We start from the raw sequence: 54,951 nt of genomic DNA on the forward strand, positions 1-54,951 counted from the left end.
GAGTTCTCTACAACCTAGCAAGGCGGCTTTATTAGTGCCACCTTCCGGTAATATATATGCATTGGGGAAACGTGCTTGTAACTGAGCTAGGTAATCTGGAGTGTTACGCTCTCGGTATTCTATACGTGTTATAGGGTGAAGCTGCATACCGCATTGCTTAGCAAACTGTAAGGTGGGGTTGTGTTGATCAAGTTCAGGGCCGCGAATAATGCCATGGGTTTTCAAGTTGAATTGCTTTCCTGCGGCAGCACAGGCATGAATATGATTTGAAAAAGCACCGCCAAAAGTAACTAATTCTGTTTTCCCCTGTGTTTTCATTGCAGTTAAGTTATATTTTAATTTCCGCCATTTATTGCCGCTTATTAACGGATGCAGAAGATCGTCACGTTTTATCGATAAAGATATTTTTTGTTCACTCAGCATCGAACAAGTGATTTTTTGCAGTGGAGACTCAGGGATTAAATTCACAGTTGCAACTTAAAATAAATGGGCCATAAGTTTAACAAATTAGCTATGAACAAGAAAAGGGGCTATTTTCATACTATGTGATGGTAATTTACTGGCATGAAGTACGGTAATAGTTGTAAACTCAGATAATTTTTGAACAAAGCTTGTGTTTTGCCTTGCAAGTACATAGCATAAGAGTTTAATTATAAAAAATAAATAATGACCAAATAATTGCCGCTTTTTGGGAATGGAATATATGCGAATTGCTCCTTTATCTCTGTTAATTTCAGCTAGCTTGTTTGCATCAAGTGCATTTGCACAAGATACAGCCACAGTTACTGGAATTGAATCTGAGATCAGTATTAAACAAGCTGAATACGATAACGCTACACAGATACTTGAAAAACATTTAAAAGAAGAAAGTCAGTTACAAAGTCAACTTGATTTATTACGCACTCGTTCGACTGAGCTGGACAAAGAAAAAAATCAAGCACTTGATGCCATGAATGAAATGTATCGTCGTTTAATTGATGATCCCACTATTGATATAAGTGCTGCACAGGCGCGATATCAGCAAGCTGTGGTTGATCATAAGCAAAATAAAGACGATATCGCGATGCAGTTGGCGGCAATTGCATCCCACCGCAAAGACATTGAACAAATTCGCGTAGCAAAACATACCCAGTTAAATACACTCGAAAGCTTAAAAGAACAATTAACAACAGCCCGAGTTGAGCGCTTACGTAATGAGTTTACCCGTGAAGGGACGCTAGAAGTTAATCACACTATCAACTGTAAACGTACAGAAACATTGGCAGCCTGTGAGCAACGAGGCCAGCAAATGGGCTTACAAAAAGCAACCAAGCGTTTTGTAGATCAAATATTTGCTAACTTAACTGAAGAGCGCCTAGTTGAACCAAAGCGTAATATGGCTGGTGCGCAAGTACAGGTTTTAAGTAGCCATGTGGTCAATAGTGCTTTTAGCGGCCAAGGCAATTATAACGTTAACTTAAGCGTCACTATGCGCGGTGATGTGAATAGCAGTCGCTTATGTAATTTATTGAGTGTTGATAATCGCTATTGTTCAGAGTACGGCACGCCGCTAACGGCAACTTATCAAACTCGGTATGACACTACTTTTACTGATAGTCAGTTAACATTCAGTGATGGTCAGGATAATGCCAACGTTTCGGTGTCACGCTTGAGCGAGCAACCGATACGCGATTATTCAGTCAAACCAATGTCAACGGTTGATACACAGGTCGTTGATAGTAATAAAATGATTGAATTCACACTGCGTTCAAACGTATACGATGACGAAGTGTTTATTGATGGCGTAAGTTTTGGTTCAACACGTTTAGCAACGACTTTACCAAGTGGTATTCATGATGTTGAAGTTCGCAAGCAGGGTTATAAACCTTATCGCGTGCGTGTTGATTTACGAAAGCCGCAGACGATTCATGCTAAGTTGGTAAAAAAGCCTGAGTCGATTGCTGCACCGACATACACCAGTGAGCAACGTAATACGACATCAGTAACCAGTACAGCTATAGGCAATGCCGCAGCTGCTGACGTGGTAGTCATTCCCGCAGGTAAGTTTGAAATGGGTGATATCAATGGTAATGGACTTGCAAATGAGCGTCCAGTTGTTGAAAAAACCATTGCAAACTCATTTGCGATGCAAAATAAAGAAGTGACAGTCGGTGCTTATCAAAAGTTTGTCAGCAACACTAATTATAAAACTGAAGCTGAGCGTAATCGTGGCTGCGCCTATTATTTAAATGGCGAACCAGTCTGGGAAGCAAATTTAAACTGGCGTAATCCAGGTTTTGAGCAAGGCAGTGATTTTCCTGCCGTGTGCTTAACCTACAACGATGCGAAAGCATACGCTGATTGGTTGTCTGGTCAAACAGGTCAACAATACCGGTTACCTAATGAGGTTGAGTGGGAGTATGCAGCACGCGCTGGTACTAAAACTGAATACCCGTGGGGTAATGAAATAGGTAAAAATTTAGCCAATTGTGGATGGTGTGGTAGTGAGTCGTCAAATAAAAGTGCATCGCCAACTGGCTCCTTTGCACCTAATGCGTTTGGTCTCTACGACACGGTAGGAAATGTATGGGAATGGACTCATAAGTCAGCTGAACAAGCGGATGTTACTGTCCGAGGTGGTGCGTGGAATTTTGCACCTAGTTTAGCTCGTGCTTCAACTCGTTTGATTTTAGCGCCAGACTTTCGTGCAAACTATATCGGTTTTCGTCTAGTACGCGAACGATAAAATTAATTTAAAAAGGAAGCGTTGCTTCCTTTTTTACCCAATTAACAAAGGTAGCTGCACTTTTTATTGCCGAACTGATTCAGCATGGTAAAGTTGCATAAGCTAATATAAGAACGTTTTTCAAAGGTCATCCAGCCTCATGTTTAAAAAGCTCCGTGGTATTTTTTCAAACGATCTATCGATCGACTTGGGTACAGCCAACACCCTCATTTATGTTAAAGACGAAGGCATTGTCCTTAATGAACCATCTGTAGTTGCGATCCGCCAAGAACGCGCTGGTGGTCCTAAAAGTGTTGCCTCAGTAGGGACTGAAGCAAAGCAAATGCTTGGTCGAACGCCTGGTAATATCAAAGCCATTCGACCAATGAAAGACGGTGTAATTGCTGATTTTTATGTAACTGAAAAGATGTTGCAACACTTTATCAAGCAAGTGCATAACAATAACTTTTTACGTCCAAGTCCGCGTGTGCTTATTTGCGTACCGTGCGGTGCTACGCAAGTAGAAAAACGCGCAATTCGTGAATCGGCTATGGGCGCAGGTGCGCGTGAAGTTTATTTAATTGAAGAGCCAATGGCTGCGGCAATCGGTGCAGGTTTACCGGTATCAGAAGCAACAGGTTCAATGGTTGTTGATATCGGTGGTGGTACCACTGAAGTTGCAATTATTTCACTAAACGGCGTGGTGTACTCATCATCTGTACGTATTGGTGGGGATAAGTTTGATGAAGCAATTATCAACTATGTACGTCGTAATTTTGGTAGTTTAATTGGTGAAGCAACGGCTGAAAACATTAAACATCAAATTGGTTCAGCGTTTAAAACAGATGAGCCAATTGAGATTGAAGTACGTGGCCGTAACCTTGCTGAAGGTGTTCCGCGTTCATTTACGCTTAATTCACATGAAATATTAGAAGCCTTACAAGAGCCATTAATGGGGATTGTTAGTGCGGTAATGGTTGCCCTTGAGCAATCGCCACCAGAGCTGGCGTCAGATATATCAGCCAAAGGAATGGTATTAACAGGTGGTGGTGCATTGCTTAAAGATTTAGACCGTTTATTAATGGAAGAGACCGGCATTCCTGTTGTGGTTGCTGATGATCCATTAACGTGCGTTGCGCGTGGCGGCGGTAAGGCACTTGAGATGATTGATATGCATGGTGGTGATGTATTTAGTTACGACTAATGAAGTTAATGTTCGGGCGTGCCATTTCTTTGCAGCTGCGACTTTTTGTCGCAGTGCTTTTGAGTATCGTGTTGATCGTAGGCGATCGTTATACGCAAGGTGGCACCACAATACGCACTAGTTTAAACACCTTAGTTAGTCCGTTATTGTATTTAGCCAATTTACCTTATGAAGTATTTAGCCTCGGGGCTAAAAGCTTACACACGCGCGATCAATTATTAACAGAAAACGAAGCCCTCAAGAAAAAACAATTACTGCAAAGCGAACAGCTTCAGCAATATCAATTCTTAAGCAAAGAAAATCAAAAGCTACGCGCGTTACTTGGTTCTTCTGCTAAGCAGTCAAATCGTAAAATTATTGCTCAAGTTCTCTCTGTTCATTCAAATCCTTATAGTCATCAAGTGGTGATCAATCGTGGCACGATAGATGGCATTAGTGAAGGCCAAGCGGTGATTGATGAAATGGGGGTCGTCGGACAACTTACTAAAGTAGGCTCAACGACGTCACGGGTGTTACTGATGACCGATACAACCCATGCCACACCGGTACGTATTTTACGTAATGATGTGCGTACCGTGGTTGAAGGGATTGGTAAAATTAATTTAGTTAAACTTTCCCATGTACCCCATAGTTTAGATGTACGGATTGGCGATGTGTTAGTGACATCAGGACTTGGAGGCACTTTTCCTGAGGGCTACCCGGTTGCGGTGGTAACTGAAATTAATCGCGATGAGGGCCGCCCGTTTGCTCAAGTATACGCCGAGCCGATAGCTCAGTTAGATCGTATTCGCTTATTAGTGATCTTATGGCGTAATCAGCAGGAAACTATCAGCAATGAATAGTCGTTACTTTTTATTGATCGCCGTGAGCATCTTCCTTGCGTTGATCATGGCTTTGATGCCATTGCCTTTTTCGTTTGAGCCTTTTCGCCCTGACTGGGTGCTATTAGTATTAATGTACTGGTCGTTAGCTGTTCCACATCGATTAAATATTGGTACGGCTTGGGTAGTTGGCTTGCTGATTGATTTAGCCACAGGGTCACCGCTGGGAATTAATTCACTCACTTACTCAATTTGTATTTTTGTAACCGCAAGTAACTTTCAAAAAATTCGTAATTTTTCAATTTGGCAGCAAGCGATACTCGTGGGCTTATTTTTAACCCTATATCACTTAATGCAATTTTGGCTTAATCACTTTTTAATGGACGTTTATTTCAACCCGCAGTATTTATGGCCGGTCGTGACTGGCATGTTAAGTTGGCCTTGGATTTTCTTATTGCTACGTAAATATCGCCGTCATTTCAGGATCAGATAATGCAAACCGCCATTTATCTAGCGTCAGCTTCTCCCCGGCGCAAAGAATTGCTCACTCAACTTGGTATCGAATTTTCACAATTTAGTGTCGATGCTGATGAAAGCCAGCTAGCAGACGAAACTCCCCTTGAACTTGTTGAGCGTTTAGCGCGTCTAAAAGCTCAAACCGGTGTTGCTATGGGGTACACAGATCGCCCCGTACTCGGCAGTGATACCGTGGTGGTCATAGATAATCAGTCACTTGGTAAACCCCGCGATAAAGCTGACTTTATGGCAACCCTAAAACGTTTATCTGGGCGCAGTCATCAAGTGTTAACGGCAATTGCATTTGCCACTGAACACAAGGTCATGAGTTGTGTAGTAACCACGCAAGTGAGTTTTAAAACACTCTCAGAACAAGAATTAGCAGCATATTGGCAAACTGGTGAACCACAAGACAAAGCCGGTGGCTATGGCATACAAGGACTCGGTGGGCGCTTTGTTACTAATATTTCCGGTAGCTATTTTGCGGTAGTAGGCTTACCTTTATATGAATGCGAAAAATTATTAAGCGAATTCCTAAGTAGGTAACATGAGTATAGAATTACTGATCAACGTCACCCCGAGTGAAAGCCGTGTTGCCCTGATTGAAAACGGTGTATTACAAGAAATTCAACTAGAGCGTATTGGCAATTTAGGTATCGTCGGCAATATTTATTTAGGTAAAATAAGCCGAGTATTACCGGGTATGCAAGCTGCGTTTGTTGATATTGGTTTAGATAAAGCGGCTTTTTTACACGCGTCTGATATTGTAAATAGCGCCTCTATTGTTGAAGGTGTTGACGAGCAACCAATTAAAAAAGTACAAGATATTCGCGAGTTAGTGCGCCAAGGTCAATACATTATGGTGCAAGTGGTAAAAGATCCACTGGGTACTAAAGGCGCACGTTTAACAACTGACATCACCATCCCTTCTCGTTATTTAGTGTTTATGCCAGATGCCACTCATGTTGGTGTGAGTCAGCGTATAGAAACCGAAGAAGAACGCGCGCGATTGAAAAGCATTGTAGGTGAGTATGGCGATGAAGACGGCAGCTTTATAGTTCGTACTGCAGCTGAAGGTGCCAGCGAAGCTGAGTTGCGTCACGATGCCGAGTTTTTAAAAAAACTATGGAAAAAAATCGTCACTAAACGTAAAAAAACCAGCAAAGAAAGTATTTTGCATGAAGATTTAACCTTAGCATTTCGAACTCTACGAGATTACGTAGGGGAAGACATGGAGCGTATTCGGGTTGACTCAAAGCTAACCTATGAAGAGCTAAAAAGCTTTACCGCAGAGTTTGTACCAATTCTTTCCGATGCTTTAGAGTATTATCCAGGCGAGCGACCAATTTTTGATTTGTTTGATGTTGAAAGTGAAATACAAAAAGCCTTACATCGTAAAGTGACGTTAAAGTCAGGTGGCTATTTAATTATCGACCAAACCGAAGCGATGACCACGGTCGATGTTAATACCGGTGCCTTTGTTGGCCACCGAAATCTCGAAGAAACTATTTTTAACACCAACGTAGAAGCAACTTCTGCGATTGCCCGTCAGCTTAGGTTGCGTAACTTGGGCGGTATTATCATTATCGACTTTATTGACATGGTTAGCGAAGAGCATAAGCGCAGGGTATTGCATTCACTTGAGTCTGCACTGGGTAAAGATCGCGTTAAATCAAATATTAATGGTTTATCGGCATTAGGCTTAGTGGAAATGACCCGCAAACGTACTCGAGAAAGTCTTGAACATATTTTATGTGATGTATGTCCGGCCTGCTCTGGGCGCGGTTCACAAAAAACCGTTGAAACCGTATGCTATGAAATACTGCGTGAAATTGTCCGAGTAAACCGTGCTTACGCGGCTGATAAATTTATGGTTTATGCAGCTCCCGCGGTAAGTGAGGCATTACTTAACGATGAGTATCATAATCTTGCAGAACTAGAGTTATTTATTGGTAAGCAAGTGAGCATTCAAACCGAAAGCCTCTACAGTCAAGAGCAGTTTGATGTGGTTATGATGTAATGAAAGCAAAGACGGTCTGTTTTTTTTGTATCCGTAAGTTATGGCAAGTGTTCGCCATAACTCTGGTACTGCTTGCCGTTGTTGTTTCGGTTTTAAAATATACCCTGCCGTATGCCAATGACTATAAAGGTGACCTTGAAAGTTACCTATATGATAAGTTTGCGGTTAATTTATCAATTGGGGCTATTTCTGCCAGCTGGCATGGCCAAGGTCCTTCTATTGTCTTGGAAGATATCACCTTTGAAGATAATAAAAGCTCACCCATCGCACTGACTATCGCTAAAGCTAGCCTTGAATTAAACGTCTGGGAAACCATCAAAACACGACAGTTAAAATCTAACTACTTTGTGATCAACGGTTTCCATGCTGATGTTGATATGCCGACTATGTTGCAGTCGAACAGCAGTGAGGTATCGTTTGAACAAAAAGAGCTGATTGAAGGCTTATTCTTAGGTAAAACCGGTCATTTTGCGGTTGAAAATAGTAGTCTTAATTTTATCTTGGCAGATGGTAAAGAGCGTCGGGTGATGCTTGAAGACATCGTTTGGCAAAATCAGTACGAACAACACTTAGCTAGTGGTACTTTAGCATTGCCCGGGATTTCAGTGGGTACATTTGATGCTCGCTTGGCATTAACCGGATCGACGCTAGAAACCATGCTGGGTGATATTTATGTGCAAGCAAATAATGTTGATGTGTCGAAATGGCTGGCTCAGTATATTAATGCTAGTAAAGAGCAGCTCAATTCTGACATTAACTTAGAATCATGGTTGAGTATTGAAAAAGGCCTGATCAAAGATGTCACAGTTAAATGGTTGCCAAGCTTTATTAATTGGCAGCAAGATACAAAAAGTCATCAATTTAGTTTAAGTGAAGGGGGTTTTCGCCTTTACCCTTGGCAGCAAGGTTGGCGGTTAAAAAGTTCAGGGGTGCGGCTCTCAAACGATCAACAGCATTGGCCCGACTTTCAATTTGAAGCACAGCTGGATAACAAACAACAACAAATTTGGTTGCAAGAACTCGATTTTGACTTGGTTACAAGGTTAGCCCAGTTAAGTGATTTTGCTGAATTAGAGCCGCTGTTAAGTCGTCAACCCAGTGGTCAAGTTAAGCGCGCTTATGTGCAATTTACATCAACACAGCAATGGCAATTATGGTTTGAAGCCCAGCAATTGGGCTGGCTTGCAGAGCAAGGTGTGCCCGGTGTGCAGGGCTTACTTGTCGATGGTTTGTTAAATCAAGATCGTGGTCGTATTAATCTGTTTGGCGAAAATAGCGAGTTACTTACCGCTGATACTTTTAGCCAGCCAATCAAATATAACCAACTGAATATGCAAATTGATTTAGCCAATAGTGAGCAAGGTTGGCAGATCAGCAGTGATAATATGTGGCTTGATAATGATGAGGTCACTGTTGCAGCCGAAATGAAGCTTAGCTTAGACGAACAGCCTCGGCTTGATTTATATGCAGAAGTATTTGCACCAGATGCCAGTGTTGCCAGCCATTATTTCCCACGCCCTGTGATGACTAAAAATTTAGTTGATTACTTAACTGGGGCTATTAAAGGTGGCGAACTTACTCAAACACAAGTGCTGTTTTCTGGGCCATTAACGGGCTTTCCATTTGCCGATAATTCAGGACAGTTTGAAGTATTAGCGCAGGTAGATAACGCCAATTATCAATTTGCCCCTGATTGGCCTGCAGTAACTCAAGCGAGTGCAAAATTACATTTTGAAAATCAGCGTATGGATATTTACTCTGAGCATGGGCGGCTTGTTAACTTAGCGATCGATGATGCCGTGCATGTCAGTATTGCAGATCTAATGAACGCAGATTTACTGAGCGTAAAAATTAATAAACGTGCTGAGATGGAAACATTACTGCCGTTTTTTAAAGCAACGCCAATTGCTGAGCCACTAGCAAATGTATTTGAGGTGATCCAAGGTAACGGCGCTGCCAGCGCTGATATTGAGCTACTTGTTGATTTAAATGAGTTAGATGTAACAGCTAAAGGCATGGTTAATTTAAAAGATCTGCCAGTGTATTTAGTACAACCTGGGCTTCAGCTTGAAGGTGTGACAGGTCAGCTCTATTTTAATGATGATCAGATCACTTTAGAAAATGCTAACGCAAGTTGGTTAGGAATGCCGCTGAAAGTTAACTTTAATGGTAAAAATATTGGCCCAAACTATCGTGCTGACGTTGATATAAAAGCACAGTTAAATGCTGATACGTTAATTTCTCATGGTCAAGACTTACTAAAAGGTTACTTGCATGGTGAAAGTGAAGTGGCTATTAATCTTGCCCTAAACTTTTTAACGGACGGCTTTGATTATCGCGCTAATGTCAGCTCACAACTCGAAGGGCTTAGTAGTGAGCTGCCCGCACCGTACACTAAAAGTGCCGATCAAGTATGGCCGCTAACGGCTGTTATTCAAGGTGATAATATTTCTAATTTGATCACCGCTAATATTAATAACAACTTATATTTTAATGGCATCTTAGCGAATAACGTTGGCAAACTAACCAATGCACAGTTTATTTTAGGCGAGCATGATCTGGGTTTAAACCAGCAAGACTTAAGTGTTGCAATTGATTTAGAGCAAACCGATCTATTACCTTGGCTTGGCTTGATCCAGCAGATCATCACCATCAGTCAAACAGAATCAGCTGAGCAGGGCGTACTACCACCATTAAAAGAAGTGGTGGGTAACATTCAGCAATTAACCATTGGTGATATTGCATTTAATGATTTTGAAATGCGTTTAGCGCCGACCCCAAGTGACATGCGCTTACGGCTAAACGCCAAAGAATTACGCTCGCAAGTACTTATTCCGCTAGATAAATCAAGTCGGCCGATTCATATTGCCAGTGATTATTTACGTGTTAACTTTACCCCTACAACAGACGAATTACAGCCATCTGAAACACCTCAAGATTACACTTGGTTGAGTGACATACCGGCCATTGAATTTGAGTGTGCTGATTGTAAAGTGGCAAGCTATCAATTAGATAAAGTCAGCGCATCGCTTTATGGCGATGGTCATAAGCTCACCATATCTGAGCTGGTGGTTGATAAAGGCGAGCATGTGTTACGTGCTAAAGGGCATTGGCAAGATGGCATAAGTCAATTTAGCGGTAATATGCAAAGTGATGACATCGGTGAACTATTTGATGAATTTGATATAACCACCACAGTTAAAGATTCACCCGCAGATATTAAATTTACGCTTGCGTGGCAAGATGCGCCTTATTTATTTGATATTGCCAGCCTCAACGGTAATTTAGATTGGCGTTTAGGCGAAGGGCATTTAGCTGAGGTAAGCGATGGCGGCGCACGGGTATTTTCGTTGCTGAGCCTGGATTCATTAGTGCGTAAGTTAAAACTCGATTTTAGAGATGTATTTTCGAAAGGTTTTTTTTATAACAGTCTGCAAGGCACCATGCAGGTAGATAAAGGCATCGCTTACACGCAAGATACGAAAATGGATGGAGTGCCTGCTGATCTGACGGTTAAAGGCCATACTAACCTCAATACCATGGAAATTGATTACGATTTAGCGGTTGCACCACAAGTGACCTCAAGTATTCCGGTGATTGTCGCGTGGATGGTCAATCCGGTAACTGGGCTTGCAGCATTGGCGATAGATAAAGTACTCCACTCTGCGCGCGTTATTTCTGAGATTAACTTTAAAGTGACTGGCAGCATGACTGATCCTGTAGTGAAAGAAGTAGATCGTAAAAGTCGTGAAGTGACTCTTCCGCAAGCTGCACAAAACCAACCTCAAGCCGCCGCCTCCAGTGAGTTAATACTCAAAGATGCCGCTGTTACAGTCACCCAATAAGGCCTTAAACGATGCAAGCTATGATAGTCGCTCTACAAATGTGCTCCGGGCTGTGTGCTGATGGCAACATGAATCAACTTAGACAACAGTTAACCACGCTTCCTGCAATACGCCCGTTACTGGTGTGTTTACCTGAAAGCTTCTTGGTGTTTGCTAATAGCGGCCATGAAACACTTGTTGTAGCAAAGCAAAGTGATGTTTATCAACAACAATTAAGTGAGTTATGTCGCCAACATGATATTTGGCTAGCTGCAGGTACTGTGCCTATTGCCACAGAGCATGACAAATATTTTGCAGCGTCTTTGCTGTTTAATGAGCAAGGTGAAGTGCTGGCCCAGTACAATAAAATGCATTTATTTGACGTTGATGTTGCTGATGGGACTGGTGCGTATCGCGAGTCTAACTTCACCGAAGCGGGCAGTGACATTGTGGTGGTCGATTCACCGTTTGGTAAAATAGGTCTTACAGTATGTTATGATCTACGCTTTAGTGGCTTATTTAGTGCTTTGCAACGAGCCGGGGCAGAGGTTATTTTAGTGCCTAGCGCATTTACTACCATAACAGGTGCAGCTCATTGGCAACCGTTATTAACGGCCAGAGCGATAGAGACGCAAAGTTATGTGATTGCTGCTGCGCAAGTAGGGCAACACGAAAATGGTCGCGCGACATACGGCCACAGTATTATTATTTCTCCTTGGGGCGACGTCCTCAGCGAGCTTGCAAATGGCATTGGGTTTATTGGTTGTCAGCCAGATCTAAACCGCTTACACGCCATTCGTCGAGATATGCCAGTGCAATCTCACCAACGATTTAGAGAGCATTTATTATGAACACGGTTGAACAGCATTTATTACACGACAGCCAGCTAAATCGAGAAGAACTCGAAAAAACGCTTGGTTTTATTCATCAGCATAAAGTTGATTACGCGGATCTTTACTTTCAATCTAGCCACCATGAATCATGGGTGCTTGAAGATGGCTTAGTAAAAGAAGGCTCGTACAACGTTGAACGCGGCGTCGGCGTACGCGCAGTTAGTGGCGAAAAAACCGGTTTTTCGTACTCTGATGCAATTAATTTAGAAGCACTTAACAAAGCCGCAACCGCTGCGCGCAGTATTGCCGAAGCAGGTGAAAGTAAAGCCATTCAGGTATTTAGTGATGTAGCAGCAAAACAGCAGTTTGCACCACTGCAGCCGATTCAAAGCATGAGTGATACCGACAAAGTAAATTTGTTACGTGAGCTTGAAAATTATATTCGTGAGCTTGCTCCTGACGCAGAGCAAGTTATTAGCTCTATGTCTGCGGTGTATGAAGAAGTATTGATTGCGGCCAGCGATGGTACATTTGCCACCGATATCCGCCCATTGATCCGTTTAAATTGCTCGGTATTACTTGAAAAAGACGGCCGCCGTGAACGCGGTGGCGCAGGTGGTGGCGCACGTTTAGACTATGGTTACTTTAAAGAGCTGGTGGATGGTAAACCCCGTTGGATGGAATACGCAGAAGAAGCCGTACGCCAAGCAAAAGTAAACCTTGAAGCTATTGACGCTCCAGCGGGCACGATGGAAGTGGTACTTGGCGCCGGTTGGCCAGGAGTATTACTGCATGAAGCCGTAGGTCATGGCCTAGAAGGCGACTTTAACCGTAAAGGAGCCTCGGCATTTAGCGGTAAAGTGGGCCAAAAAGTCGCATCAGAGCTGTGTACTGTAGTTGATGACGGCACCATTGCCGATCGCCGTGGTTCACTTAATGTGGATGACGAAGGTACGCCTGCAGCGTACAACGTACTTATCGAAAACGGTATTTTAAAAGGCTACATGCAAGATAAAATGAATGCGCGTTTGATGGGCGTTAACCCAACTGGTAATGCGCGCCGAGAGTCATACGCGCATTTACCTATGCCACGTATGACCAATACTTATATGTTAGGCGGCGAGCACAGCCAAGCCGATATTATTAGCACAGTTAAAAAAGGTATCTTCGCCCCAAACTTTGGTGGCGGCCAAGTAGATATCACTTCAGGCAAGTTTGTATTTAGTGCCTCAGAAGCCTACTTAATTGAAAACGGCAAAATTACTCGGCCAATCAAAGGCGCCACATTAATTGGTAACGGCCCTGAAGTTATGCAACAAATCTCTATGGTAGGTAATGATTTAGCGCTTGATAAAGGCGTAGGAGTATGTGGTAAAGACGGCCAAAGTGTACCAGTAGGCGTTGGCCAGCCAAGTTTGAAAATAGATAACTTAACAGTGGGTGGCACCGCTTAATTATTGTAACTGCTATTGAGCTGTAAAGAAAAAAGCTTAGCCTCTGATGGAGCTAAGCTTTTTCTTTATTGATTGATAACTAAGTGCTTAAACTTAGTTTTTTAACTCACTTTTTGCAGCTTCGTTATACCAAAGCTCCATAAAAAAAGCGGTTAGCTTATGCTCTATTTCTAGCGCCTTGTCAGTTGGGCAAAATAGCGTAAAGCTGGCTTTAAACTCGCCCAACTCTGTGGTACTAAAGTGTATTTCAGGCTCAGGGCCAGAAATTTTTGCATCTAATTTTCTTTCGATAATCGAATTATAACGACCAGCCACATCTTGAAACTCTTCACAATATTGCTTCGCTTTCGTGGTTAGAGTTTCGTAAATTGGATACGGATTAAAACTTTCTTTACGCACAATACTAAAGTGATGAGTGGTAAAACGTTTTACAAAGTTTAAGTTTTTAATCGGGTTAGTGATCAGCTTATTATTCGGAATATAAATGGTTTTGCGAGAAAATTGATAAGTGTGCATGTCAATTTCATGCATGGTGGTTTTGATCCAATCGGTTTCAGCAATTTCACCATAGTATTCACCAACCTGTACCCAGTCACCAACCCGAAACGGGCGCGTGGTAACTAAATAGAAAAAGCCAATTATACATTGAATAAACTCTCTGGTCGCAAATACAATAGCCACTGCAAATGCCGCGATCGACAGCGCAAAGTTCTGGATTTCAGTAGACCATACAAATAGCAGTAATAGCACCGTTGCTAGGTTAATAGAGTGCTTAATATTGTGCGAAATATAGCGAATATCTTTTTCTTTTTTTTCTGCTTTATGGCGCGCAAATCTGTCAACCAGCGCCTTAAGAGTAAACGCAATAGTGATCATTGCTAGTGAAATAAGTACCGGATGGAGCAGTAAATCTTTGTTCATAAATTCCTAATTGATGGAGCGTTAATAAAAAATAACACCCCGCCATACTAGCGAAATTTTGCAGATTTAACCACGCTGGAACACTAATAAAGTGGCAAAACCGTTATATGTTTATCAACTAATTAGCATCCAAATACCCGCAGCTATCATAAATAAATTCTCACTAAGGGAAATAAAGCCCAGCGGCACATTACTGTCACCGCCAACGCATGCACATTTCAGCTCACGCTTATCGATATACACAGCTTTAAATACTGATACCGCACCAATACAACCAATAAATAACGAGAACGGCGCCACCGCTAAGGCCGGAAGTTTGGCTACCATAGCGATGGCAACATAGGCTTCGATAAAAGGATAAACATAAGCATAAGGCACAACGCGCATGGCAAGTAAGTCATAGGTAATAAATGAGTTTGAGAAGCTGTATAAGTCTTGCAGCTTTTGAATGGCTAAAACTGCCATTGATAGTGCAATAAACAGCATTAAGTTTTGCATAGACAATAAAGCGTCGCCATTGGCATAGCTAAACCCGCAGCTGAGTAATAGTGTGACTGCAAAAATAGCTAACACTGGCGTGTAAGTTGTGCCTTGTTGACCCGCTTTGGTCAGATTGAAAAAATCGCGCAAATCATCGTACCCACCTATACGTTTATCATCAATAAAGGTTTGTGGGGTGGTTTTTACATCATGCTGTTGTTTGAAGTCATCGGTTTGTTTGCGGCTAGTAAGGTGGCGATCATCAACATCGTAGCCATTACGCGCTAACAAATCTTTTGATTTTAGCCCGAACGGGCAAATATGCTCATCGGTTACCATGCGATATAAAATTGCTGACTTAGACACAGTGCCTCCTTGTAAAAATGTAAAGCCGACTACGTAATCATTACCGAATTACGCAGTAAACATAAACAAAATGTGCTTGTTATTCAGTGTTATTAAGTGAATACAAGGTTTGTGCCAGCTAATAATAATTACTTGGTCATGCTTAAAACAACATCCATAACTGGATCATGCCATGCTAAATAATCATGGGTGTAAAAACCTTGCAACAGAGCTGCAAGGTTTCGTGGCGACCTTAATGTAGCGACTGTTTAGGCCTGTATAAAACGCGGCAATGTTAGTTACCAGGCATAGGGATATAACCAGGTAGCTGCTCAATTCTCTTCATCCACGCTTTAATATGCGGGTATTTATCTACCTCAACATCTCCTTCATGGGCGATGGATATATAAGGATAAATTGCACACTCGGCGATAGTCGGGCGATTCGCTGCTAACCAATGGTTATTCATAAGGTGAGAATCGATTAATGTAAGTATTTTATTTGATTGCAGCACACATTGAGTATGATCATACTCGGCCGCAAACTTTTTAATTAACCGAGCTTTATTCGGTCCATGTTGTATTTCATTAGCCGCGACAGACAACCATTGCATAACGTCTGCTTGTAAATGCGCTTCACTAGGCCACCATGCTTCACCGCCATATTTATTGGCAAGATAAACTAATATCGCTTGCCCATCTCTTAACACTATATTGCCATCTTCAAGTATTGGGATTTCTCCCCAAGGGTTTAATTTCATTAATTTACTTTGCTTATGCTCGCCTTGCATAAAGTTAACAGGAATAATATTTAATGGTGTATGGATCAGTGAGGCAAATAACCTTACTTTGTAACAGTTGCCTGATAACTCTAAATCATATAATTTCATTTTTTGTCTCCTCTGATAATAATTGATTGAACTCAAGAACGTTCCCATCAGGATCACGGATAAATAAAGCGATTCTTCTCGGGCCGAGTTTTTTTGGTCCCTCAGTGATTGTGAGCCCTTCTTTAGATAACCAAACTTGAAATTCATTAATGTTATTAATAATGAATGCAGGATGCGTGATCCCTGGTTTTTTTATCGGCTCATCAAGGAGTGTGTTCTTTTGCCCTGTTATTTTTGCACCATTAAAAATAAGATTAATGCGAACACCGCCCGCTGTAATCATCTCATTCGCTTCGCCTTCTGCAATGCGATAGGTTTCTTTGAATCCAAGGCGTTCATAAAAGTGGACTGATTTTTGTCTATTGCTGACTCGAATACCAACATGATCATAGGCAAGAGCTGCTTGAGGGTTTACAGGAGATAAAGTGTTCATAGAGTATGTTTCCTATCTTTATTTGATAGCGACACTATGACATTTTGTTATTTAAAAGATAATACGGTAAATTTGATAAGGATATTTTCAATAAATGAGATAATCAATGGACAAGTTACAAGCAATGTCTATGTTAATTAAGGTTGTGGAAGTTGGTAGTTTTTCTGCGGCAAGTAAAGAGCTAAATGTTCCTTTGCCAACCCTGAGCCGAAAAATATCGGAACTTGAGAACCAGCTCGGTGTGCGTCTATTACATAGAACAACGAGAAAGTTATCGTTAACGGACTTTGGGGCAAATTATATTCGTGCTTGTAAAGCAATTATCGAGCAAGTTGAAGAGGCCGAACAAGGGGTAAAAGGTGAATATTCAGAGCCTAAAGGAGAGTTGGTCATCACCGCACCAGTGATGTTTGGAAGATTATATGTATTGCCAATTGTTACTGAGTTTTTGTCCTTATATTCCAGCATAAATGTGCAGTTAATTTTGTCGGATGGAAATATTAATCTGTTTGATAATGATGTTGATATGGCTGTTAGAATTGGTGCGCTACCAAATAGCTCAATGATAGCCACTCAAGTAGGAGAAATTCGGGTGGTAACCTGTGCAAGCCCATCGATTTTAGCTGCCCATAAAACGTTAAAAACACCGGCTGATTTAACTCACTACCCGTGTATATCACTAAATACGGCGATGACAACCCCACCTTGGAGTTACCTTGTTCCGGATTCTACAATTGCTTTTAATGTAAATATATCATCGCGATTAACGATTACGGATAGTAAATCAGCTGTTACTGCTGCTATAAATTCAGTAGGGGTAACCCAGCAGCTACATTACCAAGTTAAAGGTGCACTAGAGCAAGGCGCGCTTGAGGTCATATTAGCTGAATTTGAACCTGCGAAAGTTCCTGTGCATTTACTGCATAAATCTCGAAAATATATGCCACAAAAAATGAAAAGCTTTTTAGATTTCGCATCACCAAGATTAAAAAGCAAAATTGATGAATTAGCTTTGTAGGTATTGATAGTAAGTAAAGTCACCAGCCAAAACGAAAAAACCTTGCAGCGTTAACTGCAAGGTTTATCTTTTTGAGCCTTGAGCCTTGAGCCTTGAGCGCTTTAACTAGCGCATAGTAACAAACTCTTCTGAGCCAGTTGGGTGCAGCGCAACAACGGCATCAAAATCTGCTTTGGTTGCGCCCATTTTCATAGCTACTGCAAAGCCTTGGATCATTTCATCAACCGCAAAACCTAAGCCGTGTAAGCCTACAACTTTCTCGTCAGGGCCTGCGCAAACTAGCATCATGTTACATGCTTGGCGGTGCTGAGTAACCGCAGTGTACATAGCAGCAAAGCTTGATTTATACACTTTTACGTTCTCGTTGCCGTACTGCGAAATTGCTTCTTGTTCAGTTAAACCAATGGTACCAATTGGCGGGTGGCTAAATACCACTGTAGGAACTAAGCTGTAATCCATTTTTAAATCATCTGGCAGGTCTTTATTGAACAAACGCTCTGATAAAGTACGGCCTGCTTTTACTGCAACAGGGGTAAGCTCTATACCTCCTTCGATGATATCACCCACAGCATAAACATTTTTAGCCGTGGTATTTTGGTACTCGTCTACCTTAACGTAACCGCCTTCGTTTACTTCAACACCCGCTGCGACTAGGTTAATCTTATCAGTCGTCGGTGTACGGCCAATGGCCCAAATGACTTGATCAACATTTTGACTGTAGCCATTTTCAAAGTGGATAGTTAAGCTGCCATCGCTTTCTTTAACTACTTCTTTTGGTGAGCATTCGGTATGCAGCGTCGGGCCTTCTTTGGCCATAATATCAACAAGGGTGTCGATGATGTATGGGTCAAAGGTGCGCAGTGGTTTATTTTTACGAACAAATAAATGGGTTTCTGTACCTAGGCTATGTAGTACACCGGCAATCTCTACCGCGATATAACCGGCACCAACAACTGCAACGCGTTTTGGTTGTTCATTCAGCTCAAAAAAGCCATTTGAATCGATGCCGTGTTCAGCACCTGGGATATTTGGAATGCTAGGGCGACCGCCTACGGCCACTAAAATATGATCGGCGGTGTAGTGCTCGCCGTCTACTTCGATTGTTTTACTGTCAACAAATTTAGCGAAGCCTTTAATAACTGTTACGCCGTTTTTAGCAAGGCCATTATCGTAACCTTTATGAATGCGGCCAATATAGGCTTCACGGCTTTCTACTAGTTTACTCCAGTTGAATTCTTTTACTTCAACATTAAAGCCGTAATCAGGGGCGTATAAGTTAATTGCTTCAGCAACTTGAGCGCCATGCCACATTACTTTTTTTGGTACACAACCTACATTTACACAGGTTCCACCCATATGTTTTGCTTCAATTAGTGCCACTTTCGCGCCACGCATTGCTGCACGGTTAGCTGACGCTATCCCGCCGCTGCCCCCGCCAATCGCAATGTAATCAAAATGCTGAGCCATCTTTAGTCCTCAAGTTTATATAAAACGTATTTATCCGATAATAACACATGGTAGACCCGTTAAAAGCCCCTTGTATTTCGAGACGTACGCCCCAACTTAAAAATCATATTCGAAACGATTTGAGAGCTAACATGAGCGATTTACAAAATAACCCACTAATAGGCCTTGAAGGCTTACCACCGTTTTCAAAAATTAAGCCTGAGCATGTTGTGCCGGCGCTAAAAGCGGGTATTGATGAATGTCGCGCTAAAATAGACGAAGTGCTGGCTAATAAATCATTCACTTGGCAGGACTTAGTGTTACCTCTTGAAGAAGTTGACGATAAATTATCGCGAATGTTTTCTCCGGTATCGCATATGAACTCCGTAGTTAATAGCGATGAATTACGTGAAGCGTACGAACAATGTTTACCGCTTATCTCAGAGTATTCAACCTTTGTTGGTCAACACCAAGGGTTGTATGAAGCCTACAATGCACTACACAACAGTGATGAGTTTAAAACGTTAAGTACGGCAGAACAAAAAACGATTACTAATGCATTGCGTAGCTTTGAATTATCGGGCATCGCCTTGGCGCCCGAGCAGCAAAAGCGCTACGGCGAGATCAGCGCACGTTTATCAGAACTTGCGGCTAAATTTGGCAATAACGTGATGGATGCCACATTGGCTTGGCAAAAGCACATTACTGATGAAAGCGAACTCGCAGGTTTACCTGAGTCGGCGTTAGCGTTAGCGGCAGATACAGCAGCAAGCAAAGAATTGGACGGCTGGGTATTTACCCTTGATTTCCCGTCTTACTTACCGATCATGACTTATGCTGATAACCGTGAATTACGCGAAGAGACGTATACGGCATTTGCAACACGCGCATCTGATCAAGGCCCACACGCTGGTCAGTTTGATAACTCTGAGATCATGAGTGAAGAACTCGCGCTGCGTCATGAAATTGCGCAACTATTAGGTTTTGCCAGTTATGCTGAAAAATCATTAGCCACTAAAATGGCTGAAACGCCAGAGCAAGTATTCTCATTTTTAGAAGACTTAGCCGCTAAATCTAAACCACAAGCTGAGCAAGAACTCGCTGAGCTACAAGCTTACGCTAAAGAAAAACATGGCATTGAGCAACTCGCTGCGTGGGATTATGGTTATTACGGTGAAAAGCTTAAGCAAGAGAAATACGCAATATCAGACGAAGTACTGCGCCCGTATTTCCCTGCTGATAAAGTACTAAGCGGCTTGTTTGAAACAGTAAATCGTTTATTTGGTATTAGTGTTAAAGAGTTAAAAGACATTGATACCTACCATAAAGATGTTCGCTTTTTTGAAATTTACGACAGTAGCAATACCCTGCGTGGCCGTTTTTATCTTGATTTATACGCGCGTGATCACAAACGCGGTGGCGCGTGGATGGATGACTGCATGGGTCGCAAAGTACGCGCCAATGGCGAGTTACAAACGCCTGTAGCGTATTTAGTGTGTAACTTTAATAAAGCGGTAGGCGATAAACCTGCACTGTTTACTCATAATGAAGTCACCACTTTATTCCATGAGTTTGGCCATGGTATTCACCATATGCTAACCCAAGTTGATGCCGCGCCAGTTGCGGGTATTAATGGTGTTGCATGGGATGCCGTTGAGCTGCCAAGTCAGTTTTTAGAAAACTGGTGTTATGAAGAAGAAGCACTTAACTTTATTTCAGGCCACTATGAAACGGGCGAGTCATTGCCTAAAGAGTTATTGGATAAACTACTAGCAGCTAAAAACTATAACTCAGGCATGCAAATGCTGCGTCAAATCGAGTTTTCGTTATTTGATTTTAGAATTCATAACGATTATCAAGCGGGTGAAGAATGCCAAATTCAAGCGCGTTTAGATGAAGTACGTAGCCATACATCAGTTGTTAAAGCACCAGAGTTTAACCGTTTTCAACATGGTTTTAGCCATATCTTTGCTGGTGGTTATAGCGCAGGTTATTATTCGTATAAATGGGCCGAAGTGCTCTCAGCTGATGCGTTTTCCAAATTTGAAGAAGAAGGTATTTTTAACCCAGAAACTGGGCAAGCCTTTATGCAGCATATTTTAGAAAAAGGCGGCAGTGAAGAGCCAATGGAGTTGTTTAAAAACTTCCGTGGTCGTGAGCCAAGTGTAGATGCATTATTGCGCCACAGTGGTATTGCAGCTTAAGCACTAGGTATATTTAATCTTTAAAAAGCGCCGTTTGGCGCTTTTTTACTATTTAGAGTAATAAATTGTCGCAAAATCAGGGCTCCGTACTATGCTTTTTTAAGTAATTAATAAAAAGGAATTGGGCATGACAAAACTGGTACTGGCGATTGATGATGATAAATATGTTCATCGTGTAATAGAGGAATCATTAGCGGGGTTTTGTCAGTTAATTCATGCTAAAAATGGCGAAGAAGGTTTAAGGCAAGCTTATAAATATAGCCCTGACATTATTTTATTGGATGTTGAAATGCCCGGTAAAACGGGCTACGAAGTGTGTCGTGAGCTGAAAAATAATGAGCAAACCAAAGATACCCCAGTAATGTTTTTGTCGGGTAAAAGCGAATTACCAGAACGTGTTAAAGGTTATAATGCCGGTGCTGCCGATTACATTGTAAAGCCCTTTAATACCGAGGAATTAATGGCGCGTATTCGGGTGTTGTATCAATATCGTCAGCATTCTATTAAGTTAAAAAATGATGTAGAGCGCGCGCAGATCACCGCTGAAATAGCCATGACTGACTCCGGCGATATGGGTCGCATAATGCGTTATGTAGGGCAAACCTATCACGCCCATGATGTGCAATCATTATCGGCCCATTTTTTTGAATTCTTCCGACCGTTAAATCTCGATGTAGTTGTGGCTTTTTGGTATCAAGATGTAGGGGTTGTGTGCACTGATGACGGTGGTGTTTGTCCGTTAGAGCAAGAGTTATTAGAAAAGCACCGTTATTCTAATCGCTTTGTTGATTTTAGTAGTCATACTATTGTTAATTACCCGAAAGTGTCTATTTTAATTAAAAATATGCCTTTAGATGATGTTGTGTTGTATGGCCGCTATAAAGATTTATTCCCGCATATTTTGGAAGTAACCAATGCCAAAATCCAAGATATGGAAGTAAACGAAAAAGCACTGGCTCAAGCGCATGCGGTTGGTAATGCTTTTAATGAGCTTTCTTCGCAATTATTTGTCAGTAGCGAGGCGCGCGAAGAAGCCGTAGCTAAATTGACAACTCAGTTATCTGAATTACGTGCACTTATGCAGCAAGATCCCACTTTTGCTGCGAACCAAGCATTGGCATTGCAGGTTGAGCAATTAGAGCAAACACAATTACAGTTAACAGTCTTGAATGATGACTTGGCTTTTATTAAGCATCAGCTCAATCACATTATTGAATCGCGCAGCGAATTGATCGATAGCTTGAGTAAAATTGCTACGCCGGAGCACACTCAAGACGTTACTTCGCAAACGGATATTGAGCTATTTTAGTGCTATAGCGTTAAGCAGTTGATATACTTCGCGAGCTATTCACGGTCGGAGTTTATTTTGGTTATACAGTGTCCTTTTAAAGAAGTACGTCCTTATCTTAATGAAATTGAGCTGCGTTTTGGGCTCGCTGAGTGGGCGGCACAAAGCGAAGGCTTTTCACTTCATTATGATGATCAAGGCTTAAGCTTACGAAAAACCGATGAACCAAAACTTGGCGCTATTAGCGTTGACTTTGTAACTGGGGCTGTTGCTCATCGGCGTAAATTCGGTGGCGGTAAAGGGCAATCAATTGCTAAAGCGGTGGGTTTGAATAAAGGGGCAACGCCGGTTGTGCTCGATGCGACCGCAGGGCTTGGCCGTGATGGTTTTGTGTTAGCATCGCTAGGTTGTAAAGTGATTTTACATGAACGCCACCCAGTTGTTGCTGCATTACTTTATGATGGTTTACAACGTGCTTATAGCGATAATGAAATTGGCCCGTGGATGAAACAAAACATGAGCTTAGTGTTTGGCTCAAGTCATACCTTACTCGCGCAATGCGAAAGTATGCCAGATGTGGTTTATTTGGATCCAATGTTTCCACACCGTGAAAAGTCAGCACTGGTTAAAAAAGAAATGCGGGTGTTTCAAGACTTGGTTGGCGCAGATAATGATGCTGATGACTTACTCGCATTTGCCTACCCACTTGCCAGCAAGCGAGTGGTAGTTAAACGCCCCGACTACGCACCGTTTTTAAACAACCAAACGCCAAGCATGCAAATAAAAACCAAAAAGAATCGCTTTGATGTTTATGTAAAAGCCGCCATGGTGTGAAGCTTTATTCGTATTTTTTATTTTTGTTCCTATAAAGTTATAAGTGTTTCATATCGGCTTTCATTAAATTGTCATAAATAGTTAATAGTGTACGCGCAGTTACCCAAAGGAATTTAATTTCATGCGCGTGTCATCATTCACTCGGTTGCTGGCTATTTTGCTGGCATTGGCTAGCCTGCTGTTAGGCGGAACCTTGTACTGGGCAAGTCAAACTTTAGTTAAACTCGAACAACAAGACCAATCTTATAATCAATTAAAAAATAAAATATTAGTCGATTTAAAAGGCTTACTAGAAGATTACTTAGCACAGGGCGATAGTCAGTATTTAGGGAAAGCGTCGGATTTAATTAGCCAAGTAAAAGACACCCAACTTGCCATTTTACCTATTGATTTAAAACAACAGTTAGATCTGCAATTAAGCCAACTCGATACTGATATAAAAGGTAAGTATCGTGCTTTAGGTAAACTGTCAGGTAATGAAACAGCATTGCTTGATAATGCACTTAGGCAAATGGCGGGCTCAGCATCTTCCTTGATTGGTTATGCTAACAAAGCAGGGCAACAAAATACTAACGCGCAGGCTTATTATCAGCTTGCCAGTGATTACTACCGCGAAGTGACAAATTTGTCGTTGTTTACTTATCAGCTAATGCTTAGTTTTGATCAAGACACACAAACCAACTTACAACAAAGTATTGCTAACTTAAACCGTTTAGCAAAGCAGATTGACGAGCTTGAAAACTTGGGCGTTATGAGTGAAGTTGATGAAGATAGTTTGTTTATAGATGAAGAAGCCGAAGATTTAGCAGGTGAAATTAAGGCTGAGCTAAGAAGCTGGCCGAACCGCTACCCTCGTGATTTAGAGAACACCATTGCACAAGCTCAACAGCGTCAAACAGGCATACAGGCCCTTCGCAAACAGATCAGTACACTTTCTGGCACGGTGATAAATGCTGAGCAGCAACTTAAAATTCAGCAAGGTACGTTAAAGCAGCGAGTATTCATAGTGTTTTGTATTGCCATTGGCATGCTGGTTGTATTGGCTGTTGGTGTTTACTTTGTACAGCGAAATCAAGTATTAACCCCGCTTCGTCAATTACGTGATGGCTTTGCATTTTTAATCGAAAGTAACGAATTAAAAAATATTGAAAGTAGTAACTCAAAAACAGAAGTTGGTGAAATAGCTAGTTACTTTAACCAGTTAATTGAGCGTCAACGGTTAGAGGCTGAAGAGCGTGCACAAATGCTCAAGGTGATTAACGATTTTATGCAAGAAATGAGCGAGCATCTACATACGATAAGTCAGCAAACAGATGCCAGTCATCATCAAGTTGAACAAAATCAAGAATTATTGGCTGATATTCAACATATTGGTGAGCAAGTAAACGATATAAACGGCAAAGTAGCAGATAACGCCAAGCATACGTTTTCAGCAATGGAGCAAAGTTTAGGGTTTGCCCAAAACATGCTCAGTGCTAGCTCAAATACACAACAGCGGGTGGAGCAAGGTTTACATAGCTTGCAAGAGTTGCTCAGTGGTGTACAAGATGTAGGGAAAGTTATTGAAGTGATCCGCAATATTGCAGATCAAACTAATTTGCTGGCACTCAATGCTGCGATCGAATCAGCGCGCGCAGGTGAACATGGCCGTGGTTTTGCTGTGGTTGCAGATGAAGTGCGCAAGTTAGCTCGGCAAACACAAGGTTCGCTGAGTGATATAAATAACCAGCTCAATCTATTGAGTGAAAACTCAACTATGGTGTCAACGCAAATATCAGCATTAGCTGATGATGCTCAATTGCAAACCGATAATGCCCAAGAGCTGAAACGAAACTCCGAAGGGGTTGCTCATAATGCACAGGATGCTAATAAAGTCGCTTTTGATGCAATGGAGTTGGCAAAGCAGCAAAACTCATTGTTAGAGAACTTCAGCCAGTCAATGCAAAGTATGAAAGGGCAGGTGAGTGAATCCAGTTTATTAGTAGCTGATATTCATCAGCGCTTACAGCAGCAAATGCATACTATTCGTAGTAGCTTAGGATTGTAGTGGATAAAGCTAAAACACGTTACTGGTGAATGTGTTTTAGCTTACATTTAACTTGGTTTATACAGAGTTAGTGTTGCTGCAGTCACTTCCTGCTGCGTGGAACTTCATCGGATTGATACATTGAAATTTGATGATTGTCAGGATCAGCGATCTCGGCTGACCAGCCACCTGGCGCATGACTGACTGGTGTAACAATGGTTGTACCTTTCTCAGCAAGAGCCTCGATTACATCATCGATCCCCCCATCAGCGAGTTCGAAAACAATAATCGGTGAGTTCCCAGGACGTGACTCTTGCTTAAAAAAGAGCAACTCCACTTCATTTACCGTTTTTGCTAGTAGCCAACCTTCACCTTCATCTTCCATCTTCTGAATATCTATTCCGAGCGTATCACGGTAAAAAGCCTCTGTTTTATCAAGATCGTTGATGTAATAACAAATTGCGCCAACCTTACTTTTGCTTAACATGAACATTTTCCTCTTTTTTGATTGATTTCAACTTATGTTGCCGTGACAGTGGGTTTTGTGAGGTCACCATAAAAAGATGTCCATCTGGGTCGTGGCTGGCTACAGTGTCATCATCACGACAAGGAGCTTTTAGTAATGCTTTACGTATCTGTCCAAACGGCAGCTCACCTATTAAACCTTTAAGTTCAAAGATATCTCCTCCATCATATAGTCGCCAGCGGCGCTTGATTTGCACAATGCGTTGTCGTAGCGCCATGTCTGATGCTCGTAGTAGCCAAGATATTTCTTTTTTGGTATGTCCAGTTAAGGCTAAAAGTGCAGTTGTTTTAAGGCTTGGTGGTAATGTATCAACAAAATGGTGGGGCGATACTTCACTTTGTGTTTGCATATTACGTAAATAGGCGACAGAAGCTTCACGTGTTTTTCGTCTTGCGGCAGAGCGAGCATTAAAAGTTGATTGATTTCGAAGTACACCAATTATCCATCGACGGTTATTAACACAGCTTAAATCCGAACGCTTAGCTTCAATTGCTGCAAGAAGCGCTGTTTGGAGTAAGTCCTCAGCTTCTTCTTTATGCAAAGTCACTTTAAACGCATAGTGAAGTAGGTTTGTGTAGTAATTACTTTTTTTCATAGCCGTGTCCTGATAGTGATATTTTTATTGTTTCTCCTTTAACTTTAACCTTACTCTATTATACTGCTAACTCATATTCACTTTCGAAGAATTATTATGATTTCTCAAGGCCAAGTATTACCAGCAATTAGTCTTACGCAATTAGCCGATGACGGCATGCAAACACTGACCAATGACGACTTGTTCGCAGGTAAAAAAGTGGTGTTATTTGCCGTTCCAGGTGCGTTTACGCCAACCTGTTCTAATGCACATTTACCTGAGTTTATTACCCTTGCAGATAAAATAAAGGCTAAAGGTGTTGATGCTATTTACTGTGTATCAGTGAATGATGCATTTGTAATGAAAGCATGGGGTGAGCAACATAATGCTCAAGCAATCGAGATGCTTGCCGATGGCGATGCTAGCTTTACCAAAGCACTTGGTTTAGATAAAGACACTGCTGCATTTGGTGGTGTACGCTCAACGCGTTATGCGATGATTGTTGAAGATCAGCAAGTCACAGGTTTATTTGTCGAACAAGATAAAGAGTTTGCAGTAAGTCGCGCAGAAGCGGTACTTGAAAAGCTTTAAAAAGAGCTAAAAAAGCCGAACTTTCGTTCGGCCAAAGTTACCAAGGGAACTGGCAAATAGCACTTATAGGCATAGGGTTTAATACAAACCCTATGCCTTATTGCTAACTAAGGCTGGTATTGTGCGTCAAGCGTTAAACCGGCAAAGGTTTTATAAGCATTCACACTCATGTGCCAAGTTCCTGCTTGAGGATTGCTAAACGTACATGTCTCTGCGTTACCGTTTTTATATGGGCGGCAATCATAGCTAGAGCTTGTTGGTTGGCTGCCAAACTTAACAAATAAATCTGCATCACCTGAGCCACCAGACGTTGTTACGGTAAAGCTTGCCATTCCTGCTGGAACATCAAGGGTATAATGTTTCCATTGCCCAGCGTTCGCCGTAATATCTGCGATTGTGCCACCGCCAGCTTGTGGATTACCGCTACTACCAGAGGTTGTTAAATTACCCACTAAACTAACGCCTGAGTAAGTCGAGTAACCACGTACCATTACATGGTATGTGCCAGCAGTTGGGTTATCTATAGAGCACTCTTCGCTGTTACCTCCTTTATAAGGGCGACAATCATAAGTTGATGTAGTGGGTTTACTACCTGAGCGTACATATAAGTCAGCATCTCCCGTTCCGCCACTCATAGTGAAAGTCACATTACTTGCGCCACTTGGTACAGTCATTGTATAAAAAGTATCACTACTCGCAGCGCCACTTAGGCCCGTTTGAGCTTGGCCATCAAGTAACTCATTGCCGCCAACCGGTGGTGTAGTACCACCGCTTGCAGCAGCAACTGCGGCTGCAGCGTCAACAATACCAGTACCACAGTTATTGCATGTGGCAGGGAATGAGCGAGTGCTTGATTTTAATATGCTTTCAATTTCATCAGGCGTTGCAGTTGGCTTTGCTTGTTTAATAAGAGCAGCAACACCAGCAACATGAGGTGCTGCCATCGATGTACCTTGTGAGTAATGATAGCTGTCACTAGAAGGGCTTGATGAACCTGAGTTATGTGTAGATAAAACACCTTCTGAATCATTAGCAAAGCTTTGCGCACCACCAGGTGCTGCAACATCGATAGATGTACCATAGTTTGAGTAGTAAGCTCGACCACCATTACGACCAACCGATGCAACATTTACTACGCCATTACAGTTACCAGGGTTATAGTTGTTAGCATTGTCGTTATCATTACCTGCGGCAATGACAATTACAGTGCCGTTATTACGTGCTTGGTTAATCGCGTTTTGTGTTGTTGAGCTACAAGAGCCGCTGCCACCCAAACTCATGTTGATGACATCAGCAGGATTAGCATTAGCTGGTACGCCAGAAACTGATCCGCCTGAAGCCCAAATAATGCCGTCGGCAATATCAGATGTTAAACCACCACATTTACCAAGTACGCGTACCGGAACAACTTTAGCATCATAAGCAACACCAGCAACACCTTCGCCATTATTCGTAACGGCTGCAACAGTACCTGCAACATGGGTTCCGTGCCAGCTTGAACCTTGTGCACTGTTATTATTACCACACTCACCGGCAGATACTGCATCACCTGGATCGCGTGCATCACTATCGCGTGCGCCGCCGTCATTTGCGACAAATGTATCCGAAATCATATCGTAGCCAGGTAAAATATTGGCATTAAGATCAATGTGTGGACGATAACCAGTATCTAATACTGCCACTGTTACACCGCTACCTGTTGCGGTATCCCATGCAGTTGGAAGGTTTAACCCGCCAGCTTGCTCATAGTAATGCCATTGGTCGTCATAACGAGGATCATTAGGAGTTGCAAATGGTTTTAACATTTGGTCGATTTCAATGTATTCAACATTGCCTGAAGCCATTACTTCTTGCATATATTGTTGGGCTTCGTCAGCGTTTAGTTTTTTATTTGCACGCATAACATGATGGTTGTCCAATGCCATTGCACGGATATATTGCGCCTTAACTTTTCCTTTTTTACTGGTAAAGTTTTTAACAAAGCCTTGGGCCTTTTTATTCATCATTTGTGGGCTAGTTTCAGCAGCCGACATTGTACTCATTTCATCAGCGTTATTTTTATACTTGATGATAAAGCGTGTACCGAGAGGAGCTTGGCTTTGTAGTTTTGTTGTTATGTCAGCAATAGATGGTGTTATTGCTTCGCTAGGATTTGCCATGCTTGATGTCGCTGCAAATATCGCGCTCACAGTAAGCGCTACAGCGCATTTTTTAAATGTTTTTCTTGTTGTCATAATTATCCCTAGATTGTTATTAAGCTTCACGATGAATTGTTGTGAAGGGGAACAAAAGTAAATGATCTGTTAAAATAGTTAAAATAACGTTTTATTATTAATGTCTCTATTTTAGTTATATCGGGATGTTTATATGGCTAAATACGATTTTATGACTTTTATTATGCTGCTATAGTGGTTATAAAGTATTAATTAATTTGTAGGCTGGTGAGGTGAACATTTATTTTTTCACACTTTGTTGTTAATAATAAAATAGTGAAATACCGCTCAGTTTGTACTTTTAAATTTGCTACAATTGCAAAAATTTCCTCATGAGATGAACAAATGACCCAAGTAGATGTAATAGTGATCGGTGCCGGAGCCGCAGGTTTAATGTGTGCAGCACAAGCAGGATACCGTGGCCGCAGTGTTACAGTGCTTGATATGGGCAAAAAGTCTGGTCGTAAAATTCTCATCAGCGGCGGCGGACGTTGTAATTTCACCAATGAAAACGCCAGCCCTGAAAACTATTTATGTGGTAACCCGCACTTTGTAAAATCGTGTTTGAGCCGTTATACCCAACATGATTTTATTGAGCTGGCGGACCGACACGGTTTGGCGTATCACCATAAAACCCTTGGGCAGTTATTTTGCGACAATAGCGCACAAGATATCGTTGATATTTTGCTAACTGAGTGCGAGTGGGCGGGTGTTAATGTTGCGCTGCGTAACGAAGTGCTTAGCGTTGAAAAAACCGCTACTGGCTATCTCGTGATCACAGAACAACAGTCATACAGCTGTGAGTCACTCGTTGTTGCCGCTGGTGGCTTAACCATGCCAAAACTAGGCGCAACACCAATAGGGTATAAAATTGCTGAGCAATTTGGCTTAAAAGTATTACCGACCATGGCAGCACTTGTACCATTTACCTTGCACCAACATGATAAGGACCGCTTTGAAGGGTTATCGGGTATTAGCGTGCCATGTATCGTCAGCAGTGAAGACGGCACAAGTTTTAAAGAAAACATCCTATTTACTCACCGTGGTTTATCAGGCCCCGCTATATTACAAATCAGCTCATTTTGGCGAGCAGGGCAAGCAGTGACTATAAACCTGTTACCAGAGCTTGATTTAACAGAGCAATTAGCAACATGGCGAGAAACCCAAGCACAAAAATCATTAAAAAATAGCCTAGCGACTATTTTGCCAAAACGCTTTATTGAAATACTGCATGAGAGTAAAGCTATTCCAGATTGCAATGTAAATCAGCTCACCCATAGCCAAATTGACGAGCTAGCTAATTACATTCATAACTGGCAAATTAAACCCAACGGCACCGAAGGTTACCGCACAGCGGAAGTAACTCTAGGCGGTATAGACACCGACGAACTTAGCTCAAAAACCTTTGAAGCGAAAAAAGCCCAAGGGCTGTACTTTATTGGTGAAGTAACCGACGTAACCGGTTGGCTAGGCGGCTATAATTTTCAATACGCGTGGAGCTGCGGCTTCGCAGCAGGGCAGTATTGTTAGCTTGTGCAGAGACAATAAAGTTTGCCCGTAGTGAGATATGCTACAACATGCTCATTTTCTCTAGCTGATTTAAGGTTATTGATAATGAGCAGTTGCATAATTCTTATTACATCCATTTTCAAACAAGAATTTGAATATTTGGTCAATGCTAAGAAAAATAATAACATAGTGTTAATATTAGGAACTTTGTAGCGCCTATGTGGTCATATTAAATTAGTGTTATAGGGAACACTTATTGTTTAGGGAACAAATATTGTGACAACGTGGCGCTGGCCTTTTATTATTTCATTACTGCTCCACGGGATAATTTTTTCAATATTAATGAGTGTTAAAACCCCAAAATTTGTAGCGATAGATACTCCCCCAATTAAAGCATACATGGTTAGTATGGCGTTGCCTAAGTCATTGCCTACAATAGAAAAGAAGAGCAACCAGCACGGCGAAGCCACGCTGTTGAAAAAGCTTGAAAAACCAATTATTCCTGCTGCAAACACGATTGTAAAAATTAAAAAAACAATAAAGCCTGTAACGCCCAAGGCACAAACAGACTCTAACAGCTATAAAAAAATAGACCTTAAATTAGGTTTAAAGAGCATACTAAAGCAACAGCAAAATACATTCCCATCAACACCTCCAACGTCACAAGCTTTAGCACAACCACTGCGTATTACTGTGCCAAAGGAGCACCAGCAAACCAGCATAGACCCATTAAAAGTTGAAAAGCAAAGCATGCAATTAACTATCTATCGCCTCGGAGATAACTGCTTTAAAAAGGTATCGATAGGAGCTGGTGTAATGCCAAAAAGTGACCTACCAGATAGTTACTTAGTAGGCACCACTTGTGCTAAAACAAAAGTAACCGACGCCTACGATCAAGCAATGAACAAATGGTTAGATAAAAAGTGACTACTGTGCGGAAGTCATTAGAAATAAAAAAGGACAGGCACAAATTTTGTCAAGACAGCTATTTTGACAAACATGGAGTTAACCAATTCAGCTCAAAGAAGAACTTATACCCTTACCTCAACATAGTACCTGAGTTAATCGCAAAATTTCCTACTAACTAGTTAATGGTTACTTTTATCCTTGTTTTCTTGTTCAATCACTTCGTTTTACAGAACATGTATGTAAGTTAAAATACCTACTTCGGGCAAATACTCGTGTAACAACATATATATAAATATAGAAGCACATAAAACACGCCATAATTTTTGTTTGCTTTATATCCAAAAACTAATTATCATGCGCTCGTTCAATTGTTCAGCACTTACCCTAAGTGTTGGATTCATCAACTAACTGTGAAGGAGAAAATACTATGACAATTACATCAACATCCTTTGCAGGTCTTATCCGATAAGAAACTTGTTACTTAAACACGCTGTTATATATTAAGTACATTTAGGTAAGCATTGCGTTTAAACGCGTTCCTTTCGTTTGATTTCAAAATAGATCCAGACCTGCCAATTCGTATTTCGTTTTAATCCTATTTTTCTAACAAAGAAAAAGGAATTGGTATTATGGGCAAATCCGTCCAAAAAATAACTGATAAAGTTAGCCTTATTGCGTCTGCTGATACGTGGATTGAGGGGCTGGCGATACAGCAACTGATCAAAACATCAGAGCTAAATGGTATGCAACGCGTTGCGGGCATGCCTGATTTACACCCAGGTAGAGGGTATCCTATTGGGGCTGCATTTTTCACGACCAACAAAATTTACCCTGCATTAGTGGGTAACGATATTGGCTGTGGTATGGCGCTGTGGCAAACCACAGCAAAAGTAGCAAAAGTAAATCTAGATAAACTTGCCAAAAAATTTACACATATTGAGCTGCCACTTGATGAAAGTTGGTTCTCAATCATAGAAAGTAGCAAAGCGGCAAAAAATATTACTACCAAGGGTTATGATAGTGCCTTGGGTACCATTGGTGGCGGTAATCATTTTGCTGAGTTTCAAGCTATTGATGAGATATACAATCAAAGTGCCTTAGATGAGTTAGGGCTAAGTAAAAAGCATCTTCAATTATTGGTTCATTCAGGCTCGCGTGGGTTAGGGCAATCAATATTGGTTGAACATATAGCGGGTCATAATCACGATGGCTTATGTGAAGGTGATGCTGATTTTAAAGATTACATGAGCAAGCATGATGAAGCGGTGCGCTTTGCAGAGCTTAATCGTGAGTTGATCGCTAAGCGGTTTTTAGAGGCTATACGAGCCAATGGTGAGTGTACCTTAGATATTAACCATAATTTAGTATCGGCTAAAAATATTAATGGTTGCGATGGCTGGTTACACAGAAAAGGTGCAACACCGAGTGATAAAGGCTATGTAGTGATCCCAGGCTCTCGTGGCGATTACAGTTATCTTGTAAAACCTGTATTTACAGAGTTAAGTGGTAATGATCTAACAGTGCAGGAAAGTATCAATACTAGTTTATTTTCACTTGCACACGGCGCGGGGCGAAAATGGCAGCGCGGTGAATGCCATGGCCGATTAGGTCATAAATATAAGCGCGAAGATTTATATCGTACAGCGTTAGGCAGCAGAGTTATTTGTGGTAATAAAGAATTGCTATACGACGAAGCCCCACAAGCATACAAAAAGTGCGAAACGGTTATAAGTGACATGGTTGATGCAGGGTTAATAGAAGTGGTCGCTAAGTTACGGCCAGTTTTAACCTTCAAAACAAATGGAGGTTGTTGATCATGATATTACTGCAATTATCAGCAGGGCAAGGACCTATTGAGTGCTGTAAAGCTGTAAGTTTAGCGTTAAAAATGATTAAAAAGCAATGCCTCGCACAAGGCATAGAACTCGAGATTGTTGAGGCTATTAGCGCAACCGAACGAGGCTGTTTAAAGTCGGTTTTATTGCAACTTGATTCAACAGCCGATAGCGCGGCTAAGCAATTGTCTCAGTCATGGCAAGGTACTATGTTGTGGGTATGTCAAAGTCAGTATCGGCCTAAGCATAAACGTAAAAACTGGTTTTTTAGTGGGCAACTGTTCGACATTGATGAAAGTAAGTTTGATAAAGGCGTAACTTTTCAAACATGTCGTGCATCTGGCGCTGGCGGTCAACATGTTAATACTACTGATTCAGCGGTAAGAGCAACCCACACAGCAACGGGTATTTCGGTACGTGTTGAAAGTGAGCGCAGTCAGCATGCCAATAAGCGTTTAGCAAGTGTGTTGTTGTTTCAAAAACTAGAGCAAGTAGCATTAGATAAAATGACTCAGCAGGAAACAGCACGTTGGCAACAGCACTGGGAAGTTGAACGTGGTAATCCTGTAAAAACATTCACTGGTGAAAAGTTTACTTTAAAACATGACAGCTCAGTTAATAAAGGAGTGCATAGTTAATGAAGGAACATAAAGTGACAAATGTACTTTTTATTTGTAGTCGTAATCAGTGGCGAAGCCCAACGGCTGAACAAGTATGGAAAAATCCCCCAGAGCTCGCTGTTAGCTCAGCAGGCACCAGCCCTAATGCAAAGAGAACGGTGAATGCCAAAATGATGCAATGGGCTTATGTCATATTTGTTATGGAGCAAAAACACAAAAATAGACTTAAAGCGCAATTTGGACATTTATTAACTTATAAAGATATTCAAGTATTAGATATTGCTGATGAATACCAATATATGGATAACGAGTTAGTAAGTATTATAAAACAAAGCGTTGGCAGCTATTTAGCGCTAATTTAAATTGAAGAAAGAGGGTAGAACAATGTAATTCCATCTCAACACCGCATATTTAATTTTGCCATTTCAGTCTTGGAGAGATTGTTATGCGGTGCTTAAAACTATTAGAAGAGTGAACACAATGTTCAATCTAAACGTTTACAGTTGGAGTTACATGATGAGAGTTAAATACCCTCGCACCCCGCATTTACCTTGGTCACCGGGTGCAACAGAAGATGATATACACCAAGGTAATTTAAGCTGCTTTGCAAATCAGCAAGTCGTTGTTACTGAAAAAATGGATGGCGAAAATACGACTATTTACAGTGACTTTGTACATGCTCGTTCGATTGATAGTCGTTTTCACCCATCAAGAACATGGGTAAAAGCGTTGCAAGCTGAACTTGGCTACAAAATTCCGCAAGGGTGGCGTATCTGTGGCGAAAACCTATATGCAAGGCATTCGATTAGCTATGAATCATTAGCTAGTTATTTTATGGTATTTTCGCTATGGAACGAAAACAACGAATGCTTAAGCTGGCAAGACAGCAAACAGTTTTTTGCACAATTAGGGCTGACCACTCCAAACGAGTTGTATGTTGGCTTATGGTGTGAAAAAACAATAAAAGACATAGTATTGGATACTCAATACCAAGAAGGCTATGTGGTTAGGCTTGCTGATGGTTTTCATTATTCACAGTTCAAAGAAAGTGTCGCGAAGTGGGTGAGAAGCAACCATGTGATCACCGATAAGCATTGGATGCATGCTGACATTATCCCTAATGGGTTAAGCACTAAAAATACAAAAAAGGGAGGTTAAGATGAAAAAATTAGCCACTTGGTTAGACAGTTTAGCTTTAAATCATTCACCAGATTTTGCTGAGTGTGTAGAGTATTTGGCAGATGTGTTCCCTTTACTGTATCAGTTTGCTGACACTGAGCAAGACAGTATCTGGCATGCTGAAGGTGATGTTGCCATTCATACTGATATGGTGTTGAGTCAATTGTATGAAATACTAGTCAATGATGCTGAACATATAAAAGGCGCTCAAAGGCAGGTATTGATCTTATCTGCTTTATTGCATGATATTGCTAAGCCAATCACTACAAAACGCAAGCTGATAGAGGGAGTTGAACGTGTAGTTGCGCCAAAACATGAGGAGGCAGGTGCAAATTATTTAGCGACTAAGTTACTTGAGTTACCCCTTGGGTATAAAGCAATTAATAGCATTATTGGATTAGTGGGTTTTCATCAAATGCCAAAACGTTTGGTGATCAAAAATCAAAGTTACAGTGATTACCTGCACCTTTCTTTAAATGCCAATTTAGAGTTACTTTATTGGCTTGAATTAGCTGATATGAAAGGGCGAACATGCACAGACCTAGCCCAACAAATCGATTTGTTGGAACAGTTTAAAATGTTTGCTCAAGAGTATGAATTGTGGGACGAGAGCAAGGCAACTCACTCAATTTTAAAACCTATTCAGGTCAAATCTTCACGTGCAGAACAAACGTATTTAAATGGCTATGCTATTCGTCAGCTGGCAAATGGTCAAATTAGTATGGTTGAAGAAGCCCTAGCGAAAAATTATCAAGGTGCTTTAGAGTACAGCCATCTTTATGTGATGTGTGGCATTAGCGGCAGTGGTAAATCTACTTGGATTGCACAAAACCTAATAGGCTTTGAAGTTATTTCATTAGATGATATTCGTGAAGAGCTTAATGGGAAAAGGCATTGCCAAAAAAATCGAGGGCAGATGTTACAGTTAGCTAAATCGCGATTAAAAACGGCATTAGCAAATAAGCAAAATATTGTCTGGGATGCGACCAATTTTCGTAAAGACTTTAGGCAAATTATTTGTGATCTTGGGCTAAATTACGGCGCTTTAATTACGATTGTTGCTCTGCAAGTTAAAGAAAGCACACTACGTAGTCAAAACAAAAGTAGAAAGCATAATGTGGGTGATGACGTTATTACTAGCCAGTTAAATAAGTTTGAGTGGCCTTCAGTTACTGAAGGCCACCGAATGCTTATTATTGGCGAAAAAGGAGTAATTTTGTCTGAATACGGCTCCTTTTTTTATTAAATTAATTTATTGAATAAAGTAGGCTGGAAATACTAGCCTACTTATTTATAGTGATGACATTTTCTCGTCTTTTTAATTTTAAGTTATAGTTTTTTAGCTTTTTACCATTAGAGGAGATAGTGATGTAACCTTGAAGTTCACATGTGTCATAAGCACTATTATCAATTGAAGATAAAATATCAGCAGTAGCATATATCGATGCTGTATTTTTAGTGACGAAGTCTAGTTTATTCAGTTCAACTCCATCACACCAAAGATCCCTAGTTTTAGGGTTAATTGAAAGATAACTTCCTAAAAACGATTCTATATCCGATGGTAAAAATCCAAGGCTAGTAGAATCAGTTAAGCCTTTTTCAATAACGTAAAGCCCAGCGGCTATTATTCTTTCGTGACGTCTTACATCGTTTTTTAATATGCGTTGGCAAGTAAATCTACGCTGTAAACTTTTTGAACAATACTTCAAAAACTCTACGTTGGGATCCGGCTCTAAAGTAGTTTCACGAACAACTTTATCCTCTAAAATAACCTCTAATTTAAGATCCGAAACGGTGTATTGTTTATAACCATTGTATTCACTATCTAATATTACTTTTGGCAATAGCCCAACAAGCTTTTCCTCTGGTAACCCAATAAGCGGCTCACCATAAATACAAAAGTCGCTAGATGTGATTTTTATACGATTTAGCCTAAATTCATAGAATGAATCGAATTCAAGCTGTAAACCTAGTGTGTCATAACACCAAACTTCATGCATGGAATCATCTTCTTTAGCAGTCTGTTTTTTTGTTTGTTTTGGTTTACCAATAATTGATTGAACGTCTATTTGACTCATACCGAAAGTAATATTGCCAATACCGAATAAAGGATAAATTTTCATTTTAATTTAGCTAGGTGCTAAAGAAAGTTTTTTAAGATAAACCAATTTACCATTTAACTTTTTATTATCAATAGAAATTACGATTTAGACATTGCTAGGGTTTTCTATGGGCCCGTTTATATTTAGCTTGATATTCGCGGCGCTGCTTTGTGATTTCATAAAGAACTATGCCGGTAGTCGTTGCTAAATTTAGGCTCTCAATCATACCGAACATGGGAATTGAAATACAAAACTCACTGTTATCTACAACTGTATCACTTACACCTCGTGATTCGTTACCAAACCATACAGCTAACTTCGGTTGAGTATAATCCGCCTCATGAAGGATTTGATTTAGTTTACCCTTAATGTGTGGAGAGGTTATTACTGATACAAACCTATTTTTTTGCAGATGCGCAAAGCATTCTTCTGTACTATTAAAGCGTTTAACAAAAGTCCACTTTGAAGCTGAGACAGAGATTCTGGATAGTGATTTTCGCCCTCTTAATTCTTCCCAGTCATCAGACAAAGAATGTCGAGAATCAACAACATAAATCTTTTCAACACCAAGCGCATTTGCATTACGAATGACTGCGCCTATATTTTTAATATCCATAGGATTTTCTAGAACCGCGATTAAATTTTTACATTGGTATGCTTTAATTTCATCTGCTCTTTGGCGAATAGTACTCTTTGAATCATTCATATCTCAGTTCTCCTAAATGAGTCTAATGTTTATTTACTTTGAGTAATACTTAGTTGGACTCAAGCACTTCAACAAAAAGTTGATTTAACACTTCAAAATCGACGTCTCTGGTTTCAAATTTAGCGCTGTAGTTTTCGTGTCTCGCTAGTTCTGACTCAATAAACTCATTAATCACTGGCACGCTTTTAATATACTCTTTCTCTAAACTGACGCGTTTTGATGCCAGCAGTGCCGATATTGCCTCATTAAGTGGGGTATTCTCGGCTACTAACTTACGTAAAGTATCGAATTCGATAGGTGCCGGCTCGTTATATTTTTCAAGCCACATAATTGCTAATAAAGGCCTTAAAACATAGAAATACTTTTTCAGGGGGACTTGCTCTTTTTTAAGATATTCACGGAAATTGCCTTTAGCCATATGCAAGTAGTGATAAATTCCTCGTGTTGATGACGCGATAAGTGGCAGCAATTCGCGCGCTTTTGTTGCAAAGTGGTGGTCATCTACATACACAATGGGTGATTGTAGCCACTCGATAAACGCGGGGTTAGATTTATAAAATAATTTTAGGGCTTTGCGAATATCCCAGCCGTTTATATCTATTTCATCGACTATTGGGTATTCAATCACGTCGCGTTTATCTTCAAGGTTTACTGCTAAATACCAGTCTGTTGGGTGCGCGTAAATAAATCGCACGTCGTAATCGCTGTTAAGAGATTCAAACCCCCACGCTCTGCTACCTGACTCTATCGCGTAAAGTACCTTAACATTGTGCTCAGCTTCTGCGGCTTTTATTCTGCGTAGAATTTCAGTATGAATATCTTTGTTGATACGCTGATCTACTGTATTTTCTTGGTTATTTATTTTCATGGTGTAACTCTTTATTTTTTAATTCGGTTAGGCAATTGCGTAAACAATTTATTTCCGCTTCTCGCATTGCTGCACCAATTAGCGGGCCGCTTTTACCTCTTGAAATTGCTTGTTGTACTATGGCTTTTCTGTCGAGTTGCTTTAATGCATTTAATAGTGACTGCGCTAATTGGAGTTGTGGATAGTCTTTATTTACAAAGTCTTCACCCCTACCTTGCGCATCACATAAACACGCTTGAAGAAACTGTAAAAAACGGTATGGATGTTCAAGCGCGTTCATTTTTTCAACGATAAACCTGTGTACTTTTTTAGGTGTTAGCTCAAATAATTTATGGCATCGAGTGTGGTTGTCACTTGTTAAAGCTGCCAGCGCTTTTAATTTATTCGGTACTTTTAAGCGCTCACAAAATTCATTTATCACCTTAATGCCTACTTGCTCATGACCATGTAAATTTCCATATTTTTGATAGCAGTAAGCTTTACCAAAGTCATGAGTAAGGGCGGCGAAACGTGTTTCAACATCAAACCCTAAATCAGCAGCTCGCTTTAGTACTAGCATGGTGTGAATGTAAACATCCCCCTCAGGGTGGTGGTTTTTAGGTTGTGGGATACCTTGCATCGCTTCAATTTCAGGAAATAGCCCTAAACCATTAAGCGCTTGAAAAAATAACTGCGGGTGTTTCTCGCTTAATGCTTTTTCGGTCTCATTCCATACACGTTCGGGTACTAAGTTCGCAAGTTCGCCGCTTTCTTTTAGTTTGTTCATAAGCGCTTGAGTGTCTGGGTGTATTGACCATTGCTCACCAAAACGGGCAAGAAAACGTGCAATCCGTAACACGCGTACGGGATCCTCTGCAAAAGCGGCGGTAGTGTGCCTGAGTATTTTGTTTTTTAAATCAGCTTGGCCATTAAAAGGATCGATAATATTGCCTTGATCATCCATCGCCATTGAATTAATGGTTAAATCCCGCCGAGCTAAATCTTCTTCTAAAGTCACCGAAGTGCTGGCATCCACTGTAAAGCCAGTATAGCCTTTGCCATTTTTTCGTTCAGTACGGGCTAATGCGTATTCGTCTTTGGTTTTTGGGTGCAAAAAAACCGGGAAATCACTGCCAACAGGCTGATAACCTAATGCGATTAAGGTGGCAGGTGTCTCGCCTACTACAACATAGTCTTTGTCTTTTGACTGATGGCCTAGTAATGAGTCTCTCACTGCTCCGCCGACTAAGTAGACCTTTTTTATTTTATTATTCATTACTTTACCGCTGTATTTTTAATCCTGCTTAAGTGTCTTGTGCTAGTGAAACTTGCCACAGGCACTGTGTTAATTGCTTTAACTGTATCTCTTTTCCTAATATGTGTTTAATAACATGTATATTCGTTATTGTATGCAAGCTAGGTTTAGTTGTTGTAAAGCTGCCGCTTCCTGCCAGTGCAATGGGCAGTAATAGTTGGTCGGCTAAATACTCTTCAACCGCCGCCAGAGATTGAATAAATACATTGACTCTGCCTGCCGCGCGTTTTGCTACATTTTGCGCTGATAACCCTTTTTCTCCCCTGACTTCAAAAACAGAACGATGCGTTTCACTATCAATACCTAATTGAAAACTGTTACCCGGGCCTGGGGTGATCACGTTTTGCACAAGACTTGGTGCATCATGCCAATTGAGTACTTTTTTAGCTGTGTTAATTTCGCGCTGCCCTATGCTAGAGGGAAGGGAACTTACTAGTGCCGTTAGAGAGCAATTACTCGTTTGTTCAGCAAATTGAGCACCAGCAGTAGTTAACGTAATTGGCTTAAGCTTTGTTGTTGGTTGAACGCTTATTTGCCACTTTCCACCGCCTGCAGGATAAAATCCGAGTGCTGTCGTTTTAATCTGGCAATCAACACCCATGCGTTTCAGTATGGGCAAAAATGACTGTTCTAAAAAGCACAAAGAAGGTGACATTCCATTATGTGTGCCGCCTTCAAACGTGACGGTTGAGCAGTTTGGTGCCAGTGCCAATACAGGTAAAATTGTTTGGCATACCAATACGGTGCTGCCTGCGCTACCAATGGCAAAATTAAAGTTACCGGCTTTTATTTTGCCCGGCGAAAAGCGAATATGCGTTGAGCCAAGTTCAACGCCTTCAATACTGGCATCACAAATCTCTTGTGCCGCCAAAACACATGTAAGGTGTTGACGTAATAGCCCTGTTTTGTTTCTGCCAGCTCTAATATTGTAAAGCTCAATTTTTTGTTGGGTTAAAATAGACAGGGTGAGGGCGGTTCTTAATACTTGGCCGCCGCCTTCACCTTGTGAGCCATCAATTTTTATAAATTCTGTGGTCATATAATTATCTTTATCCTTTTACACAAACAATTTGTTTTAAGGTATATACCACCTCAACTAAGTCTTTTTGTGCTGTCATTACTTTTTCAATATCTTTGTATGCGTGAGGGATTTCATCAATCACTGCTGCATCTTTTCTGCATTCTACGCCTTGTGTAGCAGCAATTTGATCTTCAACGCTGTACACCTTTTTGGCTTTTGTTCTAGACATAACACGGCCTGCACCATGGCTACAGCTGTTAAAGCTTTCAGGGTTTCCTAAACCACGAACAATAAAAGAGCGCGCGCCCATATTGCCTGGAATAATGCCCATTTCCCCTTTTTCAGCTCTTACTGCCCCTTTACGTGTTACAAAGCAGTCTTTACCAAAGTGATGCTCACGCGAAATGTAATTATGGTGGCAATTTACTGCAAGTTCATGGGTTGAGAACGCTACAGGTATTTGCTTACGTAATGCTGCTATGGCATTAAACATCATAATTTCGCGGTTTTTGGCGGCAAAATCTTGTGCCCATTCAACCGCTTCAACGTAATCATCAAAAAAGTCACTGCCTTCTTCAAGATAGGCTAAATCCATATCGGGTAGATTGACTTGATGGCGCTGCATTTCTTTTTTAGCTAACTCAATAAAGTACGTCCCAATGCGATTACCCACGCCACGGCTGCCAGAGTGCAGCATGATCCATACAGTATCGTGCTCATCTAAACACAGTTCTAAAAAATGATTGCCTGTTCCCATAGTACCTAAATGGTTAACGTTGTTGCTCTTTTTTATTGCTGGGTGTTTTTCACAAATAACTTCAAACCGCGTCTGTAACTTAAGCCATTCACCCGCAACTATATCGGGTATGTTATGCCATGCACCTCTGTCGGCTTTGCCTCTATTGCTAGTTCTGCCATGCGGGACTGCTGACTCAAAAGCATGTCTAATCGCCAACAAGTTATCAGGTAGTTGGCTTGCTGTTAAAGTTGTTTTAGTGGCGACCATTCCACAGCCAATATCAACACCCACTGCGGCGGGAATAACCGCATTAACTGATGGTATAACACTGCCAATGGTTGCACCTTTACCTAAATGCACGTCTGGCATCACCGCAATATGTGAATGCACTAAGGGCATACGTGCAATATTGTTTAGTTGTTGTTGAGCTTGCTCTTCAAAAGGAACGCCTTTGGTCCACGCTTTAATTGGTACACTACCTTGGTTTTCGATTACGTTATAATTTTTACACATTCGTTTTTTCCTCAATTCTTTTCATTATTACTTTTTGCGTAATGCTTTCTGGTTAGGCTATTTTTATTGCGCCGTTCATTAATCCTTCTAATCCACCGTACACGGTCAGATTGTTTATTCGTTCGGCGACTTTTTCTAATGCTTCCAGCTCTTTTAAACGCATTAGTGTTGGGTTGTTTTCAATCATTTTTGCAGTGTTATGTAAGCTTCTGGTTGCTGACGTTTCTTCGCGTCTTTTAATTACATTGGCTTCTGCTGCTTTTTGCGCTTCAACTACTTGGTTTAATATTATTTTCATTTCACCTGGCAAAATAATGTCTTTTACACCTACGTTCGCAAGGGTGATACCAATGTCTGTTAAAGATTGTGCAACCAGCTCTTTCACAGTTTCATTTACGTACAACTTATCCAAAAGGATATCATCGAGCGATTTTGTACCAACGGCTTCACGTAATGCTAACTGCAAAGCTTTGTAGACAAAGTCATTCACGTTATCAACGCTTCGCGCTGCAAGCTGAGCGTCATGTACCTTAATATTGGCACTCAAATTAATGCGTAAGCTTACGCGGTCTTTACTGAGGATCTCTTGCCCTGAGATCTCGAGTAACTGCGTTCTGCAATCAAACGTTTTTAATTCAATCTCATGATTAAATTGCCAAAAACCGTAATGACCAGGTGTTAGTTGTTTTAATAGCTGCCCATTTACATACAGTAAACCAATGTGCTCTTTTGCTATGTTTAAATCCGCAATAGGTTTAACCGCAACAGTACGCTCACTTTTAATTAAACGTGACGCTGTATTTGCGCCAGCACGGTTAATTAAAAAAAGCGTTTTATCATCTAGGGCTATTTCTTTGTCGATAGATACTTTCTCTAGTCGAATATCACCCGCGTCTTGCCACAGATATAATTGTTCGCTAGGTGCGACGATCCCTTCAAGTAGGTCATTAACGTATAACAGGCCCACTTCCGTGTTACTTAGCTTACAGTGAAAAATATGTTCACTTAGCTGTGGATTATTTCGATACAGCCTTTCAGCATTTTGTTCTGAAAAGTACAGCGTGTTTATATCAAAATAAACAAACGATAATTCATTTTTAAAATCCCAACGTTTATGTTTTCCAGGTGTGAGTACATCTATTAGTTGTTGATTTTTGTACACTAGCACTCTTTGGTTTTCAGTGATCTCGACTATTTTTTTTAATAATTTTTTGCTTAACATTTTAAATTCCTTATTGTTTTTACTTCCCTTAAATTAAGGGGTTAGTAAGAGTTAAATACTTGTTTAATAAAGGCCTAAAACTGCATAGCGATGGGGAGCATCCAGCTTGCCACCGTTCATTCGCCTGAGGCGTTTATTAAGCATTGGTAATAACTACTTACTAACGTCTTTATTGTATGTTTAAGATGGGATTCGAACCCAAGGCATACGGCGAACCGCTGCTCCACCAATTTAACTTTTCAATGTTGTTTGATTAGGAATACGCGGCAACAGTGTTGAGCGCACCAGAGTGACTTTTTGAATCACACCCAATTAATCAGACTCCTAGGTAATTACAAGTCATGTGCCAGTTTTGTTTAAATGTTTTTATTTGTTTTTAAGTTTTTGTTTTTAATGTTTAAAATGATTTTATTTGTGTATTTCTAGTTATTGCGCTTGATAGGTTTTTCGTTATTTTGTATTGTTTTGGATAATATTTTTATCCATATGGATATAGTTGTGAAAGATACAGTAGTTGTTAGTTTAATTGGTACGCAGTTAGATTATGTCGGTAAGAGAGTCGATCGGTGGGCTAAGTGGCGGCCTAATATAAGTTTATGTAGTCAAGATAATCTAATAGTTAATCAGCTACATATGCTGCATGACAATCACAGTAGCCGCCTTGCTAATAATGTTGCAGTGGATATTGAGTCTGTCTCTCCTGAAACTAATGTGCAGTTGCACCAGCTTAATTTTAGCGATCCGTGGGACTTTGAAGAAGTGTATGCCAAGCTCTTTGATTGGTGTTCACACTACACTTTTGATACTGATAAAAACGATTACTTATTTCATATCACAACGGGTACGCATGTTGTGCAAATATGCAGTTACTTGCTTACAGAAAGCCGGCACTTTCCAGGGCGTTTGATTCAAACATCACCAGATCATAATAACAATAATAAATCGATAGGGCGTATACAGATCATCGATTTGGATTTATCTAAGTATGATCAATTAGCTACGCGGTTTGATATTGAGCATCAGCAAGGTAAGGAGTTTTTAAAAGGCGGTATAGAAACTAAAAATATTTTTTTTAATCAACTGATCACACAAATAGAAAAAGTAGCAATTCGCTCACACGATCCCGTGCTTTTAACTGGGCCTACTGGGGCGGGTAAGAGCCAGCTTGCAACCCGTATATTTCAATTAAAGAAAAAGCGTTCAATGCTAAAAGGCACATTGGTTTCTGTAAATTGTGCCACTTTAAAAGGCGAGAATGCCATGGCTGCGTTATTTGGTCACACAAAAGGGGCTTTTACGGGGGCCCAGCAAGCAAGAGATGGTTTTTTATTGAGCGCTCATGATGGCGTGTTATTTTTAGATGAAATAGGCGAGCTGGGTTTAGAAGAGCAAGCAATGCTGCTGCATGCACTTGAAAATAAAGTTTTTCACCCAGTTGGTAGCGATACACCTGTTCAAAGCAATTTTCAGTTAATTGCAGGTACCAATAGAGATTTAAAAAAAGAGATAGCTCAAGGTCATTTTAGAAGTGACTTGTTTGCTCGTATTAACCTGTGGGCATACGAATTACCAGCACTGAAAGATCGAAAAGAAGATATTCCAGCAAATATTGATTACGAAGTTGATCTCTATACTAAAAAAATGGGGGATCGCGTGCAATTTAATAAAGAAGCTAAAAATGCCTTCATTGGTTTTGCCACTTCAAACGAGGCATTATGGACTGGCAACTTTCGTGATTTGAGCTCTGCAATTACAAGATTATGCACATTGGCTGATTCTTCACGTATCATAGTAGAAGATGTGAAAGATGAAATAGATCGCTTAAAGCAAGCTTGGTATCCGCAAAATCAACAGTTAGCGTCGACTGTCCTTTGTGATTATCTTGAAAATACTCAGATAGAAGAGTTAGATAACTTTGATATTAATCAGCTTAGCCACGTACTTACTACCTGCCAGCGTCACAATAGTATGGCATCAGCTGGCAGGGAGTTATTTAACGTAAGTCGCACGCTTAAGTCTCAAGCTAACGACTCTAGTCGCTTGCAAAAATATTTGAATAAATTTGGTTTGAAGTGGAGTGATATCTCCTCTAACTCAAAACATAGTTAAAAACTATGGGTATGTACTGTGTTAACGGATATCAACAACGTTAAACATCCAGAGAGTTGTAATAGCTTAACTCTTTAATTATACCTTTTGCGGCTACTATTTAAGCAGTTAGCTTATTGATTGTTAAAATAAAGGTTTTTGCTAGTGACAAGCCAGTAAAAACTTTTTATACTGCAACCCGCTTTAGTCGCTTAGGTGATTAAACGCTTCAAAAATTTAGCTTTGTTTAAAAACACAAGCTAATACAAAATGGCCCCTTAGCTCAGTTGGTTAGAGCACACGACTCATAATCGTTAGGTCCCCAGTTCAAGTCTGGGAGGGGCCACCACTTTTAAAAGCTTTCCAAGTAAATACCTACTAACCGAAATTACCCTGTGCTACCTCTGTGCTACCTCTGTGCTACTTTTCAATATAGCAAAGTAATATAATCGTGTAACCTCACTTGCGTTCCAATAATGTTTGCATATTTGTTTTTATAAATTAATACTTCATAGTAAAGTGTTATTTAAACAGTAGGGAACGCTATGGATAACGAGTTAGGACAGATATCACTTTATTTATCTAAGAAAGGTAAAATTTTTAGTGATTTGATTGATGTTGAAAAAATGCCGCAGGTAGAAAGTGACTCTTTTAAAGTTAGAAGCTTTGAGGTGGGTGGTTGTCTCTGCGAGTTTTATTGTCATCAAATAAAATCAAACTTATCACCTCCGCCATGGTTGGACTTTATTAATTCACAGCTAGAGGGCGGTTCCGAAATTAATTTCACAATCTCATCCTTACGTCCAAGTGGATTATTATTGGTAATGAAAAATGATCGTGTTTTTGCTGCCGCATTTGGGACTCGTGGTCGAAGCTGGTTAAAGAAAAACTTATTTGAGCCAGACTTTGGTATCAAAGTAGCTATGAATTTATGCGGTAATCAAGAAGTTAGGCAGGCAAAAAGTTCAGTGCACTCTAGTACAACAAAAATGATTGACCGTCAATTAAGCAAGCCTTCTGATGCATTTGATTTTGGTATGTCAGAAACTGAGTTACTGAGCTATTTATCAGCACACCACTCAGATGATAAAAAAGTTACGTTGCAAGGTAAGAATAATCTAACTGTTAAAGTTGTTGGTGATGATAAGATTAACTGGGAACGTTTGATTTCTAATTTGAATGAGTACCTAGAAGCTTACAATTCAGAAGCTTACAAAGATTTATTCCCGAATTATCCCAATTTATCTCCAGTTTCCGAAGAAGTTAAAAATGAGCTTGATGAAAAACTTTTGAAGTTAATTCAAGTCGAAGACTTTTCTAAAATACATTTAGCTATTCCTGAGTTCATACCTGATGACGAGTATAGCTTTTCCTACTCGAATTCTGATAAGCGAGAAAATAAAATTTTTTCCCATATTAGTGTTGATGATTTAGCAAAAGTTGTTTTTAAAGATATCAGGAAAATATCGTTAAGTAGGCTGAGTCGCAAAAATATTTATGCATACTCACATGATCAAAACAAGATATTAAGTTATAAAAATTGGTCTCTGTATGAATGTCTTGTCGCCGAAATAGCAGATGAATCCTGTTATGTTCTTTCTAATGGTGAGTGGAGAAAAGTTGATGATGATTTTTATGAAGCAATTAATAACTTCATCAATAAAGAATTGAAAGAAGTTGATATATCAAACAGCTATAAAAATATAGATATCTCATGTGGAAAACTCAAACAAAATAGAGAAGAAAATTTTAATCAAAAATACTGTGACCTGAACCCTGATTCAATAAAATTTGATCAGGCTAAATTACAAATTGGAGGAGGTAGAAAGGATAAAGAGTTTTGTGATATTTTTGAAATTGATAGTCAAGGGAAAGGTAATATAATCCATGTTAAAAAGTATGGAGGGTGTAGCTCAATCAATTATTTATTCTCTCAAGCCCGATTTTATTGTGAATCTTTTTTAGTTGATCCTAAGTTTATTGATCAAATAAGAAACTATATTGAGAAATCAGGCCATCTACAGAAAAATTTATTTTTAGACCATATCAAAGAGATTCCTGAAGAAATATTTGGAACTGATTATTCTGTTGGTCTGTGGTTACTGTACGATAAAACAAAAATAAAACCTGACAAAAATAGCCTGCCACTAATGGCTAAATATGAATTGAAAATGACCTATGAAAGGTTAAGAAGGGTCTTAAAATATAGCAATGTGAGTTTAAGCATGGTGCCCGTAAAAGTTATAAACTTTACAACTTCGAAATAGCTGCAACTATTTACCTTAAATAAACTTCAGTAATTTCAGCTCTGAAGTGGCCTAGCTCTTGCGATACAGTTTCGAGAGCAGTTGTCCTACTTAAGCCTAAGTTCTTTAGTTCATCCATTCTCTCTTGTGCGTAGCTATGCCTGAGTCCATGAGCGCCATTAGAAAAAAATAAAGCACGATTAGATGCTTTTGAAAATGAGCATGACCATTTATGACCTCCACCAATATCATAACGTTGCAAATAGTTAATTTCTCTATCACGAACCGTCATGGGCTGTGTTAAGCGCCTTTGTTCTAGCTGTGTAGCTAATGCGCTAGGTATTAATACATCACGGATTAGGCCGCCTTTGCCTTTCACTGTATAAATACAACCTTCTCGAACAAGCCATTTACTGTCTAGCGCTGGACGGATATCAGCTTTACGCTCTGATACTTTGGCAATTGTTAAAAGTTCATGTAATTTTTTTGCCATTAAAAAAACGACAAGAGCCCTAGGGTATATTCAGAATTTGAATCACTTGCTAATAGGCACTTAAGTGACATAATGAATAGAGAATCATAAGGCTTCATATGACACCAGAAGAACTAGAGCGACAGGCAATTGCCTATGCTAAAAATAATAGGACTCGTATAGCTCGCGAGTTAACAGATAAAGATCAGTTTCCTCCTGATACTAGGCCGGTTTCTGTTTTTATGGCAGGTTCGCCTGGTGCTGGAAAAACTGAAGCTTCAAAAGCCTTTTTGGAAGAAATTGGAGCTGATAATGTATTAAGGCTTTATCCTGATGAACTAAGAGAGCTTATACCTGGTTATACAGGTGATAACTCGTATTTATTTCATCGCGCAGTTTCTTTTATTGTTGAGCGAACACTTGACCATGCGTTTAAAAACAAGCAATCTTTTTTGTTAGATGGAACTTTGGCAAGTTATGATGTTGCAAAAAAGAATATTGAACGCTCTATCCGTAAGGAAAGGCAAGTACTAATTCTGTTTGTATATCAAAAACCAGAGCTGGCTTGGGAGTTCGTTGAGGCAAGAGAAAAGCTAGAGGGACGTAGAATTCTAGCTGATACCTTTATTGATCAGTTCTTTGCTTCTCAGGAGGTTATAAGGGAACTTAAGCTCAAGTTCGGTAGTCAAATTCAAGTGGATTTATTAGTTAAAAATAATAAGGGCAAAACACGTTTTTATCACGATAATGTTCAGGCAATAGAGCATCATTTAGATGAAAAATTCACTAGAGAAGATCTACAGAGCCTGATAGAATCACCGTCCAGCTCAAAAAACGAGCTTTAGGAGTACCTATGTTTTCAAATTTATTAAAGCCAAAGCAAGCTCAAAATTCTAAGCTTTCAGATTTTGTGCTAGATTCTAGCTCAAGCGAGAAGAAGCGAGTTTATAGCCAAGTTATTGATCGCGCTATTACCTCTCAAGTGCAGCTTGTAAATAAAGCGTCTGCTATCCAAAAATAATTAGTAAAAAGTCCCGCAATGGGACTTTTTTAGTTTTGAGAGTGTTAGTTAGAAAGTAATTCTAAGCACTATGGTTAAACAATAAACCTGAGCTGCTGTTGCCTGCTGACGAAAATAAACTTCCCATCAAGGTTGATACGTTCTTTTTCACGCTAAGTTGGATTGAAACCAGTTCTTTGTCTAACTCTTTTTGCAATTCAGCTTTTTGTGATTGTTGATCTGCTTTGGTAAGGCTGCTGTCATCGTCAAGTGCGCGTATTTTTTCTTGTAGTTCTTTAATGTTTTTAATCATTTGTTGCTGTGTACTTTCTACCGTCTCATTGTTGTCAGTTTTATTTTCAGCAGTGTCTTCTTCGCTACTCTCCACCTCTGTGGTAGAGGTTAGCTGTTCTTTGTCACTTGTTTGCTGTGTGCCTGCTTGTGTTTGCTTTAAATAGTTTGGATCTGTAAGCAGTGATGAAGGTATATTCGTTAGATTCATTGCGTGTCCCGTGCGGCAAAAAGTTGACAAGTTATTTGGTTTAAAAAATAAATGCATTAAGCGTTCCATATTTGGGGGCTTGAAATATACTTTCTATTCTTCAAAGTGCAGCGTTAAGGAATATCTGCATAGTGAACTTGATTTTATATGCAATAGTTAAAGTAAGGTTGGCTTTCGCTTTTAACTCTACTACTATGAAAAAATAGACAAAAATGGGTTGTGCTGAATGAATGACAAACTAACTGAATGTGAAAAGGTATCGTGTAATGACTGTGCCGATTTAGAAGGCCTAGGCTTTGATTTTACTATGGCATTTCAACCAATTGTAAATTGTAAGACGCGCTCTATCTTTGGCTATGAAGCTCTAGTGCGAGGCATTAATAATGAGTCTGCATATTCTGTTATCGCAAAAGTAAATGAAGAAAATCGTTATACTTTTGATCAGTTCTGTCGAATAAAAGCGATTGCTTTAGCCGCTAAGTTAGGGGTTGATTCTATGCTTAGCATTAACTTTTTACCCAATGCTATTTATAAGCCAGAACGCTGTATTCGTACCACCTTAGAAGCAGCTAAAAAATATAACTTTCCGACGCAACGAATTATGTTTGAGTTTACTGAAGTTGAGAAAATAGAAGACAGTGCTCACATTAAGCGAGTGGTTGAATATTATCAATCTCTAGGCTTTACAACAGCTCTGGATGATTTTGGATCTGGTTACTCGGGCCTTAATTTATTAGCCGATTTTCAAACGGATATTATTAAGCTCGATATGGAGCTTATTCGCAATATAGATTCAGATAAAGTACGCCAATCAATAGTGACTCATAGCTTAAATATGCTTCGTGAATTAAATATCACCCCATTAGCAGAGGGGATTGAGACCCTTGCAGAATATACATGGTTAAAAGCCGCAGGTATTGAGTTAATGCAAGGGTATTTATTTGCTAAACCAGGCTTTGAGAGCTTGCCAGTAGTTGATTTTATTGACTATTGATTACTCTTTGGTAGTGCCAGCGATAACAGTGCTGCTAGGGCAATAAAGCAGCTTGAGATCCATAAGCAGGCTTCAAGTCCATATTGTTGATACACCCAGCCCGATAAAACAGTGCCTAGTAATCTCCCCATAGCATTGGCCATATAATAAAAGCCTACATCAAGTGACACGCCATCACTATCAGCAAGCCTTACAATTAAATAGCTATGCAATGATGAGTTGATAGCAAACACCGCACCAAATATCAGTAAACCGATAATAACGGATGCTTGTATATAAAAGTCAAAATGCAGAGCTAAGGCAATAATGGCCGGTATAGCTGTTAAGTAACTGGCCCATAAAAAAGCGCTACGGCCACAGGGCACCTGAACTGATTTTTTTCCTGTACTCATTATGTTTGTAATATAAGGCGCAAAAGACTGCACTATGCCATAACCAATAATCCAGCATGCCATAAAGCCGCCAACCCACCAGTGATCCCAGGCAAATGTAGCCGCTAAAAATACCGGTAGCGCCACAACAAACCAAACATCTCTGGCGGCAAATAAAAATAGTCGTGCCGCAGAAAGTACATTAATTGCTTTGCTCTTAGAGAATAGCTCACTAAATTTGGCTTTATTTTTAGCTTTGCCTAAATCTTCTTTTAATGCGAATAAACTAAATAGCCAAACCATAGTGAGCATGCAGATCATGATTAGCATTGCGCCATGAAACTCTAGCAAAGTCAGCAGTACGCCACCTAAAAAGAAGCCAACACCTTTTAACGCATTTTTAGAACCCGTTAAAATAGCCACCCATTTGAAAAGCTGGCCTTGCGCTTCTTTTGGTACTAGTAACTTAATAGCGCTTTTGGCGCTCATTTTATTCAGATCTTTTGCGATCCCTGAAAGCGCCTGCGCAGCCATCACATAAATTACGGTGAGTGTATCTACAGGTGCCATAAGCATTGCCAAAGACACAATTTGTAATGCTAAGCCAATGTTCATGGTTTTATTCAGGCCGAATCGAGCTCCCAGCCATCCGCCCACTAAATTGGTGATCACACCAAAAATTTCATAAAACAAAAACGACATAGCAATACTAAGTGGGCTGTAACCTAATTGATAAAAATACAGCACCACGAGCATCCGCAGTGCGCCATCAGTTAAAGTAAATGCCCAGTAATTACTGGTAATGATCAAATATTGTTTTATTTGTGGGGAGAGTGCTGTGAATCGATCCACGGTTAATTATTCCTTGTCAGCTAGACCAACTTTACGTACCAGTTCCGCAGTTCGGTTCGCGTAGCCCCATTCATTGTCGTACCACACATAAAGTTTTACTTGAGTGTCGTTGATCACCATGGTTGATAGCGCATCAATGATGCTGGAACGAGGATCGGTTTTGTAGTCAATAGATACCAGTGGGCGTTCTTCGTAGCCCATAATACCTTTTAGTTCATTTTCAGCAGCATCCTTAAGTAATTTATTTACTTCAGCAACGGTAGTACCGCGCTCAAGTTCAAATACACAGTCAGTAATTGATGCGTTAGTTAGCGGTACGCGAATAGCATGGCCATTTAGTTTACCTTTTAACTCTGGAAATATATGCGTTATAGCAGTAGCTGAACCAGTTGTAGTGGGGATCAAACTTGTGCCGCATGAACGTGCACGGCGTAAGTCTTTATGCGGCGCATCAATAATTGTTTGGGTGTTGGTTATGTCATGAATGGTGGTGATTGAGCCATGCTTGATACCAATCTTTTCATGAATAACTTTTACTACTGGTGCTAAGCAGTTAGTTGTACATGATGCAGCGGTAACGATTGGGTAAATCTCTTTATTATAAAGGTGGTCGTTTACACCTATTACTATATTTAAAATACCCTCTTCTTTTACTGGTGCTGTAACAACTACGCGTTTTACACCTTGATCAAGGTAAGCTTGCAGTAGTGCCTTGGTTTTAATTTTACCCGACGCTTCAATAACGACATCACAGTTTGACCAATCAGTCTGTTCTGTTTTAGTGTTTTGCGTAAAAGCAATTGTTTTACCATTAATTATAATAGTATCTTCAGTATGACTTGCTTCGTGATGCCATTTACCGTGTACTGAATCAAACGTCATTAAATGAGCGAATGTTTCAGCATTACCGCCTGGATCGTTAATATGGACAACTTCTATATCATGCCAATCAAATGCTGCGCGCATTGATAATCGGCCCATACGGCCAAAACCATTTATACCTACTTTTACTGTCATAATTACATCCTGATTAATTGTTGGGTTGTAAGTGCGGTAAAGCTAGCGCTTCATTACGTTAGCCAATGTTAAATTGTGCTGTGTTTATTAAAGTTATCGTTAACTGCAAAAGCTCACTTTATTAGGTCGTTTATGCATAGTCGCTAATCGCTTAAGGCTGTTGATGATCAGATGGAGATTACTTTCAGTGGTTGTACTAATAATCGTCTTGCTCCATTGTGGCAATCTTGGATTAATTTGGTAAAACACCCATTGTCCGTGCTTTCTATCTGTAATGATGCCGGCTTTCTTTAATACGGCTAAGTTACGCGATACCTTTGGTTGGCTTTGCTCTTGTAGTGCTACCATTAATTCGCAAACACATAACTCGCCATAGTAGTTGGTTAACATTAAAGTTTTTAATCGGATCTGATCAGTTAAGCATTTATAAAATATGCTTGGATCTATCGATAACTCGTTATCTTGATCTGAGATGGTACTACTACATAGTGGCACATACTGATGTGATTGCAGGTTATTAATATTACCGTGTACGTCAATAAACATATCCAGTCGTTTATCAAGTTCATAGAGGGTTGCGACAAAGGGCTCTAAACCTACCATTACTTTTGGATCTGCAATATCCCACCCAAGTTGCAACAGTGCGCCTTTATAAGCTCTGCATTCATTGTTTGCTCTTTCACATAGCGTAATAACATAATCAAAAGTCTTATCTGTAAACTCAGCTATATGTTTTGCGCTGAGCTCAGTTATCGGCAAGTTAAACTTTTGCAAACAATTAATTGTTCTAGAATCAATATTATTAGGAGCGATCCCAGCACTATAAACATCAAAAATCTCTCCCGCTTTATTTCTCAGTAATACTTCTGCCATTTGTGAACGGGCTGAATTCTCAGTGCACAGAAAGAGCACACTCTGCTTTGAGCTATTACTTTGGGACATGTAAATTAAATATTCTGACTGACAATATCTATTAAGTGTATATATGAAATTTCATATATACAATACTAGTGTTATTAATATCAGCGTATATGAATGTGAAACCCTATTTTAGAAGGATTGAACAATAGCGATTATCTATTTTTTAGATGTGTTTTTAAGCATCTTGGCTAAAAAGCAAGCGTAAGGCATGTTTTTTATAGTTTTCTTTAAAAAACGCTTGCGTAAAATTCGCCGCGCCCTATAATGCGACCCCACTGAGACGGCAGCAGGCAACGCTTAAGCTGCAAGAGTTAATCAGTTAGTCGAGTAAAACTTGAGTTTAGGTTTTTAATAAAGTTTAAAATTAAGTGTTGACAAAAAAATAGGAAAGCGTAATATGCGCAGCCCTAGCGAGATAAAGTTTAACTTTAACCGCAACGTTCTTTAACAATATAAAGCAATCATCTGTGTGGGCACTCGTACAGATTGAGTTCTAACAGCCGAGCTTAACTTTCTTTTAGATAGCTAAGCAAGGCAAAAAATTTAGAGTCTCAATTGAAACTGAGTGACCAACAGCAATAACTTACTTAGGTTTTACTTAAGAAAAGAATTGCAGCACAGTCAATTCGTTTTTGGCAACAAAAACAAATAATTCAGAATTCATTGAGCTGTCGAAAGACAAAAAACTTTTAATTGAAGAGTTTGATCATGGCTCAGATTGAACGCTGGCGGCAGGCCTAACACATGCAAGTCGAGCGGTAACAGAGAGTAGCTTGCTACTTTGCTGACGAGCGGCGGACGGGTGAG

The 54,951-nt window shown here is 40.3% G+C and carries 48 protein-coding genes, 1 tRNA gene and 1 rRNA gene (1 of these 50 running past the window's edge); 29 read left to right on the plus strand and 21 right to left on the minus strand.

All coding sequences use genetic code 11. The features are described 5' to 3' along the window. A protein-coding gene (locus tag PSR9079_RS17665; protein WP_149982685.1) for a 1-aminocyclopropane-1-carboxylate deaminase/D-cysteine desulfhydrase crosses the window boundary here: on the minus strand, positions 1-423 show its 5' portion. The gene continues 432 nt to the left of window position 1, outside the view; 423 of the gene's 855 nt are visible here — the first part of the coding sequence; it begins with the start codon at positions 421-423; its stop codon lies off the left edge, out of view. 280 nt (positions 424-703) lie between these two features. Between PSR9079_RS17665 and PSR9079_RS17675 the strand changes: the two genes are divergently transcribed. The 9 genes from PSR9079_RS17675 (at position 704) to tldD (ending at position 13,376) form a co-directional block, all read left to right on the plus strand. Next, positions 704-2,725 carry an SUMF1/EgtB/PvdO family nonheme iron enzyme gene (locus tag PSR9079_RS17675; RefSeq protein WP_149982648.1) on the plus strand — a complete coding sequence of 674 codons (2,022 nt, stop codon included), beginning with the start codon at positions 704-706 and terminating at the stop codon, positions 2,723-2,725. A 139-nt stretch (positions 2,726-2,864) separates the two neighbouring features. Beyond that, positions 2,865-3,908, plus strand: a complete 1,044-nt coding sequence (locus PSR9079_RS17680) for a rod shape-determining protein (RefSeq protein WP_145238587.1) — start codon at positions 2,865-2,867, stop codon at positions 3,906-3,908. Then, on the plus strand, positions 3,908-4,750 hold the full coding sequence (mreC, locus tag PSR9079_RS17685; RefSeq protein WP_179959213.1) for a rod shape-determining protein MreC: 843 nt from the start codon (positions 3,908-3,910) through the stop codon (positions 4,748-4,750). Before PSR9079_RS17680 ends, mreC begins: the two co-directional genes overlap by 1 nt. After that, positions 4,743-5,222 (plus strand): rod shape-determining protein MreD, encoded by a 480-nt coding sequence (mreD, locus tag PSR9079_RS17690; RefSeq protein WP_149982649.1) that lies wholly within the window; start codon positions 4,743-4,745, stop codon positions 5,220-5,222. The genes mreC and mreD overlap by 8 nt, the downstream gene beginning before the upstream one ends. After that, positions 5,222-5,791 (plus strand): Maf family protein, encoded by a 570-nt coding sequence (locus PSR9079_RS17695; protein ID WP_149982650.1) that lies wholly within the window; start codon positions 5,222-5,224, stop codon positions 5,789-5,791. The genes mreD and PSR9079_RS17695 overlap by 1 nt, the downstream gene beginning before the upstream one ends. A gap of 1 nt (position 5,792) precedes the next feature. Beyond that, complete coding sequence (rng, locus tag PSR9079_RS17700) at positions 5,793-7,265, plus strand: ribonuclease G (protein WP_149982651.1); 1,473 nt, start codon at positions 5,793-5,795, stop codon at positions 7,263-7,265. After that, positions 7,265-11,110: a YhdP family protein gene (locus tag PSR9079_RS17705; protein WP_149982652.1), complete on the plus strand. Its 3,846-nt coding sequence runs from the start codon at positions 7,265-7,267 to the stop codon at positions 11,108-11,110. Before rng ends, PSR9079_RS17705 begins: the two co-directional genes overlap by 1 nt. A 20-nt stretch (positions 11,111-11,130) precedes the next feature. Beyond that, positions 11,131-11,940: a carbon-nitrogen hydrolase family protein gene (locus PSR9079_RS17710; protein ID WP_149982687.1), complete on the plus strand. Its 810-nt coding sequence runs from the start codon at positions 11,131-11,133 to the stop codon at positions 11,938-11,940. Next, positions 11,937-13,376, plus strand: a complete 1,440-nt coding sequence (gene tldD, locus PSR9079_RS17715) for a metalloprotease TldD (protein WP_149982653.1) — start codon at positions 11,937-11,939, stop codon at positions 13,374-13,376. Before PSR9079_RS17710 ends, tldD begins: the two co-directional genes overlap by 4 nt. Positions 13,377-13,469: 93 nt before the next feature. Here tldD and PSR9079_RS17720 read toward each other — a convergent pair whose 3' ends face one another. The 4 genes from PSR9079_RS17720 to PSR9079_RS17735 all read right to left on the minus strand — a co-directional run bounded on the left by PSR9079_RS17720 (position 13,470) and on the right by PSR9079_RS17735 (position 16,444). Then, positions 13,470-14,297, minus strand: coding sequence for a mechanosensitive ion channel family protein (locus PSR9079_RS17720; protein ID WP_149982654.1), 828 nt, complete (start codon positions 14,295-14,297; stop codon positions 13,470-13,472). Between the two features lie 114 nt (positions 14,298-14,411). Next, entirely contained in the window at positions 14,412-15,143 is a 732-nt protein-coding gene (locus PSR9079_RS17725) for a MauE/DoxX family redox-associated membrane protein (protein ID WP_149982655.1), read from the minus strand. Positions 15,144-15,417: 274 nt separating this feature from the next. Further along, positions 15,418-16,011 carry a glutathione S-transferase family protein gene (locus tag PSR9079_RS17730; RefSeq protein WP_149982656.1) on the minus strand — a complete coding sequence of 198 codons (594 nt, stop codon included), beginning with the start codon at positions 16,009-16,011 and terminating at the stop codon, positions 15,418-15,420. Further along, a complete protein-coding gene (locus tag PSR9079_RS17735; protein ID WP_145238636.1) occupies positions 15,998-16,444 on the minus strand; it encodes a VOC family protein in 447 nt (148 codons plus the stop codon). Before PSR9079_RS17735 ends, PSR9079_RS17730 begins: the two co-directional genes overlap by 14 nt. Before the next feature lie 106 nt (positions 16,445-16,550). On the opposite strand from PSR9079_RS17735, the gene PSR9079_RS17740 reads away from it, so the two are divergent. Next, positions 16,551-17,462 (plus strand): LysR family transcriptional regulator, encoded by a 912-nt coding sequence (locus PSR9079_RS17740; protein ID WP_145238639.1) that lies wholly within the window; start codon positions 16,551-16,553, stop codon positions 17,460-17,462. Positions 17,463-17,567: 105 nt separating this feature from the next. On the opposite strand, the gene gorA is transcribed toward PSR9079_RS17740, so the two are convergent. After that, positions 17,568-18,929, minus strand: coding sequence for a glutathione-disulfide reductase (gene gorA, locus PSR9079_RS17745; protein WP_149982657.1), 1,362 nt, complete (start codon positions 18,927-18,929; stop codon positions 17,568-17,570). 131 nt (positions 18,930-19,060) lie between these two features. Here gorA and prlC point away from each other — a divergent pair, with 131 nt between their 5' ends. The 4 genes from prlC to PSR9079_RS17765 all read left to right on the plus strand — a co-directional run bounded on the left by prlC (position 19,061) and on the right by PSR9079_RS17765 (position 25,281). Next, a complete protein-coding gene (gene prlC, locus PSR9079_RS17750) occupies positions 19,061-21,112 on the plus strand; it encodes an oligopeptidase A (RefSeq protein ID WP_149982658.1) in 2,052 nt (683 codons plus the stop codon). Positions 21,113-21,239: 127 nt separating this feature from the next. Next, positions 21,240-22,421 carry a response regulator transcription factor gene (locus PSR9079_RS17755; protein ID WP_149982659.1) on the plus strand — a complete coding sequence of 394 codons (1,182 nt, stop codon included), beginning with the start codon at positions 21,240-21,242 and terminating at the stop codon, positions 22,419-22,421. A 57-nt stretch (positions 22,422-22,478) separates the two neighbouring features. Next, complete coding sequence (locus tag PSR9079_RS17760) at positions 22,479-23,234, plus strand: class I SAM-dependent methyltransferase (protein ID WP_145238699.1); 756 nt, start codon at positions 22,479-22,481, stop codon at positions 23,232-23,234. A gap of 121 nt (positions 23,235-23,355) precedes the next feature. After that, positions 23,356-25,281 carry a methyl-accepting chemotaxis protein gene (locus PSR9079_RS17765; RefSeq protein ID WP_149982660.1) on the plus strand — a complete coding sequence of 642 codons (1,926 nt, stop codon included), beginning with the start codon at positions 23,356-23,358 and terminating at the stop codon, positions 25,279-25,281. Between the two features lie 82 nt (positions 25,282-25,363). On the opposite strand, the gene PSR9079_RS17770 is transcribed toward PSR9079_RS17765, so the two are convergent. After that, positions 25,364-25,747 carry a VOC family protein gene (locus tag PSR9079_RS17770; RefSeq protein ID WP_149982661.1) on the minus strand — a complete coding sequence of 128 codons (384 nt, stop codon included), beginning with the start codon at positions 25,745-25,747 and terminating at the stop codon, positions 25,364-25,366. Continuing rightward, complete coding sequence (locus PSR9079_RS17775) at positions 25,731-26,381, minus strand: RNA polymerase sigma factor (RefSeq protein WP_149982662.1); 651 nt, start codon at positions 26,379-26,381, stop codon at positions 25,731-25,733. Before PSR9079_RS17775 ends, PSR9079_RS17770 begins: the two co-directional genes overlap by 17 nt. A gap of 96 nt (positions 26,382-26,477) precedes the next feature. Here PSR9079_RS17775 and PSR9079_RS17780 point away from each other — a divergent pair, with 96 nt between their 5' ends. After that, entirely contained in the window at positions 26,478-26,951 is a 474-nt protein-coding gene (locus tag PSR9079_RS17780) for a peroxiredoxin (protein ID WP_149982663.1), read from the plus strand. 107 nt (positions 26,952-27,058) lie between these two features. Here the strand turns inward: PSR9079_RS17780 and PSR9079_RS17785 are convergent, their stop codons facing one another. Further along, positions 27,059-29,185, minus strand: a complete 2,127-nt coding sequence (locus tag PSR9079_RS17785; RefSeq protein WP_149982664.1) for a S8 family peptidase — start codon at positions 29,183-29,185, stop codon at positions 27,059-27,061. Positions 29,186-29,509: 324 nt separating this feature from the next. Between PSR9079_RS17785 and PSR9079_RS17790 the strand changes: the two genes are divergently transcribed. From PSR9079_RS17790 to PSR9079_RS17820, 7 genes are all read left to right on the plus strand, one after another. Next, on the plus strand, positions 29,510-30,694 hold the full coding sequence (locus PSR9079_RS17790; protein WP_149982665.1) for a BaiN/RdsA family NAD(P)/FAD-dependent oxidoreductase: 1,185 nt from the start codon (positions 29,510-29,512) through the stop codon (positions 30,692-30,694). A 255-nt stretch (positions 30,695-30,949) separates the two neighbouring features. Continuing rightward, positions 30,950-31,600, plus strand: a complete 651-nt coding sequence (locus tag PSR9079_RS17795; RefSeq protein ID WP_149982666.1) for a hypothetical protein — start codon at positions 30,950-30,952, stop codon at positions 31,598-31,600. Positions 31,601-32,211: 611 nt separating this feature from the next. Beyond that, a complete protein-coding gene (locus tag PSR9079_RS17800) occupies positions 32,212-33,396 on the plus strand; it encodes an RNA ligase RtcB family protein (RefSeq protein ID WP_149982667.1) in 1,185 nt (394 codons plus the stop codon). Positions 33,397-33,398: 2 nt separating this feature from the next. Next, a complete protein-coding gene (prfH, locus tag PSR9079_RS17805) occupies positions 33,399-34,055 on the plus strand; it encodes a peptide chain release factor H (RefSeq protein ID WP_149982668.1) in 657 nt (218 codons plus the stop codon). Continuing rightward, positions 34,055-34,399, plus strand: coding sequence for a low molecular weight protein tyrosine phosphatase family protein (locus PSR9079_RS17810; protein WP_149982669.1), 345 nt, complete (start codon positions 34,055-34,057; stop codon positions 34,397-34,399). Before prfH ends, PSR9079_RS17810 begins: the two co-directional genes overlap by 1 nt. A gap of 151 nt (positions 34,400-34,550) precedes the next feature. Beyond that, a complete protein-coding gene (locus tag PSR9079_RS17815; protein WP_246175595.1) occupies positions 34,551-35,195 on the plus strand; it encodes an RNA ligase family protein in 645 nt (214 codons plus the stop codon). A 1-nt stretch (position 35,196) separates the two neighbouring features. Then, complete coding sequence (locus PSR9079_RS17820; protein ID WP_149982670.1) at positions 35,197-36,462, plus strand: AAA family ATPase; 1,266 nt, start codon at positions 35,197-35,199, stop codon at positions 36,460-36,462. A gap of 37 nt (positions 36,463-36,499) precedes the next feature. Here PSR9079_RS17820 and PSR9079_RS17825 read toward each other — a convergent pair whose 3' ends face one another. The 7 genes from PSR9079_RS17825 to PSR9079_RS17855 form a co-directional block, all read right to left on the minus strand. Beyond that, positions 36,500-37,339: a hypothetical protein gene (locus tag PSR9079_RS17825; RefSeq protein WP_149982671.1), complete on the minus strand. Its 840-nt coding sequence runs from the start codon at positions 37,337-37,339 to the stop codon at positions 36,500-36,502. Positions 37,340-37,433: 94 nt separating this feature from the next. Beyond that, complete coding sequence (locus PSR9079_RS17830) at positions 37,434-38,024, minus strand: TrmH family RNA methyltransferase (RefSeq protein WP_149982672.1); 591 nt, start codon at positions 38,022-38,024, stop codon at positions 37,434-37,436. A 49-nt stretch (positions 38,025-38,073) separates the two neighbouring features. Then, entirely contained in the window at positions 38,074-38,892 is an 819-nt protein-coding gene (locus PSR9079_RS17835; RefSeq protein WP_149982673.1) for a nucleotidyltransferase domain-containing protein, read from the minus strand. After that, entirely contained in the window at positions 38,879-40,147 is a 1,269-nt protein-coding gene (locus PSR9079_RS17840; RefSeq protein ID WP_149982674.1) for a multifunctional CCA addition/repair protein, read from the minus strand. Before PSR9079_RS17840 ends, PSR9079_RS17835 begins: the two co-directional genes overlap by 14 nt. A 28-nt stretch (positions 40,148-40,175) precedes the next feature. Continuing rightward, the gene (rtcA, locus tag PSR9079_RS17845) at positions 40,176-41,225 is read right to left on the minus strand and encodes an RNA 3'-terminal phosphate cyclase (protein ID WP_149982675.1); all 1,050 of its coding nucleotides are present in this window, start codon (positions 41,223-41,225) and stop codon (positions 40,176-40,178) included. A gap of 10 nt (positions 41,226-41,235) precedes the next feature. Next, positions 41,236-42,459 (minus strand): RtcB family protein, encoded by a 1,224-nt coding sequence (locus tag PSR9079_RS17850; protein WP_149982676.1) that lies wholly within the window; start codon positions 42,457-42,459, stop codon positions 41,236-41,238. A gap of 52 nt (positions 42,460-42,511) precedes the next feature. Then, positions 42,512-43,681 carry a slipin family protein gene (locus PSR9079_RS17855; RefSeq protein WP_149982677.1) on the minus strand — a complete coding sequence of 390 codons (1,170 nt, stop codon included), beginning with the start codon at positions 43,679-43,681 and terminating at the stop codon, positions 42,512-42,514. Positions 43,682-44,179: 498 nt separating this feature from the next. Here PSR9079_RS17855 and rtcR point away from each other — a divergent pair, with 498 nt between their 5' ends. From rtcR to PSR9079_RS17870, 3 genes are all read left to right on the plus strand, one after another. Then, positions 44,180-45,790, plus strand: a complete 1,611-nt coding sequence (gene rtcR / locus PSR9079_RS17860; RefSeq protein WP_246175596.1) for an RNA repair transcriptional activator RtcR — start codon at positions 44,180-44,182, stop codon at positions 45,788-45,790. Positions 45,791-46,041: 251 nt separating this feature from the next. Then, positions 46,042-46,118: transfer RNA gene (locus PSR9079_RS17865), tRNA-Ile, on the plus strand. 196 nt (positions 46,119-46,314) lie between these two features. Next, positions 46,315-48,036 (plus strand): DUF6119 family protein, encoded by a 1,722-nt coding sequence (locus PSR9079_RS17870; RefSeq protein ID WP_149982678.1) that lies wholly within the window; start codon positions 46,315-46,317, stop codon positions 48,034-48,036. A 10-nt stretch (positions 48,037-48,046) separates the two neighbouring features. Here the strand turns inward: PSR9079_RS17870 and PSR9079_RS17875 are convergent, their stop codons facing one another. Then, a complete protein-coding gene (locus PSR9079_RS17875; RefSeq protein WP_246175597.1) occupies positions 48,047-48,508 on the minus strand; it encodes a site-specific integrase in 462 nt (153 codons plus the stop codon). 98 nt (positions 48,509-48,606) lie between these two features. Here PSR9079_RS17875 and PSR9079_RS17880 point away from each other — a divergent pair, with 98 nt between their 5' ends. Further along, complete coding sequence (locus PSR9079_RS17880) at positions 48,607-49,332, plus strand: zeta toxin family protein (RefSeq protein ID WP_149982679.1); 726 nt, start codon at positions 48,607-48,609, stop codon at positions 49,330-49,332. An 8-nt stretch (positions 49,333-49,340) separates the two neighbouring features. Further along, the gene (locus tag PSR9079_RS23705; RefSeq protein WP_179959214.1) at positions 49,341-49,508 is read left to right on the plus strand and encodes a hypothetical protein; all 168 of its coding nucleotides are present in this window, start codon (positions 49,341-49,343) and stop codon (positions 49,506-49,508) included. 61 nt (positions 49,509-49,569) lie between these two features. Here the strand turns inward: PSR9079_RS23705 and PSR9079_RS17885 are convergent, their stop codons facing one another. Beyond that, a complete protein-coding gene (locus PSR9079_RS17885) occupies positions 49,570-49,989 on the minus strand; it encodes an ANIS5 family metal-binding protein (protein WP_149982680.1) in 420 nt (139 codons plus the stop codon). Between the two features lie 226 nt (positions 49,990-50,215). Between PSR9079_RS17885 and PSR9079_RS17890 the strand changes: the two genes are divergently transcribed. After that, positions 50,216-50,983, plus strand: a complete 768-nt coding sequence (locus tag PSR9079_RS17890; protein WP_064668622.1) for an EAL domain-containing protein — start codon at positions 50,216-50,218, stop codon at positions 50,981-50,983. Here the strand turns inward: PSR9079_RS17890 and arsJ are convergent. The 3 genes from arsJ to PSR9079_RS17905 form a co-directional block, all read right to left on the minus strand. Then, positions 50,977-52,206 (minus strand): organoarsenical effux MFS transporter ArsJ, encoded by a 1,230-nt coding sequence (gene arsJ / locus PSR9079_RS17895; RefSeq protein WP_149982681.1) that lies wholly within the window; start codon positions 52,204-52,206, stop codon positions 50,977-50,979. The two genes, PSR9079_RS17890 and arsJ, sit on opposite strands and share 7 nt — an antisense overlap. A gap of 6 nt (positions 52,207-52,212) precedes the next feature. Next, positions 52,213-53,223 carry an ArsJ-associated glyceraldehyde-3-phosphate dehydrogenase gene (locus tag PSR9079_RS17900; RefSeq protein ID WP_149982682.1) on the minus strand — a complete coding sequence of 337 codons (1,011 nt, stop codon included), beginning with the start codon at positions 53,221-53,223 and terminating at the stop codon, positions 52,213-52,215. 99 nt (positions 53,224-53,322) lie between these two features. Beyond that, entirely contained in the window at positions 53,323-54,165 is an 843-nt protein-coding gene (locus PSR9079_RS17905) for a metalloregulator ArsR/SmtB family transcription factor (RefSeq protein WP_149982683.1), read from the minus strand. 669 nt (positions 54,166-54,834) lie between these two features. Here PSR9079_RS17905 and PSR9079_RS17910 point away from each other — a divergent pair. Further along, positions 54,835-54,951 (plus strand): 16S ribosomal RNA (locus PSR9079_RS17910); the annotation flags it as partial.

The organism is Pseudoalteromonas rhizosphaerae (assembly GCF_902498845.1).
Classification (GTDB): domain Bacteria; phylum Pseudomonadota; class Gammaproteobacteria; order Enterobacterales; family Alteromonadaceae; genus Pseudoalteromonas; species Pseudoalteromonas rhizosphaerae.

Coding starts and splice junctions, on each gene's coding strand:
- PSR9079_RS17780 (WP_149982663.1), top strand. CDS start 26,478: ATGATTTCTCAAGGCCAAGTATTACCAGCAATTAGTCTTACGCAATTA.
- gorA (WP_149982657.1), bottom strand. CDS start 18,929: ATGGCTCAGCATTTTGATTACATTGCGATTGGCGGGGGCAGCGGCGGG.
- prfH (WP_149982668.1), top strand. CDS start 33,399: ATGATATTACTGCAATTATCAGCAGGGCAAGGACCTATTGAGTGCTGT.
- tldD (WP_149982653.1), top strand. CDS start 11,937: ATGAACACGGTTGAACAGCATTTATTACACGACAGCCAGCTAAATCGA.
- PSR9079_RS17835 (WP_149982673.1), bottom strand. CDS start 38,892: ATGAAAATAAATAACCAAGAAAATACAGTAGATCAGCGTATCAACAAA.
- PSR9079_RS17905 (WP_149982683.1), bottom strand. CDS start 54,165: ATGTCCCAAAGTAATAGCTCAAAGCAGAGTGTGCTCTTTCTGTGCACT.
- PSR9079_RS17680 (WP_145238587.1), top strand. CDS start 2,865: ATGTTTAAAAAGCTCCGTGGTATTTTTTCAAACGATCTATCGATCGAC.
- PSR9079_RS17705 (WP_149982652.1), top strand. CDS start 7,265: ATGAAAGCAAAGACGGTCTGTTTTTTTTGTATCCGTAAGTTATGGCAA.
- PSR9079_RS17815 (WP_246175595.1), top strand. CDS start 34,551: ATGATGAGAGTTAAATACCCTCGCACCCCGCATTTACCTTGGTCACCG.
- PSR9079_RS17710 (WP_149982687.1), top strand. CDS start 11,131: ATGATAGTCGCTCTACAAATGTGCTCCGGGCTGTGTGCTGATGGCAAC.
- PSR9079_RS17875 (WP_246175597.1), bottom strand. CDS start 48,508: ATGGCAAAAAAATTACATGAACTTTTAACAATTGCCAAAGTATCAGAG.
- PSR9079_RS17695 (WP_149982650.1), top strand. CDS start 5,222: ATGCAAACCGCCATTTATCTAGCGTCAGCTTCTCCCCGGCGCAAAGAA.
- rtcA (WP_149982675.1), bottom strand. CDS start 41,225: ATGACCACAGAATTTATAAAAATTGATGGCTCACAAGGTGAAGGCGGC.
- PSR9079_RS17740 (WP_145238639.1), top strand. CDS start 16,551: ATGGACAAGTTACAAGCAATGTCTATGTTAATTAAGGTTGTGGAAGTT.
- PSR9079_RS17880 (WP_149982679.1), top strand. CDS start 48,607: ATGACACCAGAAGAACTAGAGCGACAGGCAATTGCCTATGCTAAAAAT.
- PSR9079_RS17675 (WP_149982648.1), top strand. CDS start 704: ATGCGAATTGCTCCTTTATCTCTGTTAATTTCAGCTAGCTTGTTTGCA.
- PSR9079_RS17770 (WP_149982661.1), bottom strand. CDS start 25,747: ATGTTAAGCAAAAGTAAGGTTGGCGCAATTTGTTATTACATCAACGAT.
- PSR9079_RS17850 (WP_149982676.1), bottom strand. CDS start 42,459: ATGTGTAAAAATTATAACGTAATCGAAAACCAAGGTAGTGTACCAATT.
- PSR9079_RS17735 (WP_145238636.1), bottom strand. CDS start 16,444: ATGAACACTTTATCTCCTGTAAACCCTCAAGCAGCTCTTGCCTATGAT.
- PSR9079_RS17720 (WP_149982654.1), bottom strand. CDS start 14,297: ATGAACAAAGATTTACTGCTCCATCCGGTACTTATTTCACTAGCAATG.
- PSR9079_RS17790 (WP_149982665.1), top strand. CDS start 29,510: ATGACCCAAGTAGATGTAATAGTGATCGGTGCCGGAGCCGCAGGTTTA.
- PSR9079_RS17840 (WP_149982674.1), bottom strand. CDS start 40,147: ATGAATAATAAAATAAAAAAGGTCTACTTAGTCGGCGGAGCAGTGAGA.
- PSR9079_RS17885 (WP_149982680.1), bottom strand. CDS start 49,989: ATGAATCTAACGAATATACCTTCATCACTGCTTACAGATCCAAACTAT.
- PSR9079_RS17890 (WP_064668622.1), top strand. CDS start 50,216: ATGAATGACAAACTAACTGAATGTGAAAAGGTATCGTGTAATGACTGT.
- PSR9079_RS17900 (WP_149982682.1), bottom strand. CDS start 53,223: ATGACAGTAAAAGTAGGTATAAATGGTTTTGGCCGTATGGGCCGATTA.
- PSR9079_RS17830 (WP_149982672.1), bottom strand. CDS start 38,024: ATGAATGATTCAAAGAGTACTATTCGCCAAAGAGCAGATGAAATTAAA.
- PSR9079_RS17800 (WP_149982667.1), top strand. CDS start 32,212: ATGGGCAAATCCGTCCAAAAAATAACTGATAAAGTTAGCCTTATTGCG.
- mreD (WP_149982649.1), top strand. CDS start 4,743: ATGAATAGTCGTTACTTTTTATTGATCGCCGTGAGCATCTTCCTTGCG.
- PSR9079_RS23705 (WP_179959214.1), top strand. CDS start 49,341: ATGTTTTCAAATTTATTAAAGCCAAAGCAAGCTCAAAATTCTAAGCTT.
- PSR9079_RS17820 (WP_149982670.1), top strand. CDS start 35,197: ATGAAAAAATTAGCCACTTGGTTAGACAGTTTAGCTTTAAATCATTCA.
- PSR9079_RS17775 (WP_149982662.1), bottom strand. CDS start 26,381: ATGAAAAAAAGTAATTACTACACAAACCTACTTCACTATGCGTTTAAA.
- mreC (WP_179959213.1), top strand. CDS start 3,908: ATGAAGTTAATGTTCGGGCGTGCCATTTCTTTGCAGCTGCGACTTTTT.
- PSR9079_RS17825 (WP_149982671.1), bottom strand. CDS start 37,339: ATGAAAATTTATCCTTTATTCGGTATTGGCAATATTACTTTCGGTATG.
- PSR9079_RS17870 (WP_149982678.1), top strand. CDS start 46,315: ATGGATAACGAGTTAGGACAGATATCACTTTATTTATCTAAGAAAGGT.
- PSR9079_RS17755 (WP_149982659.1), top strand. CDS start 21,240: ATGACAAAACTGGTACTGGCGATTGATGATGATAAATATGTTCATCGT.
- PSR9079_RS17810 (WP_149982669.1), top strand. CDS start 34,055: ATGAAGGAACATAAAGTGACAAATGTACTTTTTATTTGTAGTCGTAAT.
- PSR9079_RS17765 (WP_149982660.1), top strand. CDS start 23,356: ATGCGCGTGTCATCATTCACTCGGTTGCTGGCTATTTTGCTGGCATTG.
- rng (WP_149982651.1), top strand. CDS start 5,793: ATGAGTATAGAATTACTGATCAACGTCACCCCGAGTGAAAGCCGTGTT.
- PSR9079_RS17730 (WP_149982656.1), bottom strand. CDS start 16,011: ATGAAATTATATGATTTAGAGTTATCAGGCAACTGTTACAAAGTAAGG.
- PSR9079_RS17785 (WP_149982664.1), bottom strand. CDS start 29,185: ATGACAACAAGAAAAACATTTAAAAAATGCGCTGTAGCGCTTACTGTG.
- PSR9079_RS17855 (WP_149982677.1), bottom strand. CDS start 43,681: ATGTTAAGCAAAAAATTATTAAAAAAAATAGTCGAGATCACTGAAAAC.
- prlC (WP_149982658.1), top strand. CDS start 19,061: ATGAGCGATTTACAAAATAACCCACTAATAGGCCTTGAAGGCTTACCA.